52 protein-coding genes (1 of these 52 running past the window's edge) are annotated in these 56,666 nt (G+C 65.0%); 36 read left to right on the forward strand and 16 right to left on the reverse strand.

Features of this window, described 5'->3' with window-relative positions:
- Positions 1-146: 146 nt before the first annotated feature.
- Entirely contained in the window at positions 147-1,064 is a 918-nt protein-coding gene (locus CEY09_RS24275) for a LysR family transcriptional regulator (RefSeq protein WP_088590582.1), read from the reverse strand.
- 197 nt (positions 1,065-1,261) lie between these two features.
- On the opposite strand from CEY09_RS24275, the gene metE reads away from it, so the two are divergent.
- From metE to ppa, 14 genes are all read left to right on the forward strand, one after another.
- A complete protein-coding gene (gene metE / locus CEY09_RS24280) occupies positions 1,262-3,559 on the forward strand; it encodes a 5-methyltetrahydropteroyltriglutamate--homocysteine S-methyltransferase (protein ID WP_088590583.1) in 2,298 nt (765 codons plus the stop codon).
- Between the two features lie 166 nt (positions 3,560-3,725).
- A complete protein-coding gene (locus CEY09_RS24285) occupies positions 3,726-7,721 on the forward strand; it encodes a Pls/PosA family non-ribosomal peptide synthetase (protein WP_088590584.1) in 3,996 nt (1,331 codons plus the stop codon).
- A complete protein-coding gene (locus CEY09_RS24290; protein ID WP_234818388.1) occupies positions 7,718-8,332 on the forward strand; it encodes a 4'-phosphopantetheinyl transferase family protein in 615 nt (204 codons plus the stop codon). The genes CEY09_RS24285 and CEY09_RS24290 overlap by 4 nt, the downstream gene beginning before the upstream one ends.
- 82 nt (positions 8,333-8,414) lie before the next feature.
- Positions 8,415-9,017, forward strand: coding sequence for a DUF2889 domain-containing protein (locus CEY09_RS24295; protein ID WP_035213193.1), 603 nt, complete (start codon positions 8,415-8,417; stop codon positions 9,015-9,017).
- Between the two features lie 10 nt (positions 9,018-9,027).
- A complete protein-coding gene (sucC, locus tag CEY09_RS24300; RefSeq protein ID WP_006225013.1) occupies positions 9,028-10,188 on the forward strand; it encodes an ADP-forming succinate--CoA ligase subunit beta in 1,161 nt (386 codons plus the stop codon).
- A gap of 22 nt (positions 10,189-10,210) precedes the next feature.
- Positions 10,211-11,092: a succinate--CoA ligase subunit alpha gene (sucD, locus tag CEY09_RS24305; protein ID WP_006225012.1), complete on the forward strand. Its 882-nt coding sequence runs from the start codon at positions 10,211-10,213 to the stop codon at positions 11,090-11,092.
- Positions 11,093-11,374: 282 nt separating this feature from the next.
- Positions 11,375-12,073, forward strand: a complete 699-nt coding sequence (locus CEY09_RS24310) for a TerC family protein (RefSeq protein ID WP_006225011.1) — start codon at positions 11,375-11,377, stop codon at positions 12,071-12,073.
- Positions 12,074-12,183: 110 nt separating this feature from the next.
- Positions 12,184-12,900 (forward strand): TerC family protein, encoded by a 717-nt coding sequence (locus CEY09_RS24315; RefSeq protein WP_088590662.1) that lies wholly within the window; start codon positions 12,184-12,186, stop codon positions 12,898-12,900.
- Positions 12,887-13,009, forward strand: coding sequence for a hypothetical protein (locus CEY09_RS32715; protein WP_006218348.1), 123 nt, complete (start codon positions 12,887-12,889; stop codon positions 13,007-13,009). The genes CEY09_RS24315 and CEY09_RS32715 overlap by 14 nt, the downstream gene beginning before the upstream one ends.
- Before the next feature lie 9 nt (positions 13,010-13,018).
- The gene (hemC, locus tag CEY09_RS24320) at positions 13,019-13,966 is read left to right on the forward strand and encodes a hydroxymethylbilane synthase (RefSeq protein ID WP_088590585.1); all 948 of its coding nucleotides are present in this window, start codon (positions 13,019-13,021) and stop codon (positions 13,964-13,966) included.
- Entirely contained in the window at positions 13,966-14,766 is an 801-nt protein-coding gene (locus tag CEY09_RS24325; RefSeq protein ID WP_088590586.1) for a uroporphyrinogen-III synthase, read from the forward strand. The genes hemC and CEY09_RS24325 overlap by 1 nt, the downstream gene beginning before the upstream one ends.
- A 37-nt stretch (positions 14,767-14,803) precedes the next feature.
- Positions 14,804-15,997, forward strand: a complete 1,194-nt coding sequence (locus CEY09_RS24330; RefSeq protein WP_052017881.1) for a uroporphyrinogen-III C-methyltransferase — start codon at positions 14,804-14,806, stop codon at positions 15,995-15,997.
- 5 nt (positions 15,998-16,002) lie between these two features.
- The gene (locus CEY09_RS24335) at positions 16,003-17,616 is read left to right on the forward strand and encodes a heme biosynthesis HemY N-terminal domain-containing protein (RefSeq protein WP_088590587.1); all 1,614 of its coding nucleotides are present in this window, start codon (positions 16,003-16,005) and stop codon (positions 17,614-17,616) included.
- 32 nt (positions 17,617-17,648) lie between these two features.
- A complete protein-coding gene (ppa, locus tag CEY09_RS24340; protein ID WP_006225005.1) occupies positions 17,649-18,179 on the forward strand; it encodes an inorganic diphosphatase in 531 nt (176 codons plus the stop codon).
- Here ppa and CEY09_RS24345 read toward each other — a convergent pair whose 3' ends face one another.
- The 4 genes from CEY09_RS24345 to CEY09_RS24360 all read right to left on the reverse strand — a co-directional run bounded on the left by CEY09_RS24345 (position 18,180) and on the right by CEY09_RS24360 (position 21,484).
- Positions 18,180-19,016, reverse strand: a complete 837-nt coding sequence (locus tag CEY09_RS24345; protein WP_006225004.1) for an IclR family transcriptional regulator — start codon at positions 19,014-19,016, stop codon at positions 18,180-18,182.
- Between the two features lie 15 nt (positions 19,017-19,031).
- Positions 19,032-19,793, reverse strand: a complete 762-nt coding sequence (locus tag CEY09_RS24350; RefSeq protein WP_088590588.1) for an SDR family oxidoreductase — start codon at positions 19,791-19,793, stop codon at positions 19,032-19,034.
- A complete protein-coding gene (locus CEY09_RS24355) occupies positions 19,793-21,004 on the reverse strand; it encodes an ABC transporter substrate-binding protein (protein ID WP_088590589.1) in 1,212 nt (403 codons plus the stop codon). The genes CEY09_RS24350 and CEY09_RS24355 overlap by 1 nt, the downstream gene beginning before the upstream one ends.
- A gap of 81 nt (positions 21,005-21,085) precedes the next feature.
- Positions 21,086-21,484: a cupin domain-containing protein gene (locus tag CEY09_RS24360; RefSeq protein WP_006225001.1), complete on the reverse strand. Its 399-nt coding sequence runs from the start codon at positions 21,482-21,484 to the stop codon at positions 21,086-21,088.
- Between the two features lie 174 nt (positions 21,485-21,658).
- Between CEY09_RS24360 and CEY09_RS24365 the strand changes: the two genes are divergently transcribed.
- The 7 genes from CEY09_RS24365 (at position 21,659) to CEY09_RS24395 (ending at position 27,083) form a co-directional block, all read left to right on the forward strand.
- Positions 21,659-22,438, forward strand: a complete 780-nt coding sequence (locus CEY09_RS24365) for an SDR family NAD(P)-dependent oxidoreductase (protein ID WP_006225000.1) — start codon at positions 21,659-21,661, stop codon at positions 22,436-22,438.
- A 10-nt stretch (positions 22,439-22,448) separates the two neighbouring features.
- Complete coding sequence (locus tag CEY09_RS24370; protein ID WP_006224999.1) at positions 22,449-23,210, forward strand: ABC transporter ATP-binding protein; 762 nt, start codon at positions 22,449-22,451, stop codon at positions 23,208-23,210.
- Between the two features lies 1 nt (position 23,211).
- Entirely contained in the window at positions 23,212-23,904 is a 693-nt protein-coding gene (locus CEY09_RS24375) for an ABC transporter ATP-binding protein (RefSeq protein ID WP_006224998.1), read from the forward strand.
- A 13-nt stretch (positions 23,905-23,917) separates the two neighbouring features.
- Positions 23,918-25,795, forward strand: a complete 1,878-nt coding sequence (locus CEY09_RS24380; RefSeq protein ID WP_088590663.1) for an ABC transporter permease — start codon at positions 23,918-23,920, stop codon at positions 25,793-25,795.
- Positions 25,795-26,097 (forward strand): Dabb family protein, encoded by a 303-nt coding sequence (locus CEY09_RS24385; RefSeq protein WP_006224996.1) that lies wholly within the window; start codon positions 25,795-25,797, stop codon positions 26,095-26,097. The genes CEY09_RS24380 and CEY09_RS24385 overlap by 1 nt, the downstream gene beginning before the upstream one ends.
- Before the next feature lie 119 nt (positions 26,098-26,216).
- Positions 26,217-26,912 carry a fumarylacetoacetate hydrolase family protein gene (locus CEY09_RS24390; RefSeq protein WP_006224995.1) on the forward strand — a complete coding sequence of 232 codons (696 nt, stop codon included), beginning with the start codon at positions 26,217-26,219 and terminating at the stop codon, positions 26,910-26,912.
- A gap of 39 nt (positions 26,913-26,951) precedes the next feature.
- Positions 26,952-27,083 carry an entericidin A/B family lipoprotein gene (locus CEY09_RS24395; RefSeq protein ID WP_006218367.1) on the forward strand — a complete coding sequence of 44 codons (132 nt, stop codon included), beginning with the start codon at positions 26,952-26,954 and terminating at the stop codon, positions 27,081-27,083.
- Between the two features lie 79 nt (positions 27,084-27,162).
- On the opposite strand, the gene CEY09_RS24400 is transcribed toward CEY09_RS24395, so the two are convergent.
- Genes CEY09_RS24400 through CEY09_RS24410 form a run of 3 tightly spaced genes read right to left on the reverse strand, consistent with a single transcriptional unit; the run spans position 27,163 to position 29,848 of the window.
- Positions 27,163-28,869 (reverse strand): PhoH family protein, encoded by a 1,707-nt coding sequence (locus CEY09_RS24400; protein WP_088590590.1) that lies wholly within the window; start codon positions 28,867-28,869, stop codon positions 27,163-27,165.
- A 56-nt stretch (positions 28,870-28,925) separates the two neighbouring features.
- Entirely contained in the window at positions 28,926-29,390 is a 465-nt protein-coding gene (locus CEY09_RS24405) for a peroxiredoxin (protein ID WP_006224993.1), read from the reverse strand.
- Positions 29,387-29,848 (reverse strand): Mth938-like domain-containing protein, encoded by a 462-nt coding sequence (locus CEY09_RS24410; protein WP_088590664.1) that lies wholly within the window; start codon positions 29,846-29,848, stop codon positions 29,387-29,389. Before CEY09_RS24410 ends, CEY09_RS24405 begins: the two co-directional genes overlap by 4 nt.
- Positions 29,849-30,079: 231 nt before the next feature.
- Here CEY09_RS24410 and alaC point away from each other — a divergent pair, with 231 nt between their 5' ends.
- From alaC to CEY09_RS24430, 4 genes are all read left to right on the forward strand, one after another.
- A complete protein-coding gene (gene alaC, locus CEY09_RS24415; protein WP_006224991.1) occupies positions 30,080-31,267 on the forward strand; it encodes an alanine transaminase in 1,188 nt (395 codons plus the stop codon).
- Positions 31,268-31,458: 191 nt separating this feature from the next.
- A complete protein-coding gene (locus tag CEY09_RS24420) occupies positions 31,459-32,763 on the forward strand; it encodes a homoserine dehydrogenase (protein ID WP_006224990.1) in 1,305 nt (434 codons plus the stop codon).
- Positions 32,760-34,169 carry a threonine synthase gene (gene thrC / locus CEY09_RS24425; RefSeq protein WP_088590591.1) on the forward strand — a complete coding sequence of 470 codons (1,410 nt, stop codon included), beginning with the start codon at positions 32,760-32,762 and terminating at the stop codon, positions 34,167-34,169. Before CEY09_RS24420 ends, thrC begins: the two co-directional genes overlap by 4 nt.
- 175 nt (positions 34,170-34,344) lie before the next feature.
- A complete protein-coding gene (locus CEY09_RS24430; protein WP_088590592.1) occupies positions 34,345-34,566 on the forward strand; it encodes a YgdI/YgdR family lipoprotein in 222 nt (73 codons plus the stop codon).
- Positions 34,567-34,639: 73 nt separating this feature from the next.
- On the opposite strand, the gene CEY09_RS24435 is transcribed toward CEY09_RS24430, so the two are convergent.
- Both CEY09_RS24435 and pepN read right to left on the reverse strand, forming a co-directional pair.
- Positions 34,640-35,659: a class 1 fructose-bisphosphatase gene (locus CEY09_RS24435; RefSeq protein ID WP_088590593.1), complete on the reverse strand. Its 1,020-nt coding sequence runs from the start codon at positions 35,657-35,659 to the stop codon at positions 34,640-34,642.
- A gap of 10 nt (positions 35,660-35,669) precedes the next feature.
- Positions 35,670-38,375 carry an aminopeptidase N gene (gene pepN / locus CEY09_RS24440; protein ID WP_088590594.1) on the reverse strand — a complete coding sequence of 902 codons (2,706 nt, stop codon included), beginning with the start codon at positions 38,373-38,375 and terminating at the stop codon, positions 35,670-35,672.
- 163 nt (positions 38,376-38,538) lie between these two features.
- On the opposite strand from pepN, the gene CEY09_RS24445 reads away from it, so the two are divergent.
- A complete protein-coding gene (locus CEY09_RS24445) occupies positions 38,539-39,162 on the forward strand; it encodes a DUF4136 domain-containing protein (RefSeq protein WP_167390158.1) in 624 nt (207 codons plus the stop codon).
- 87 nt (positions 39,163-39,249) lie between these two features.
- Here the strand turns inward: CEY09_RS24445 and CEY09_RS24450 are convergent, their stop codons facing one another.
- The gene (locus tag CEY09_RS24450; protein WP_088590596.1) at positions 39,250-39,633 is read right to left on the reverse strand and encodes an H-NS histone family protein; all 384 of its coding nucleotides are present in this window, start codon (positions 39,631-39,633) and stop codon (positions 39,250-39,252) included.
- Between the two features lie 835 nt (positions 39,634-40,468).
- On the opposite strand from CEY09_RS24450, the gene tldD reads away from it, so the two are divergent.
- The 10 genes from tldD (at position 40,469) to glcF (ending at position 52,133) form a co-directional block, all read left to right on the forward strand.
- Positions 40,469-41,929: a metalloprotease TldD gene (tldD, locus tag CEY09_RS24460; protein WP_088590598.1), complete on the forward strand. Its 1,461-nt coding sequence runs from the start codon at positions 40,469-40,471 to the stop codon at positions 41,927-41,929.
- Positions 41,930-42,169: 240 nt separating this feature from the next.
- Positions 42,170-43,279, forward strand: coding sequence for a 3-deoxy-7-phosphoheptulonate synthase AroG (aroG, locus tag CEY09_RS24465; RefSeq protein WP_081534219.1), 1,110 nt, complete (start codon positions 42,170-42,172; stop codon positions 43,277-43,279).
- 102 nt (positions 43,280-43,381) lie between these two features.
- On the forward strand, positions 43,382-44,791 hold the full coding sequence (locus CEY09_RS24470; protein ID WP_088590599.1) for an FAD-binding oxidoreductase: 1,410 nt from the start codon (positions 43,382-43,384) through the stop codon (positions 44,789-44,791).
- Positions 44,792-45,033: 242 nt separating this feature from the next.
- Positions 45,034-45,999, forward strand: coding sequence for a tripartite tricarboxylate transporter substrate binding protein (locus tag CEY09_RS24475; protein WP_088590600.1), 966 nt, complete (start codon positions 45,034-45,036; stop codon positions 45,997-45,999).
- 3 nt (positions 46,000-46,002) lie between these two features.
- Positions 46,003-46,521, forward strand: a complete 519-nt coding sequence (locus CEY09_RS24480) for a 2,4'-dihydroxyacetophenone dioxygenase family protein (protein ID WP_006224979.1) — start codon at positions 46,003-46,005, stop codon at positions 46,519-46,521.
- 10 nt (positions 46,522-46,531) lie between these two features.
- The gene (locus CEY09_RS24485) at positions 46,532-47,248 is read left to right on the forward strand and encodes an SDR family NAD(P)-dependent oxidoreductase (RefSeq protein WP_088590601.1); all 717 of its coding nucleotides are present in this window, start codon (positions 46,532-46,534) and stop codon (positions 47,246-47,248) included.
- A 44-nt stretch (positions 47,249-47,292) separates the two neighbouring features.
- The gene (locus CEY09_RS24490) at positions 47,293-48,141 is read left to right on the forward strand and encodes an IclR family transcriptional regulator (RefSeq protein WP_234818390.1); all 849 of its coding nucleotides are present in this window, start codon (positions 47,293-47,295) and stop codon (positions 48,139-48,141) included.
- A 131-nt stretch (positions 48,142-48,272) separates the two neighbouring features.
- Positions 48,273-49,772 (forward strand): FAD-linked oxidase C-terminal domain-containing protein, encoded by a 1,500-nt coding sequence (locus tag CEY09_RS24495; protein WP_006224976.1) that lies wholly within the window; start codon positions 48,273-48,275, stop codon positions 49,770-49,772.
- Between the two features lie 12 nt (positions 49,773-49,784).
- A complete protein-coding gene (gene glcE / locus CEY09_RS24500; RefSeq protein ID WP_088590603.1) occupies positions 49,785-50,891 on the forward strand; it encodes a glycolate oxidase subunit GlcE in 1,107 nt (368 codons plus the stop codon).
- 6 nt (positions 50,892-50,897) lie between these two features.
- Complete coding sequence (gene glcF / locus CEY09_RS24505; protein ID WP_088590604.1) at positions 50,898-52,133, forward strand: glycolate oxidase subunit GlcF; 1,236 nt, start codon at positions 50,898-50,900, stop codon at positions 52,131-52,133.
- 54 nt (positions 52,134-52,187) lie between these two features.
- Here the strand turns inward: glcF and CEY09_RS24510 are convergent, their stop codons facing one another.
- The 5 genes from CEY09_RS24510 to CEY09_RS24530 form a co-directional block, all read right to left on the reverse strand.
- Positions 52,188-53,627, reverse strand: coding sequence for an NAD(P)(+) transhydrogenase (Re/Si-specific) subunit beta (locus CEY09_RS24510; RefSeq protein ID WP_006224973.1), 1,440 nt, complete (start codon positions 53,625-53,627; stop codon positions 52,188-52,190).
- Positions 53,624-53,941, reverse strand: coding sequence for an NAD(P) transhydrogenase subunit alpha part 2 (locus tag CEY09_RS24515; RefSeq protein ID WP_006224972.1), 318 nt, complete (start codon positions 53,939-53,941; stop codon positions 53,624-53,626). The genes CEY09_RS24510 and CEY09_RS24515 overlap by 4 nt, the downstream gene beginning before the upstream one ends.
- Before the next feature lie 2 nt (positions 53,942-53,943).
- Positions 53,944-55,062, reverse strand: a complete 1,119-nt coding sequence (locus CEY09_RS24520; protein ID WP_088590605.1) for a Re/Si-specific NAD(P)(+) transhydrogenase subunit alpha — start codon at positions 55,060-55,062, stop codon at positions 53,944-53,946.
- Positions 55,063-55,470: 408 nt separating this feature from the next.
- On the reverse strand, positions 55,471-56,346 hold the full coding sequence (locus CEY09_RS24525; RefSeq protein ID WP_035213185.1) for an N-formylglutamate amidohydrolase: 876 nt from the start codon (positions 56,344-56,346) through the stop codon (positions 55,471-55,473).
- Positions 56,347-56,417: 71 nt separating this feature from the next.
- On the reverse strand, positions 56,418-56,666 hold the end of the coding sequence (locus CEY09_RS24530) for a Bug family tripartite tricarboxylate transporter substrate binding protein (protein ID WP_006224969.1). The gene runs 741 nt beyond the window's last position; only the last 249 of its 990 coding nucleotides appear in the window; the start codon falls outside the window, past its right edge; the stop codon is at positions 56,418-56,420.

Here is a 56,666-nt window from a genome sequence, read left to right on the forward strand (position 1 = left end):
AAAAGCCCCCTCGGGGGGCAGCAAGCGTGCGAAGCATGCGCAGCGTGGGGGCGCCTTTTCCCCGCCGGGCCGCCCCAAGGGGAAAAAGCCCCCTCGGGGGGCAGCAAGCGTGCGAAGCACGTACAGCGTGGGGGCTCCCTCCCTCTCTACTTTGCCGATTTGATTCCCGACAGTGTCTTGAAGCAGACGTCGCGCGTGATGGTCAGGAATTCGTCGATGTACGACGCGTCGGTATCTTCGCTTCGCACCGTGGCGTACAGCGTGCGCCATACCCCCTGCGGGCCCAGGCGGCACTGCCGTAGCCAACCCTGATTCATGTATTCGGTCAATGCCCAGTTCGGCAGCGCGGCCACGCCGCGGTTGCTGGCCACCAGTTGCGCAATGATGGGGGTGAGCTCCGCCTTGCGGATGGCGGCAGGTTCCACGTCGGCCGGGTCCAGGAAGGCGGTGAAGACGTCCAGGCGCTGTTTGTCCACCGGGTACGTGATGAGCGTCTGATCGGCCAACTGGTCGGGCATGACGAATTTGCTGCCGGCCAGCGGATTGGACTCGGACACGGCCAGCACCAGTTCGTACTTGAATAACGGCAGATATTCCACCGCGTCCAGCGGCTGCGGGTCCGAGGTGATGACCAGGTCCAGGTCGCCGCGCACCAGGGCGGGCAGGGGGGCGAACGAAAAGGCGGCCGACAGGTCCAGCGCCACGTCCGGCCATTGCACCCTGAAGGCGTCCAGCGCCGGCATCAGCCATTGGAAGCATGAGTGGCAATCAATCGCCAGGTGCAAGCGGCCCGTGCGGCCGGCAGCCAGCCGTTGCAACTCGCGCTCGGTGGCGCGGATGCGGGGCAGCACTTCGTCCGCCAGCGCCAGCACGCGCAGGCCCGCCGTGGTCAGCCGCGCCGGCCGGGTGCGCCGGTTGAGCAGCGGCGTGCCCAAGCGGGTTTCCAGGTCGCGCAGCTGGTGCGACAGGGCGGATTGGGTCAGGTGCAGGCGTTCGGCGGCTTCTTGCAGGCTGCCGCCTTCACGGATGGCGGTCAGCGTCTCAAGATGGCGGATTTCTAGCATGGGCGTAGTCGAGGACGCGGGGCAGCGGCGCCGCGTGGCGGCTACCCGCTGCAGGCACCAACCCCATCAGGGTGGAATGAACTTATATTGTATGAGATTTCCTCATCCTATGAATGTAAACATTGATTTTGATTCATGTAGATTTGCCGGCACAATGGCCTTCACTTGAACAAATTTTGTCTAATGGCGGCGATGACATGACTACTATTCATAATCTGGGATTTCCCCGCATTGGTGCCCAGCGCGAATTGAAGCGCGCGGTGGAGGCCTATTGGGCCGGCAAGCAAACCGCCGAAGCGCTGGAAGAAACCGGCCGCGAACTGCGCGCCAAGCACTGGAAGCTGCAAGCAGCAGCTGGCTTGAAGTTCGTGCCCGTCGGCGACTTCGCCTGGTACGACCAGATTCTGGAATGGAGCACGCTGCTGGGCGCCGTGCCGGCCCGTTTCGGCCAGAGCGACAGCGAAGCCGTTTCGCTGGACACGCTGTTCCGCATGGGCCGTGGCCGCGCACCGACGGGCAAGCCTGCCGCCGCCTGCGAAATGACCAAGTGGTTCGATACCAACTATCACTACATCGTGCCAGAACTGGTACCGGGCCAGACGTTCCGCATTGCGCGGGAATCGCTGTTCGAACAGATCCAGGAAGCGCAAGCGCTGGGCCATGCCGTCAAGCCCGTGATCCCGGGCCCGCTGACTTGGCTGTATCAGGGCAAGGGCGACGCGTTCGCGGGCGGCGCTGCCGACAAAGGCAAGCTGCAACTGCTGGCTGCCCTGCTGCCGGTGTACGAAGAAGTCCTGGCTCGCTTTGCCAAGCTGGGCGTGCAATGGGTGCAGATCGACGAACCCATCCTGGTACTGGACTTGCCGCAAGCCTGGCGCGATGGGTTCAAACAGGTGTACGGCGTGCTGACCGCCAGCCCCGTCAAGCTGCTGATCGCCACCTATTTCGACGGCTTGAAGGACAACCTGTCCACCGCCCAGGCCCTGCCCGTGGCCGGCCTGCACGTGGATCTGGTCCGCGCGCCCGAGCAACTGGCTGACGTCGTGGCCGGCCTGCGCGCCGACCAGGTACTGTCCGCTGGCGTCATCAATGGCCGCAACATCTGGCGCACCGACCTGGACGCCGCCATTGCGACGCTGGCGCCCGTCAAGCAACAACTGGGCGACCGCCTGTGGCTGGCCCCGTCGTGCTCGCTGCTGCACGTGCCGGTGGATCTGGCCAACGAAACCGAACTGGACGCCGAGTTGAAGAGCTGGCTGTCGTTTGCCGCTCAGAAACTGGAAGAGTTGAGCCTCTTGGGCCGTGCGCTGGATAGCGCGACGGACCCGTCGGTGCAGCCGGGCCTGGTGCAGCAACGCGCGGCACTGGCCGCGCGCCGATCGTCGGCCCGCATCCACAACCCGGTCGTCGGCCAACGCATGTCTGGCGCCGCCAGCGTGTCGCGTGACCGCGCGCCGTTCGCGGGCCGCATCGCCCGCCAGCAAGAACAGCTGGGCTTGCCCGCCTACCCGACGACCACGATCGGCTCGTTCCCGCAGACCGCTGAAATCCGTGCGCTGCGCCGCGACTGGAAGGCCGGCGTGCTGACCGATTCGGGCTACGAGGCCGCCATCCGCAAGGAGATCGAGGAAGTCATCCGCTTCCAGGAAAAGGTGGGCCTGGACGTGCTGGTGCACGGTGAACCCGAGCGCAACGACATGGTGGAGTACTTCGGCGAACTGCTGGCCGGCTTCGCGTTCACCAAGAACGGCTGGGTGCAAAGCTACGGTTCGCGCTGCGTCAAGCCGCCGATCATTTTCGGCGACGTGGCCCGTCCCGCACCGATGACGGTGGGCTGGTCGTCCTACGCGCAGTCGCTGACGGACAAGCCCGTCAAGGGCATGCTGACCGGTCCGGTCACGATCCTGCAATGGTCGTTCGTGCGTGACGACCAGCCGCGCGAACAGACTTGCCGCCAGCTGGCGCTGGCGCTGCGCGACGAAGTGGTGGATCTGGAAGCCGCTGGCATCAGCGTCATCCAGATCGACGAGCCTGCCATCCGCGAAGGCCTGCCGCTGCGCCGCGCCGACTGGAAGGCGTACCTGGACTGGGCGGTGGATTGCTTCCGCCTGTCGACCGCTGGCGTGCGCGATGAAACGCAGATCCATACCCACATGTGCTATTCGGAGTTCAACGACATCATCGAATCGATCGCCGCGATGGACGCGGACGTGATCACAATCGAAACGTCGCGCTCCAACATGGAACTGCTCAAGGCGTTTGAAGACTTCGATTACCCGAACGATATCGGCCCCGGCGTGTACGACATTCACTCGCCGAACGTGCCGGAAGTGGACTGGATGGTCGGCCTGATGGAAAAGGCGGCTGCCCGCCTGCCCAAGGAACGCCTGTGGGTGAACCCTGACTGCGGCCTGAAGACGCGCGCTTGGCCCGAAACCGAAGCGGCGCTGATCGGCATGGTGCAAGCGGCCCGCACGCTGCGCCAGTCGGCCTGAAGACCGGCCACCCTAACGCCGGCCCATGGGCGGGCGTCGAGGGTTAAGCCCCTGGTTCGTGTGCGACCTACGTACCGGCCGGGGGCTTTTTTTCAGAAAGAGGAACGAATTCCCGCGGCACGGGTCAATAAGCAAAAATCCCAACAGCTGGATTGTTGCCGTTCCTATGATTCTCCAAGGCCCCTATCGGCCGGATCTGCTTGCCGCGGAAACGCTGCCCGATATTCTGGAAGCCACGATCCTGCGGCATCCCGCCGCCATCGCCATTCACTGGCTGGATCAGACCCTTACCTACGACATGCTGGGCCGGCGCGCCGACCTGGCTGCGCACCATCTGATCGAGGCCGGCGTGCGGCCCGGGCAGATCGTGGGCCTGTGTCTGCCGCGCGGCGCGGACCTGCTGGTGATGCAGGCGGCCATCGCCAAAGCCGGCGCGGCCTGGCTGCCGTTCGAATCCGACACGCCGCCCGATCGCATGCTGGTCTGTCTGCAGGATGCGGGCGCCCAGGGGGTGATCGCCAGCGCCGACGTGCGCCTGGACGGCATGACGACGTGGACCCCCTGGGCCCTGTCGATGCCTGTCGACGGCGCCTTGCGCGCAAGGCAAGGGCTGCTGCCCGAGCATCCTGCCTACGTGATCTACACGTCCGGGTCCACCGGCAAGCCGAAAGGCGTGCCGATCAGCCAAGCCAGCATCTGCCATTTCCTGCGCAGCGAAAACGAGGTGCTGGGCGTGCGGCATGGCGACAAGGTCTACCAGGGCTTTTCGGTGGCCTTCGACATGTCGTTCGAAGAGATCTGGATCAGCTATCTGGTCGGTGCCAGCCTGTGGGTGGCGCCCAAGATGCTGACCTCCGACCCCGAAGGCCTGCCCGACGCGCTGGTGCGCGAAGGCGTGACCGTGCTGCATGCGGTGCCGACGCTGCTTGCCTTGTTCGCGCACGATGTGCCGGGCTTGCGCATCGTGAACCTGGGCGGCGAAGTGTGCCCGGACTTCCTCGTGCCGCGCTGGGCCACGCCGGGCCGGCGCCTGTTCAATACCTATGGCCCCACCGAGACCACGGTATCGGCCAGCCTGGCCGAATTGCTGCCCGGCCAACCCGTGACCATCGGCACGCCGCTGCCCAATTACGGCATGCTCATCCGCGGCGAGGACGGCGCGGTGTTGCCGCAAGGGCAGGTGGGTGAGCTTTGCATCACCGGTCCCGGCGTGGCGGGCGGCTACCTCGGGCGCCCCGAGCTGACGGCCGAAAAATTCCTTGCCAACCCCCGGCCCAGCGGGGATCACGACACGCGCATGTACCGCAGCGGCGACCTCGCACGCATCGACGAGCATGGGCAGATCCAGTGCCTGGGCCGTAGCGACGACCAGGTCAAGGTGCGGGGTTTCCGCGTCGAGCTGGGCGAAATCGAAGCGGCGCTGTACCGGCAACCCGGTGTGGGCGCGGCGGCAGTGGTGCTGCGCGACCTGGGCGGCATCGATCAACTGGTGGCCTTCTTGAAACCCGAGGGCGAGGCGCGGTTGGACCTGCACGCCTTGCGCGCCGCGCTGGCGCAAGACCTGCCTGCCTATATGATCCCCGCCCGCTTTGAACGCGTGGCCGAGGTGCCGCGCCTGACGTCGGGAAAAATCGACCGCAAGACGCTCAAGGCGCGTGAACTGGAAACCGTGTCCGAGCCCAGCGGCGAAGACGACGTCGCGGTAACGCCCGGCGAACAGGCGCTGTTCGACGCGCTGCGCCCCTTGTTCCCGGGCCAGCCGCTGCGCCTGGCCAGCGACTTCTTCCGCGACCTGGGCGGCCATTCGCTGCTGGCCGCGCGCCTGGTGTCGTCGCTGCGCAAGCATCCGCAGTTTTCCGCGCTGACGATGCACGAGCTCTATCAGCACCCCGGCCTGGGGGCGCTGTCGGCGCGCTTGGACGCGTTGGCAGCGGCCGTGCCGGTCGCGGTGGAAGACGGCGACACTACTGCGCCATCCCGTGACGCCGCGGGCCAAGCGCCGGAGTGGCGGCGCTGGACCTGCGGCCTGGCCCAGCTTGCCGCGCTGCCGTTGCTGATCGGCGTGCGCATGCTGATCTGGCTGACGCCGTTCTTCACGTATCACTACTGGACGGGCGACGAGGGCGACTCGGTCTGGCGTGCGGTAGCGCTGTCCATCGCCAGCTATCTGCTTTGCAACCTGCTGAGCTTCGGCGTGGCCGTGGCGTGCAAGTGGGGCATCCTGGGCCGGCTCAAGCCGGGCCGCTATCCGCTGTACGGGTGGCGCTTTTACCGCTGGTGGCTGGTGGACCGGGTGCTTGACATCCCGCCGGCGCATTTGCTGGCCGGCTCCCCCTTGCAGGTTTGGTACTTGCGGGCACTGGGCGCGCGCATTGGCCGCGACGCGGCCATCAGCCGTATTTCGGTCCGCGCGCCCGACCTGCTGACGATTGGCGACGGCGTCAGCATTGGCGCGGCCGTCAACCTGGAGAACTTCGCGGTGCGCGGGGGCGTCTGGGAAGTGGCGCCGATCACCTTGGCCGACAATGCCTACGTCGGGTCGTACGCGGTGCTGCAAGGCGATGTGTCGATGGGCGAGGGCGCGCGGCTGGACGGCTTGTCGTCGCTGGCTTCGGGCGCACGCATCCCGGCGGGGCAAGTCTGGACGGGCGCGCCCGCGCGGTACGATCCCCAGGCGCATGCTCCTGAACTGCCGCCCCGACCCGTTCGGGCAGGGCGCTTGCGCCAACTGGATGTGGTGGCCTATGCCCTGGGCGGCACGTTGATCGCGGCGCTGTTCTTCATGCCGGTCTTTCCCAGTTTCGTGCTGATCGATTGGATCGACGCGCGCTGGCTGGACTTGATGGGCGACCGCGTGTCCTGGCCCTATGCCTTCCTTTGCTACCTGCTGCTGGCGTTGCCGGCCAGCGCCTTGCTGCTGTTCCTGACGGTGTTGGTATCTGCCCTGTTGCGCTGGTTGCTGCTGCCCCGCTTGTCGGGCGGGCGGTGGCCAGTCTATGGCCAGATCTATCTGCGCCGCTGGCTGACCAACCAGATCCAGGAGTCCAGCCTGAGCGTGCTGCACGGCCTGTATGCCTCGATCTACGCCGGCACCTGGTACCGGTTGCTGGGCGCGAAGGTCGGGCGGGGCACCGAGATCTCCACCGCCATGGGCATCGTGCCCGACATGCTGACGCTGGGGCGCGACAGCTTCATCGCCGATGGCGTCATGCTGGGCGACGAGGAAATCGACCGAGGCTGGATGACGATGCGCCCGACCATCATCGGCAATCGCAGCTTTGTCGGTAATGGGGCGTACGTGCCCGATGGGTCGGTGCTGCCCGACGACGTGCTGATCGGCGTTCAGAGCCGGGCGCCGGCCAACGGCCGCATGGCCAGCGGCCAGACCTGGCTGGGCAATCCGCCGCTGGCCTTGCCCGCCCGCGAGCAGACCGCGGGCTTCCCCGAGCACCTGACCTTCCGGCCGAGCCTGGGCCGCAAGGTCGCACGCGGCGCCGTCGAGGGCATGCGCATGATCCTGCCGCTGGCGGTCGTGATCGCGGTGGGCTATCTGACGGTCATGAAAATCATCCCGATCGCGGTTGCCCAGGGCTTTTTGGCCGCCTTCGACGAACTGATGCTGGCCGGTGTTCTTTATGGTTTGGGCACGTTCCTGTTCCTGGTGCTGCTGAAGTGGACGCTGGTGGGCCGGTACCGGCCACGCGCTGAACCCATGTGGACTCCCTTCGTCTGGAAGAGCGAGGCAGTGACCAGCCTGTATGAGTCGATCGCCGTGCCCAACTTCTTCAACTTTTTGCGCGCAACGCCCTGGCTGCCCCTGGCGTTGCGCTGCATGGGGGCCCGCATTGGCAAGCGCGTATTCATGGACACCACCGACGTCACCGAGTACGACTGCGTCCTGATCGGCGACGACGCGGTGCTGCACGCCTGGTCCGGGCCGCAGACCCATCTGTTCGAGGATCGCGTCATGAAGATCGGGCCCGTGCGCATCGGCCGCGGCGTCAATGTCGGTCCGCGCACCACGATCCTGTACGACACCCACGTCGAGGAACGCGCCGTGTTGGGGCCGCTGACCCTGGTGCTCAAGGGCGAAACCATCCCGGCCGGGCAGGCCTGGATGGGCAGTCCGGCCACCCCGTGGACGCGGGGGCCGCGCGCTTGAACGCACCTGAGATTTTGTTCGCGGCGCCGCCGACCCTCACACCCGCGTTGCGGTTGACCGGGGAGGGCGCGCCGGTCGAGCTGTGGCTGCTGCGGCTGGCGACTGGCCGGGATGGCCAGCGCCAGGCGGCCCGCGCGTGGCTGGCGGCCGAACTGTCGCGCCGGGCGGGCGCGGCGGCGCGCTGGACGGAAACGCCCAAGGGGCCCGCCATGGAACCGGGTTCCCCCTGGCACAGCTCCTTCTCTTATTGTGGCCCCTATATCTTGTGCGGCTTGTCCCGCCTGGGGGTGCCGGGCGTGGACTTGGCGGCCGCAGACGGCGGAGCAGGGGGCGGCGAGGGCGATATCGAGGTCGCCCGGCTTTATTGCGGACCCGAAGTCGCGGCCAGGTTGGCCGCCTGCGCGCCGGTCGGCCGCGCGGATGCCTTCGCCCAGGCTTGGAGCGCGCTGGAGGCCCGGTTGAAAGCCTGCCGCCGCGGGCTGGAGGAATACACGCCCGTGCGGGAAGGCCATCTGGCCGCCGCACGCCTGACCGGCCAGGTCCGCCACGACGGCCTCTGGGCGTCGGCCGCACTCTGTCCCCTAGCGAGCCGGCCGCAGCAAGACGGTTGATCGCCGGCTGCCTGCGCTATACTTTCAAGGTTTTGTTGCCGCGCACCATGCGCAGGCCATCTTCGCCCCGCAGGCCCCCAGCATGCCCTTGCCACCGCCGGATTACCCTCGCCAACCTCTGCACACGCGTTCCATACGCGTGCAGTCGTATGCGCGCGAAGACGGCAACTGGGATCTGGAAGCCGAGCTGATCGACGTGAAGGCGTACGATTTCCCCAAGAGCGACGGCAAGATGTTCAAGGCCGGGCAGCCCATCCACCATATGCATCTGCGCATCACCATCGACGAGAATTTCTCGATCGTGGCGGCGCAGGCTGTCTATGACGCGGCCCCTTACGGCGGTCATTGCATGGCCATCGAGCCCGCTTACACTGATCTGGTCGGCATGAATCTGCTTAAGGGATTCCGCCGCCAGGTCAAAGAGCGGTTCGGGCATGTGGAGGGCTGTACGCACATGACCGAGCTGTCGCAGGTGCTTCCCACCGCGGCGGTCCAGACCATGGCCAACCGCCGGCGGCAGGAAACCAACCCGAACCGGCGTCCATTCCAATTGGATGGCTGTCATGCGCTCAGCACTGGCGGCCCGGTGGTGGCTGAGCACTATCCCAAGTGGTACACCGGGGGTAGCGCTGAGGCATCGGCCGATTCGTCCTCCGATTCACCTTCTCTTTCTCATACGTCCTGACAGGTAACACATGAAAATCCACGAGTATCAAGGCAAGGAACTGCTGAAGCAATTTGGCATCCCGGTGCCGCGCGGGATCCCCGCTCTTTCCGTCGACGAGGCCGTGGCTGCCGCTGAAAAGCTGGGTGGACCGGTTTGGGTCGTCAAGGCACAAATCCACGCGGGCGGCCGCGGCAAGGGCGGCGGCGTGAAGCTGGCGCGCTCGCTGGACGACGTCCGCAAGCTGGCCTCGGAAATCCTGGGCATGCAGCTGATCACGCACCAGACTGGCCCGGAAGGCCAGAAGGTCCGTCGCCTGTACATCGAAGACGGCGCCGACATCCAGAAGGAATACTACGTGTCGCTGGTCACTGACCGCGCTACGCAGAAGGTCGCCTTCATCGCCTCCAGCGAAGGCGGCATGGACATCGAGGAAGTGGCCCACTCCACCCCCGAAAAGATCATCACCGAATACATCGACCCGCTGACCGGCCTGTCCGCCGAGCAAGCCACCAAGATCGCCAACGCGATCGGCCTGCCCGCCGACTCGACCGCCCAAGCCGTGGACGTGTTCCAGAAGCTCTACACGTGCTACATGGACACCGACGCCTCGCTGGTCGAAATCAACCCGCTGAACCGCGACAGCAAGGGCAACATCATCGCCCTGGACGCCAAGTTCAACTTCGACCCGAACGCCCTGTTCCGTCATCCGGAAATCGTCGCCTACCGCGACCTGGACGAAGAAGATCCCGCTGAAATCGAAGCCAGCAAGTTCGACCTGGCCTACATCCAGCTCGACGGCAACATCGGCTGCCTGGTGAACGGCGCTGGTCTGGCCATGGCCACGATGGACACCATCAAGCTGTTCGGCGGCGAGCCGGCCAACTTCCTGGACGTCGGCGGCGGCGCCACGGCCGAGAAGGTCACTGAAGCGTTCAAGATCATGCTCGCCAACAAGAGCGTGAAGGCCATTCTGGTCAACATCTTTGGCGGCATCATGCGCTGCGACGTCATCGCCGAAGGCGTGATCGCTGCTTGCAAGGCCGTCAACCTGAACGTGCCGCTGGTCGTCCGCATGAAGGGCACCAACGAAGAACTCGGCAAGAAGATGCTGGCCGACTCCGGTCTGCCGATCATCAGCGCCGACACGATGGCCGAAGCCGCCACCCGCGTCGTAGCCGCCGTCAAGTAAAAAAATTGCCAAGGATTCACAAATGTCGATTCTGATCAACAAGGACACCAAAGTCATCACCCAGGGCATCACGGGCAAGACGGGCCAGTTCCACACCCGCATGTGCCGTGAGTACGCCAATGGTAAAGCCGCCTTCGTGGCCGGCGTGAACCCCAAGAAGGCGGGTGAAGACTTTGAAGGCGTGCCGATTTTCGCTTCGGTGAAGGACGCCAAGGCCGATACGGGCGCAACCGTGTCCGTCATCTACGTGCCGCCGGCCGGCGCCGCTGCTGCCATCTGGGAAGCTGTCGAAGCTGAACTGGATCTGGTGATCTGCATCACCGAAGGCATCCCGGTCCGCGACATGCTGGAAGTCAAGAACCGCATGAAGGCCAAGGGCAGCAAGACGCTGCTGCTGGGCCCGAACTGCCCGGGTCTGATCACGCCGGACGAAATCAAGATCGGCATCATGCCGGGTCACATCCACCGCAAGGGCCGCATCGGCATCGTCAGCCGTTCGGGCACCCTGACGTACGAAGCCGTGGCGCAAGTCACCGAACTGGGCCTGGGCCAATCCAGCGCCGTCGGTATCGGTGGCGACCCCATCAACGGCCTGAAGCACGTTGACGTGCTGAAGCTGTTCAATGACGATCCCGACACCGACGCCGTCATCATGATCGGCGAAATCGGCGGTCCGGACGAAGTCAACGCGGCTGAGTGGGCCAAGGACAACATGAAGAAGCCGGTCGTCGGCTTCATCGCTGGCGTCACGGCTCCCGCCGGCAAGCGCATGGGCCACGCTGGCGCCCTGATCTCCGGTGGCGCCGACACGGCCGACGCCAAGCTGGAAGTCATGGAAGCTTGCGGCATCCGCACCACGCGCAACCCCTCCGAAATGGGCAAGCTGCTCAAGTCGGTGCTGTAAGTCTTCAGCATTGCGCCAAAAAAGCCCGCTTCGGCGGGCTTTTTTTCGTTTATCCGACGCCTTCGCGGCCTGGGTCTTCGGCGTGTTCTTAGGGAAATCCCGTGTCCATATCGCGGTCGCCAAAACATACGGAAAGCTGAACGAAACTATAATGAAAGAAATTTCGCACGTACCCAGCAAGAATGCCGTCGGGCTCGCACCAAGACGGTCAGTACGATTTTCGTTTTCATCATCCATTCATTTGGTTTGTCCTAGGGGGATCATCACCTGGGAAAGAGAGGCATGGAACTTAGTTCAGCGGCATTCTGGATAGCGTTGCTCCAGATCATTTGGGTCAACATCCTGCTATCAGGCGACAACGCCGTGGTTATTGCGCTGGCAGCGCGTTCGTTGCCGCCGGCGCAACAGAAGAAAGCGATCACGATCGGCTCGGCCGCCGCGATCATCATGCGTATTGTGCTGACCCTGGTGGCGGCCAAGTTGCTGCTGCTGCCGTATCTGAAGCTGATCGGCGCGCTGCTCCTCGTCTACATCGGCGTGACGCTGCTGTTGCCGGAAGGCGAAGACGACGGCGCGGGCAAGACGCAAGGTAATCTGCTGACCGCAATCCGCACTATCATGATTGCCGATCTGGTCATGAGCCTGGACAACGTGGTGGCGGTTGCTGCTGCGGCGATGGGCGACACGACCTTGCTGGTTTTGGGCTTGGCCATCAGCATCCCCTTGGTCATTTTCGGCAGCACGCTGCTGTTGAAGGTCATCGAGCGCTTCCCGATCATCGTCTGGGTGGGGGCTGCGTTGTTGGGCTTTATTGCAGGTGAATTGCTGGTGGGTGATCCCGCCTTGCAGGAACCGGTGGCGCGTATTGACGCGGCATTGGGCGTATCGCATCACAGCTTCGAACTGATGACGGGTGCGCTCGGTGCGGTGCTGGTGCTGGCAATTGGTAAAGTTTTGCTGATGCGCCAGAAAGCTGACTGAAAGCTGAATTACAATAATTAGTTGTTTGAATGATCCTGCTGCGCCGCGCGCGGCAGGATGGCCGGCTCGGGACCGGCCTTTCTTTTCATAAATGCCTTCGGGGGTTCATAGTGCTTGAGTTTTTCCAGACGCTGAGTTGGGCAGCGGTATTCCAGATCATCCTCATCGACATCCTGCTGGGCGGCGACAACGCCGTCGTGATCGCGCTGGCTTGTCGCAATTTGGCCCCCAAGCAGCGCATGCAGGGCATCCTGTGGGGCACCGCGGGCGCCATCATCCTGCGTGTCGTGCTGATCGCTTTCGCACTGACGCTCCTGTCGATCCCGTTCCTGAAAGTCGTGGGCGGCCTGCTGCTCGTCTGGATCGGTGTCAAGCTCCTGGTTCCTGAAGACGATGCGCATGGCAACGTGAAGGGCGGGACATCCATCGCCGCCGCGATCAAGACCATCATCATCGCCGACTTCGTGATGAGCCTGGACAACGTGATCGCCATCGCCGGCGCGGCCCAGAACGCCCACGCCGACCACCAGATCGGCCTGGTTGCCTTCGGCCTGATCGTCAGCGTGCCGATCATCATCTGGGGCAGCACCCTGGTGCTCAAGCTGATCGACAAGTACCCGTTGGTTGTTACGTTTGGCGCCGCCTTGCTGGGCTGGATCGCCGGCGGCATGCTGATTACCGACGTTATTGTCGAACGTCAATTCGGCGTTCAGCCCACTACGGTTAAAATCGCCGCTGAAATTATTGGCGCCTTGCTCGTTGTTGTCCTTGGACGGTGGCTGGCAAGCCGCAAAACCGCTTCCAAGGAATCCCATGAGTCTGCGTAGATCCGTTGATCCCCAGCAATCCGAATCGGGCCTGAGCCTCCTTCAGGGCCTTTTCGTGCTGGCCATCCTCGGGGTAGTCGCGACGGTCATCGTCTCCAATTTCGTTTGATGACGTCACGTGTCTCTTCCGCAACGCCTGGTCATCGCGACCCGCGCCAGCCGGCTTGCCCTGTGGCAAGCCGAGCATGTGCGCGACCGGCTGCGCACGCTGTACCCGGCGTGCGCGGTTGAGCTCCTTACCCTGACGACCCGCGGCGACCAGATCCTTGACCGCACCCTGTCCAAAGTGGGCGGCAAAGGATTGTTCGTCAAGGAACTCGAAAACGCGTTGCTCGACGGGCGCGCCGATCTGGCCGTGCACTCCTTGAAGGATGTGCCGGTCGATCTGCAAGCCCCGTTCGAGCTTTGCGCCGTCCTTGATCGCGCGGACCCGCGCGATGCCTTCGTGTCCAACCGCTATGCGACGCTGGCAGACCTGCCGGCGGGTGCCGTCGTGGGCACGTCCAGCCTGCGCCGCGAATCGCAGATCCGCGCGCGTTACCCGGCCTTGGTGGTCAAGCCGCTGCGCGGCAACCTGGATACGCGCCTGGGCAAGCTGGACAAGGGCGAATACGACGCCATCGTCCTTGCTGCCGCCGGACTGGAACGCCTGGGGCTGGGCGGGCGCATCAGCAGCCTGCTGGACCCGGCCGACAGCCTGCCGGCAGCCGGGCAGGGCGCGCTGGGCATCGAGATCCGCGACGATCGCGACGACATGCGCGCCTGGCTCGCGCCGCTGATCAGCTCGGCCACTACGTCCTGCGTGCTGGCCGAACGGGCGGTGTCGCGCAAGCTGGGTGGCTCCTGTCAGGTGCCGCTGGCGGCATTTGCCGAGATCTCGGGCGACACCCTGTCGCTGCGTGCGCTGGTGGCATCACCCGACGGCACGCGCATGGTCCACACGACCCGCAGCGGTCCGGCGGTCAACGCCGAGGCGCTGGGCGAAGCCGCCGCGCAGGAGCTGCTGGAGGCTGGCGCTGCCGCCATCCTCCAGGAACTGCTGCAAGACGACGCCCGGCCGGACTGATGTCCACGCCACCGCGAGTCGCTGTCCTGACACGGCCCGCGGGCCGCAACGAGGCGCTGGCCGGCCGTCTGACCGACGCCGGCTGGTCTGCCTGCATCCTGCCTGCCCTTGAAATCCACGCCTTGGATGTCGCCGCCGCGGACCTGCCGCGGCCGGCCGACTTCGACATGGTCGTGTTCGTCAGCGGCAATGCGGGCAAGCAATACCTGGATCAGTTGGCCCGCGCCGACGGTTCGTCCGTCTGGCCGGCGGCCACTATTGCCGCCACCGTCGGGCCCGCCAGTGCCCAGGGGCTGCGTGAATCGCCCGATTTTGGCGCGAATACAACAGTCCTGCATCCTGGCGAAGATGCGCCCAGCCACGACTCCGAGGCCCTGTGGGACGTGCTTTGCGGTCTGCCGCAGCTGCCCGCCCGCGTGCTGCTGGTGCGCGGCACCCAGGGCAGGGACTGGCTGGGAGACCGGCTGGAAGCGCACGGCGTGGCCGTGACGCGCCATGCGGCCTATCTGCGCCGTCCGGCAAACTGGGACGCCGCGCAACTGGCGACGCTGCGGGGCTGGGCAGATGCCGGTGTCAGCGCCACCTGGCTCATCACCAGCGGCGAAGGGGCGGACGCCGTGCGCGCCTGCCTGGATGCCGCAGGGCTGCTTGCCTGGTGGGACGCGTGCCGCTTTGTGCTGACGCACCCTTCGCTGGCGCGCCGCGTGCCGCCGGGCTGTCATGGCGCCGAGCCATCAGCAATGGTAAAAATCTGCTTGCCCAACGACGAGTCGATATTCCAGGCTTTTGTTGCTGCTTGATTCGTTGCATCGGACAGACACCGAATACAATCGCGTCATGACAGACAAGACTCCCGCTACCGATCCGGTCGTTAACACGGCCGCCCCGGGCGCAAGCGCGCCCGCATCGGCCCCGGCCGATTCCGTCAAGGCCCGTCCGGCCAAGCGCGGCAGTGGCCCGTTGGTCACCGCCCTGATAATCGTCATCCTGCTGGCCGTTGGCCTGGGATACGCGCTGTGGAAGCAGCGCACGCAGTTCGTGTCCGCCGGGCGCGAGGTCGCGTCGCGCATCGACACGCTGACGGCCGATGTGGCCCAAGCGCGCAAGGACACGCGCGAAGCCCTGGCCCTGGCGCAAGCCCAGGCCGGCCGCGTGGGCGAGCTTGAAGACACCGTGCGCGAAACCCAAAGCCAATACAACGCGCTGCAGCAGGCCTGGCAGAATTTCAACGATAGCGCCAGCGACGAACTGCTGGCCAATGACGTCGAACGCCTGCTGACCATCGCCAATCAGCAATTGCGCCTGGCCGGCAACGTGTCCAACGCCATCGTGGCGCTGGAAACCGCGCAGTCCCGCCTGGCCCGCGCCGACCGTCCGCGCTTCTCCAGCCTGCAACAGGCCATCAACGGCGATCTGGACCGCCTGCGCGCCGTGTCCACCGTAGACATCCCCGCCCAGTCGGCCCGCATCGAACGCCTGGTGTCGCTGGTCGGCAAGGCCCCCTTGCTGGTGCCGGATGCCGCCGCCCCAGGTGTGGCTGCCGCTGGCGAAAGCCGCCCGGCCGTGGCCCCTGCGCCCGTGGTTGACCCCCAGGCTGGTTTGCCCGCCGATGCCCCGTGGTGGCAGCGCTGGCGTGCCGAAGTGGTGTCGTGGCCCGGCCGCGCGGGTTCCGCGCTGGCGCAGGAACTGGGCGGCCTGATCACCATCCAGCGCGTGGACGAGCCGGCCGCCTTGCTGCTGTCGCCCGAACAGGCCGACCAGGTGCGCGGCACGCTGCGCCAACGCCTGCTGACCGTCCAGTTGGCCATGCTGATGCGCCAGCCCGCCGTCTGGAAGAGCGAGCTCGACAACATCGGCGTCACGCTGTCCAAGTATTTCGACAACCGCTCCCCCGACACCGTCGCCGCCCAGACGCTGGCGCGCGAACTGGCGCAGACCGACATCGCCGTGCGCATGCCGGAAGTGGCCGACAGCCTGAACGCCGTGGCTGCCTTGCGCGCCGCGGGTTTCAAGACTAGCGGGCAGGACTGAGCCTTATGCGTACCTGGTTCTGGACTCTGCTGCTTGCCGTCATCGCCGTCGCGCTGGCGGTGGTGCTGCGCTCCCATTCCGGCAACGTGCTGTTGCTGGTCTGGCCCTGGCGCATCGGGATGTCGCTGACGCTGGCGGTCCTGCTGATCGTCGCGGCCTTCATCGTGCTGTACATCGGCCTGCGCCTGCTGGCGTGGCTGCTGGCCATCCCCGACCGCGTCCGCGTCTGGCGCGGCAAACGCGCCCAGGCGCGCGACCACGAATTGCTGGAGCGCGGCTGGATCGGCCTGCTGGAAGGCCGCTATACCCATGCCGAAAAGGATCTGACCAAGCTGCTTGAGCAGACCAAGGTCCAGACTCGCCGCGTGCTGGCAGCCCTGTCCGCCGCGCGCGCCGCGCATGGCCTGGGCGAATTCGACCGCCGCGACCGCCTGCTGGCCACCGCGCAAGAACACGCCGGCACCGAGCCGGGCCTGGTGGAAGCCACGGCCACGGTCTCGGCCGATATGCTGCTGGACCAAGGCCGCGCCGAACGTGCGCTGGCAGTGCTGGCGCCGCTGGCCGATGGCGGTGCCCGCCACCTGCACACCATGCGTCTGCTGCTGCGCGCACACACCGCGCTGCATCACGATGAGCAGGTCTTCACGCTGGCCCGCGGCTTGGTGCGCCGCAACGCGCTGGCCCGCAACGAGGCCGATGCCCTGATCGACGCTTCCGGCGCGGCGCGCTTGCGTGCCGCCGCCAACAGCGAAGCCTGGCGTGCCATCTGGAAAGACCTGAAGGCCGAAGAGCGCCTGCTGCCCGACATCGCGCTGGCTGGCGCCGCCGCATTCGACGCGGCCGGCGAAGCCAACGAAGCCGCCCGCGTGCTGGAAGCCGCGGTCGCCGTGAAGTTCAATCCGACGCTGGTGGCGGCCTATGCCCGGTGCGAAGCCGAGCAGGTGTCGCGTCGCTTGGCCAAGGCTGAAACTTGGCTGCAACAGCGTCCCACGGATCCCGACCTGCTGACCGCGCTGGGCATGCTGTGCCTGAACGGCCAGCTGTGGGGCCAGGCGGAACGCTATCTGCTGCGCAGCCTGAGCCGCCGCAGCGATGCGCAGACGCATGCGCTGCTGGGCAGCCTGTACGACCGCCTGGACCGTCCGGCCGATGCCGTGCACCACTGGCGCCTGGCCACGGCGGCCAGCATGGCGTTGCCGGTGCTGGCGGCGGATGCGGCATTGCCGGCCGCGGATACCGGTTCGGACCCTTACCGCGTGGACGCCGAAGGCGGCTATGCGGTGGGCCTGTCGGACGCCGACGGCGACGCCGATATTGGCGGCGACTACCCGGCGCTGCCGCCTTCGGTGGCCGCGTCGGCCTCCGACTACGTGCTGGATCCGGATGCGCGCGTGAAGAAGGACCAGCGCGACCGCGCGCTGGCGCCCGAAGACGCGCCGCTGGCTGGCGGCACGTCCGACATCGACGAGTACTTCGACAGCGCCCCGATTCCGGCGGCGGCTTTCGACGAGCCCGTGCCGACGTACTCGCCGGCGCCTCCCGCCAGCCCGAAGCCCGCGCCTGCCGCGGTGCCGGTGCCGGCCACCAAGCCGCCGTTCAAGGACGACGGCTCGCTTTGAACATTTCTTCAGACAAACAACAAGGTTGAATCATGAGTCTTGATCGCGTCTCCCCTGGCAAGAAGCTGCCGGAAGACTTCAACGTCATCATCGAAATCCCCATGAACGCCGACCCGGTCAAGTACGAGGTCGACAAAGAAACGGGTGCGATTTTCGTTGACCGCTTCATGCTGACGGCCATGCACTATCCGTGCAACTACGGCTACATTCCGCAGACCCTGTCCGACGACGGTGACCCCGCCGACGTGCTGGTGCTGACTCCGTTCCCGATCCAGATCGGCGCCGTCGTGCGCTGCCGCGCCATCGGCGTGCTGGAAATGGACGACGAGTCGGGCGGCGACGCCAAGCTGTTGGCCGTGCCGATCGAAAAGCTGTACCCCCCGTACCGCAACATCAAGTCCTACGAGGATCTGCCGACCGAAGACGTCGCGCGCATCCAGCACTTCTTCGAGCACTACAAGGATCTCGAGAAGGGCAAGTGGGTCAAGGTCAAGGGCTGGAAGGGCGTCGACGCTGCCCACGAAGAAATCGTGAACAGCGTGGAACGCTACAACAAGGCCTGATCAGGCTTTGGGCCGCGCCGGTGCTGCACCGGCCGGCGCTCTGATGCGGCGCGGCCGCGACGGCATGATGCCGATCGCCGCCGCGCCGTTGCTTTGCGGGGCCTGCAGGTTCTGGGAAACCTCGGCTGCCGCCACCTGGATCCGCGCCTGCAGGATGTCCAGGCGCGCCGCCGAGGTATGCGCTTGCGAGGCGATGAACACCAGGCTGCCGACCACTTTCTGTTCCCCGCTGAAGATCGCCGCGCCAATCCCCATCAGGCCGCGGTCGACCTCGCCATGCGAGACGCACACGCCCGCGGTGCGCAGCCGTTTCAGGTTTGCGCGGAACGCATCCCAGTCGTCTCCCAGCCCCGCTTCGCGGATTTCGGCCGCATGCCACAGCATCAGGTTGCGCAACTGGTAGGGCGGCAGATTGGCCAGGATGGGCTTGGCGGTGGCGCCACGGAACATCGGGAACGGACGGCCGCGCGCATAGCTGGATTCGATGGAGTTGTCCGTCCAGTAGCGGTCCACGCACAGCACCTTGTCGCCGTAGTAGCTGCACAGCATCAGGTTGGCGTGAAGCTCGTCGCCGGTGGCGCGCATCACGTCGCGGGCGGCGCGCATCAGCGGATCGTGTTGGCGCAGGTGCCGGTCCAGTTCGATGATGCGCGACCCCAGCACGTAGGCGCCGCCGGCGGTTGGGGCCAACAGGCCGCTTTCGGTCAGCGATTTCAGATACCGGTAGGCGGTGGCGCGCGAGCACTCCAGATGCGCCATGACGTCTTCCTGGAACGCGGCGGTGGTGCCGTCGCGAAAGAGGTCGAGGATGGACAGCATGCGGTCGGGAGTGCTCATTGCTTCGGGGAATGCCTAGTGAATGTGGAAGCCGCCGTTGACGTCGACCACGATGCCGGTTGAGTAGGAGGACAGGTCCGAGGCCAGGAAAAGGATGGCTTGGGCGACGTCGGCGGGTAGGCCGAAACGTTGCAACGGAATGCCCTGTTTGAGTTCTTGTTCCCAATTTTCGCCGAATTTGCCGAGCGTCATGTCGGTTTCGATAATGCCCGGCGCCACGCAGTTGGCGCGCACGCCGCGCGGCCCCAGCTCGCGGGCCAGCGCCTTGGTGAAACTGATGACGCCGCCCTTGGAGGCCGCGTAGTGCGATCCGCCCAGCAGCCCGCCGCCGCGCAAGGCGGCGGTGGAGCCCAGGTTGACGATGGCGGGACGCCGGGTGCTTTCCAGCAAGGCCGGCAACGCTGCATGCGTGACGTTGTAGGTCCCGGTCAGGTTCACGTCGATCATGCGGCGGAATTCGTCCTCTTCCAGATCCCAGATGCGGGTGGCGGCGACGATGCCCGCATTGTTGACCAGGATATCCACGCCCCCCAGCACTTGCGCCGCATGGGCCAGGGCCGCTTCGCAGGACGCGGCCTGCGACACGTCGCAATGCAGGTCCACGCGGCCCTGCGCCAGCGCGGGGCCGGCGCTTTCGGGATAGGCCTGGTCCAGCACGGCCACGGTCGCGCCTTGCGCAAGAAAGAGTTCGACGACGGCCGCGCCGATGCCACGGGGGTTGGCGCCCCCCGTGACCACGGCGCGCTTGCCGGCCAGAAGCCCAAGCGCGCCGGCCATCACGACTTCACCAATGCGCAGCCGCCGTCCTTCAGGGGGCGGAAGGCCTGCTCGGCGGGGATCTTGCGCACCAGGTTGTAGTAGTCCCAGTCGCGCTTGGACTCGGACGGCTTCTTCACCTGGAACAGGTACAGGTCGCGCATGACCCGGCCGTCTTCGCGGATGCGGCCGTTTTCGGTCATGAAGTCATTGATGGGCGTGTCGTGCATTTTCTTGAGCACGGGTTCGGACCCGTCGGTGCCGGCGGCTTTGACGGCGTTCAGGTAATGCATCGTGGCGCTGTAGTTGCTGGCCTGCACCATCGAAGGCATGCGGCCGGTGCGCTTGAAATAGCGTTCGGACCATTGGCGCGCCTTGTCGTCCTGATCCCAGTAGAAGGGTTCGACCAGGTTCAGGCCCTGGGCATATTCCAGGCCCACGCTGCGTACGTCCACGATGCTCATGAAGAGGGAGGCCACGCGCTGCTTGCTGCCCATGATGCCGAACTCGAACGCCTGCTTGATGCTGTTGATGGTGTCGCCGCTGCCGTTGGCCAGGCCGATCACCTGCGCCTTGGAGGCCTGCGCCTGCAACAGGAACGACGAGAAGTCCGAACTGGCGATGGGGTGGCGTACGCTGCCGACGACCTGGCCTCCCTTGGCCTTCACTACCGCCATTGCGTCGCGCTCAAGCGAATGGCCGAAAGCGTAATCGGACGTGATGAAGTACCAGCTCTTGCCGCCGTCCTCCATCACGCCGTTGGCTACGCCCGTGGCGTAGGCGTAGGTGTCGTACGTCCAGTGCATGCCGTTGGGCGAGCAGGCTTTGCCCGTCAGATCGGCCGACCCCGCGCTGGTGAAGATCACGACGCGTTTCATCTGGCGGGTCAGGTCCTGCACTGCCAGCGCGATGGCCGAGTTGGGTACGTCCAGGATCAGGTCGACCTTGTCGTTTTCATACCAGCGGCGCGCGATCGACACGCCGATGTCCACCTTGTTCTGGTGGTCGGCGGAAATCACTTCGATAGGCTTGCCCAGCACGGTGCCGCCAAAATCCTCGACGGCCATCTTCACGGCTTCCACGCCGAATTTGCCGGACAGGTCGGCCATCATGCCGGACTGGTCGCCCAGCACGCCGATCTTCACGACATCGTCCGATACCTGCGCCTGGGCGGACAGGGACAGGGTGCCCAGCACGCAGGCGGCAAGGCTGTTCTTGATACGGGTCTTCATGGGGTGTCTCCTCGGGGGCTTGGTTCTTTGCGCGCCGCCCTGTGCCGGGCGGTCATGCGGGGTCTTGCACGGCGGGTCGGCCTACTCCAGCGTCTGGCCGGCGTAGGCGTCGATGAACAGATTGGGTTTCAGGAAAAAGCTCAGCACCAGCGCGCCGTTGGGCGCGCGCGCCACGTGCTGGTTGCCACGCGGGCGCCAGACGTAGTCGCCTGCGCACACTTCGCCTTCGGCATCCACGATGGATCCCTCCAGCACATAGGTCTGCTCGACTTCCACGTGCTCGTGCAGCGGCAGTTCGGTGCCGGGCTGCCAGCGGAAGAGGGCGGTGAGCAGGCCGGACTCCTTGTCCTGCATCAGCACCTTCATTTCGATGCCTTCCACCTGGGTGGGTTTCCAGGGCAGGTCGGCGACTTTCAGGAAGCGCGAGGCCAGCGGCGGCAGCGCATTGGCCGCAGGGCAGCCGGGGGTTTCGAGGGCCATGGTTGTCTCCTAGCCGTAACTCGTTATTGAAGATAAAGTAAAAATCTTGTTATTGAGTGTTTAAAAATAGTCGCGTATATTGAGATTGATGTCAACTTTGTTTTTGCATCGACGAAGCAAAGGCGACACAGGCCGGACCCAGAGATCCGGTGCATATAAAACAAGGAGACAAGCTTGAAACACGACTATCTGGACCAGACGTTCGGTCTGGCGGGGCGCGTCGCGCTGGTGACGGGGGCAGCCAGAGGGTTGGGCTTCGCCATCGCGCGGGGCCTGGGGATGGCCGGCGCGGAGGTCGTCGTCAACGACCTGTCGATCGAGGCCTGCGATGCCGCTTGCGCGCAGCTGGCCGCGGATGGCATCAAGGCGCGCAGCGCACCGTTTGACGTGGCGGATGGCGAGGCGGTGGCCGCGGCTGTCGCCCAATTGGAGGCCGCCGGGTTGGCGATCGACGTGCTGGTCAGCAATGCCGGCAACCAGAACCGCAAACCCGTGGTGGAGATGACGCCGGCCGAGTGGCAGGCGCTGCAGAACGTGCACGTCAACGGCGCGTTCCATTGCGCCCGCGCCGTCTTGCCCGGGATGGGCAAGCGCGGCTTCGGCCGGATCATCCTGATGTCCTCGGTGGCAGGGCAGGCGACCATGCCGAACATCGCCGCGTACGCGACCGCCAAGGGCGCCATCGCGGCGTTCACGCGGGCGCTGGCCGTGGAATACGGCGCCAGCGGCGTGACCTGCAACGCGCTTGCGCCGGGTTTCGTCCGCACGGATTTCACGCAAGGGCTGCAGGACAATCCGCAATTCCAGTCGTTCCTGTCGTCTGCCGTGCCGACCGGGCGCTGGGCCGCGCCGGAAGACATTGCGCCTGCCGTGGTCTACCTGGCGTCGCCGGGCGCGTCGTTCGTCAACGGGCACGTCCTGGCGATCGACGGCGGCCTGTTGGCCCGCATGTAGGAGCGCCCCCATGAGCACCCAAGCGGTTCTGTCCGCCCAGGGGCTGGTCAAGCGGTTCGGCGGCTTCAATGCCGTCGATGGCGTGACCCTCGCCCTGCAAGAAGGCTCCATCCACGCGCTGATCGGCCCCAACGGCGCCGGCAAGACCACCTGCTTCAACCTCCTGACCAAATTCCTGACGCCGGATGCGGGCGTCATCCATTACCGCGGCCGCGACATCACCTCTCTTGCGCCGGAGCAGATCGCGCGCCTGGGCATCGTCCGCTCATTCCAGATATCCGCCGTGTTCCTGGGCTTGACCGTGCTGCAGAACATGCGCGTGGCGCTGATGCGCCAGCATGGCGACGGCCTGCGCTTCTGGCGCAGCCGGCGCAGCGTCGACCGCCTGAATGGCCGCGCGATGGAGCTGCTGGACGCGGTCGGCCTGGCGCCGCTGGCGGAGACCACGGCTGCGCTGCTGCCTTACGGCCGCAAGCGTGCGCTGGAAATCGCCATGACCTTGGCGCTGGAACCCGAGATCATGCTGCTGGACGAGCCCATGGCGGGGCTGGGCCAGGAAGACGTCGCCCGCATCGCTGCGCTGATCCGGCGCGTGTCGGTGAACCGGAGCATCCTCATGGTCGAGCACAACCTGTCGGTGGTGGCCGACCTGTCCGACACCATCACCGTGCTCGCGCGCGGCGCGGTGCTGGCGCAGGGCGACTACGCAGCCGTCTCCCGCGACGAGCGGGTCATCACCGCCTATATGGGCTCTGACGAGGAGACGCACTGAGATGCTGGCGATCAAAGACCTCAATGCCTGGTACGGCGAATCGCACGTGCTGCATGGCGTGGACATCGACGTGAACCGGGGCGAACTCGTCACCATCCTGGGCCGCAACGGCGCGGGCAAGACGACGACCCTGCGCGCCATCATGGGCATCCTGGACAAGCGGCGCGGCTCCATCCGCCTGAACGGGCAGGAAACGGTGGGCATGGCGCCGCACCGCATTCCGCGCCTGGGCGTGGTGTATTGCCCCGAGGAGCGCGCGGTGTTCCGCAGCCTGAACGTGACCGAAAACCTGATGCTGCCGCCGCGCCTGGCCGCGGGCGGCATGTCGCTGGACGAGATCTACACGCTGTTCCCCAACCTGCGCGAACGCAGTGCCAGCTCGGGCGGCAACCTGTCGGGCGGAGAACAGCAGATGCTGGCCATCGCGCGCATCCTGCGCACGGGCGCTCAGCTGATCCTGCTGGACGAACCCACCGAAGGGCTGGCGCCCGTCATCGTGCAGCAGATCGGGCAAGCCATCCGCACCTTGAAGGAGCGGGGCTTCACCATCGTGCTGGTCGAGCAGAACTTCCGCTTCGCGACCAAGGTGGCCGACCGCCACTACGTCATGGAGCATGGCTGCGTGGTCGACCGGCTGTCGGCGGATGAAGCGCGCCGCGATCCTGCCCGGATCGCGCGCCGCCTGGGCGTCTGAGAGGAGAATGCCTGTGTTCGAAATTTTCGGAGTGCCGTCTACGGCGCTGTTCGGCCAGCTGCTGCTTGGCCTGATCAACGGTTCTTTCTACGCCTTGCTCTCGATCGGCCTGGCGGTGATTTTCGGCCTGTTGAACATCATCAACTTCGCCCATGGCGCGCAGTACACGGCGGGCGCGTTCCTGGCCTGGATGCTGCTGAACTACCTGGGCGTGAACTACTGGGCGGCGCTTGTGCTGGTGCCGCTCATCATGGCGGTGTTTGCCATCGTGACGGAGCGCTTGCTGATCTCGCGCACCTATCGCATGGACCATCTGTACGGGCTGCTGCTCACCTTCGGCATTGCGTTGCTGATCGAGGGCGGCCTGCGCCAGGCCTATGGCGTGTCGGGGCTGCCCTACACCATCCCCAAGGCGCTGACCGGGGGCGTCAACCTGGGCTTCATGTTCCTGCCCTGGTACCGCGGCTGGGCCGTGGCGGTGTCGCTGGTGCTGTGCCTGGCCGTGTGGGTGCTGATCGAGAAGACGCGGGTGGGCGCGATGCTGCGCGCGGCGACGGAAAACCCGACGATCGTGCGTTCGTTCGGCATCAACGTGCCGCTGCTGATCACACTGACCTATGCGCTGGGCGTCGCGTTGGCGTCGGTGGCGGGCGTGATCGCGGCGCCCATCTACCAGGTCAGCCCGATGATGGGATCGAATCTGGTGGTGGTCGTGTTCGCGGTGGTGGTGATCGGCGGCATGGGCTCCATCATGGGCGCCATCGTCAGCGGCTTTGGGCTTGGCATTATCGAAGGCCTGACCAAGGTCTTCTACCCCGAGGCCGCCAACCTGGCGATCTTCATCATCATGGTGCTGGTGCTGCTGTGCAAGCCGGCGGGACTGTTCGGCAAGCCTCTGCAGGTGCAGAACGTGCTGGCCGCGGAAGCGACGCGGCAACCGGTGCAACTGAGCCGGCGCGCGATGCGCGTGTCGATGGCGGCGCTGGCGGTGGTGGCGTTGATCGCGCCCTGGTTCGTGTATCCCACCTTCCTGATGAAGGTGCTGTGCTTCGCGCTGTTCGCGGCGGCCTTCAACCTGCTGGTGGGCTATGTGGGCCTGCTGTCCTTCGGCCATGCGGCGTTCTTCGGCGCGGCAGCGTATGCAACCGGCATCGTCATGAAGCTGTTCGGCGCCACGCCGGAACTGGGCTTGCTGGCCGGCGTGGTCACGGGCGGCCTGCTGGGCTTGCTGTTCGGCGCCATCGCGATCCGGCGGCAGGGCATCTACTTCGCGATGATCACGCTGGCGCTGTCGCAACTGGTCTACTTCATCGCGGTGCAAGCGGGGTTCACCGGCGGCGAGGACGGGCTGCAAAGCGTGCCGCGCGGCAAGCTGTTCGGCATCTTCGACCTGGACAGCGTGATGCCGATGTACTACTTCACGCTGGCCGTTTTCGCGCTGGGCTACGCCTTCGTCCTGCGTGTGCTGAATTCCCCGTTTGGCGAAGTCATCCGCTCGGTGCGCGACAACGAACAACGCGCCCGGTCGCTGGGGTATTCCACGTCGCGCTACAAGCTGATCGCGTTCACGCTGTCTGCCTCCGTGGCGGGGCTGGCGGGCGGGCTGAAGGTGCTGGTGTTCGGCGTGGCGTCGCTCACCGACGTGCACTGGCATGCCAACGGCGAAGTCGTGTTGATGGCGCTGCTGGGCGGCATCGGCACGGTATTCGGGCCGCTTGCGGGAGCGCTGACTTTCGTGTCGCTGCAGAACTACCTGGCGCCGCTGGGGTCCTGGGTGCTGATCGTCCAGGGGGCGATATTTGTCTTGTGCGTGCTGCTGTTGCGAGACGGCATCATGGGATTGGTGTCGCGCGCCTGGCTGGCCGCGACCCGCGTGAAAAAGGAGTCCTGATGTTCCTGCATGTCGTGATGTTGCAACTGTCGGCGGCGGCCGATGCGGAATTCCACGGGCGGGTCCAGGCGTACTGCGACCGCGTCCTGGCGGAATGCGACGGGGTGGCCGGATACGCCTTCCGGCCCAACCAGGCCGCGCGCTCTGACGGCCTGACCCACGCGGTCGTGGCCGCCTTCGCGGACGGCGCCGCGCACGACCGCTACCAGGTGTCCCCGGCGCACCAGGAGATGAAGGCCTACATGGCGGATTTCATCGAACGCCTGGTCGTTTTCGATGGGGATATCCCTACGTTTTCCTGAACGCGCAAGGCTCGCGCCTTGCGCCCGGGAAAGCGATAAACTCGCGGATGATTTTCGATATCCGGGCCGCCCCAACATAAAACTGCCCGCCTCACGTATTTGTCATAGGTTGATCGCTCATGGACTACGTACTACCTCCCCAGCCGCCCGTCGCGGTTCCCGTTGCCGGCAGCGCCGCGCTGTTCCCGGTCCGCCGCGTGTATTGCGTTGGCCGCAATTACGCCGAGCACGCCAAGGAAATGGGTTTCACCGGCCGCGAAGACCCGTTCTTCTTCTGCAAGCCGGCTGATGCCGTGCTGAGCGTGGCCGACGGCGAAACCGGCAAGATGGCCTATCCGCCCAAGACCTCCAACCTGCACTACGAGATGGAACTGGTCGTGGTGCTGGGCAAGGGCGGCCGCAATATTCCGGTCGAAGAAGCCAATGAATGCGTGTGGGGCTACGCGCTGGGCCTGGACATGACCCGCCGCGACCTGCAAGGCGAAATGAAGAAGCAGGGCCGCCCCTGGGAAATCGGCAAGGCGTTCGACGAGTCCGCCCCGATGGGCCCGATCCACCCGCGCAGCGTCGTGGGCACGCTGGACAAGGGCGCGATCTGGCTGGACGTGAACGGCCAGCGCAAGCAGTCCAGCGACATTTCGCAGATGCTGTGGAACATCCCCGAGAGCATTTCGTACCTGTCGGGCCTGTTCGAACTGCAGCCGGGCGACATCATCTTCACCGGCACCCCGGAAGGCGTGGGCGCGGTCGTGCAAGGCGATGTGATCACCGGCGGCGTGGAAGGCCTGGGCGAACTGCGCGTGCAGATCGCCTGATTCCGGCACCGCCTCTTTCTATTGTTCAGGAGTTCCAGCATGCGCGGCAAGATCGTGCTGACCGCCTTTGTCGTGTTCGGATTCGTGCTCGCCGGTTGCAATACCGTCGCGGGCATGGGTCGTGACATGTCCCGGGCCGGCAACGCCATCACCAACGCCGCCGACAAGTAATCGTCGGCGTCGTTGCCACGGCAAAAAAAAGCCCCTTGAGTCATCAAGGGGCTTTTTTCATGCCGGTAGCGCGGATGCCCTACAGCACATCCCCCGCGTAGTCGGCCAGGCGGGAACGTTCGCCGCGCTGCAGCGTGACGTGCCCCGAATGCGGCCAGCCCTTGAAGCGGTCGACGACGAACGTCAGGCCCGAACTGCCTTCGGTCAGATACGGCGTATCGATCTGGGCGACGTTGCCCAGGCAGATCACCTTGGTGCCAGGGCCCGCGCGGGTCACCAGCGTCTTCATCTGCTTAGGCGTCAGGTTCTGCGCTTCGTCGATGATCAGGTACTTGTTCAGGAACGTGCGGCCGCGCATGAAGTTCAGCGACTTCACCTTGATGCGCGAACGGATCAGGTCCATGGTGGCGGCGCGCCCCCAGTCCCCGTTGCCCTCGCCATCGCCCATGTTGAGCACATCCAGGTTGTCTTCCAGCGCACCCATCCACGGCAGCATCTTCTCTTCTTCCGTGCCGGGCAGGAATCCGATGTCCTCACCGACGGGCACCGTGACGCGGGTCATGATGATTTCGGTGTAGCGCTTGGTCTCCAGCACCTGCGTGATGCCTGCCGCCAACGCCAGCAGCGTCTTGCCGGTACCCGCCTGGCCCAGCAACGACACGAAGTCGCATTCCGGGTTCATCAGCAGGTTCATGGCGAAGTTCTGCTCGCGGTTGCGCGCCGTGATGCCCCAGACGTTGTTCTTGCCGTGGGTGTAGTCGCGCAGGGTGGCCAGCACCGCCATCTTGCCGCTGACTTCGCGCACTTGCGCGTACAGCGGCATCTGGCCTTCGAAGTAGACGAACTGGTTGACGACGAACTGCGAACACAGCGGGCCGTGGATACGGTAGAAGGTGGTGCCGCCTTGCTGCCAGGACTCGACGTCCTTGCCGTGCTTGTTCCAGAAATCTTCGGGCAACTGCATCACGCCCGAATACATCAGGTCCGAGTCTTCCAGGACGTGGTCGTTGAAGTAGTCTTCGGCGGCCATGCCCAGCGCGCGCGCCTTCAAGCGCATGTTGATGTCTTTGGACACCAGCACGACTTCGCGCTGCGGGTACTTTTCCTGCAGGGCCCGGACGACGCCCAGGATCTGGTTGTCGGCCTTGCCCATCGGCAGGTCGGAGGGCAGGGTGCTGTGGATGGCAGTCGTCTGGAACAACAGGCGACCGGTGGCATCCTTGTTGCCCAGCTTGGCCAGCTCCAGCCCTTCGTCCAGCTGGGTGGTGTCCTGCACCAGCGCATCCAGCGAGCGGCTGACCTGGCGCGCGTTGCGCGCCACTTCCGACATGCCCTTCTTCTGGTGGTCCAGTTCTTCCAGCGTCATCATCGGCAGGAAGATGTCGTGCTCTTCGAACCGGAACAGCGAGCTGGGATCGTGCAGCAGCACGTTGGTGTCCAGCACGAACAGCTTGCGCGGCTCGTTCTGGGCGCGCGGCTTGGCGCGCTTTGCGGCCGTCTGGGCGGGTTTGGCCGCACGCGCTTCCGTGCGGGCGGGGGTGGCGGCAGGAGGTGGCGGCGGCACCTGGCGGGTCGGCGCGGGAATCTGCGCCTTGCGTGCCGGAGCCGCCATGCCGTCGAGTTCAGGCTGGACGAGCAGTTCGTCCTCGTCTTCGTCGGCAAGTACGGCTTGGGTGTTGGACCGCGCAGCGGCAGTCTTGGTGGTGCGGGCCTGCACCCGGGCGGTTTCGCCCGAGGGGAAGGTCAGGATGGCTGCGGGGCGGGTAGGCAACTTCGGAAGCGGCATATGCGTCACTCTCCAGTGTGGGCCGGCTATAGCGCCTGACGGGTGTTCCTGTACGGCTAACCGATACTTTTTGCGGCCTGCAGGACTTCCTTGGCGTGGCCCGGGACCTTCACCCCGCGCCACTCCTGCACCAGCACGCCATAGGCATCGATCAAAAAGGTGCTGCGCTCGATGCCTCGCACCTGCTTGCCATACATATTCTTCTGCTTGATGACGCCGAACAGGTTGCACACGGTTTCGTCGGCGTCGGAGATGAGGGGGAAAGGAAGTTCGTACTTGGCCTTGAAGTTCTCATGCGATTTCAGCGAATCGCGCGAGATGCCGATGACCACCGCGCTGGCAGCCAGAAATTCGGCGTTCAGGTCGCGGAAGTCCTGGCTTTCGGTCGTGCAGCCAGGGGTGTTGTCCTTGGGGTAGAAGTACAGGATGACGGCACGGCCCTGGCATTGTTCAAGGCTGATCGGACCAATGGTGCTTTCAGCGGTGAACTGCGGGGCGGGCTTGCCGATACTGGGCGTCATTTCTGGGATTCTCCATTGGGAGGGATGAGGGCGACCACGACGCGGCGGCCCTCAGCCATCAGGATGTTGTAGGTGCGGGAGGCGGCGTGCGTGTCCATGATCTCGACGCCGATGCCCATGGCCAACAGGGGACGCAACACTTCGGGGCGCAGGAATTGCTGGCGGGCGCCTGTGCCGACCAGCAGCACCTCGGGCGCATTGGCCGGGCGGCTGGGGGCGGCTTCCGGTTCGTCCAGGAACGCCATGGGATCGCGGACGGGCTCGGTCAAGCCGGCCGCCTGATGCAACAGGGGGGAGGTAATGTCGGCCGGCGACTCAACGGGCCATTCGGTCACTTCGCCTTCGGGGCCAAAGGCCACCGAGGAGGAAAAACGTACCTGGTTGACCTCGATATAACCCTCACCGTAAGCGGTGACGGTGTTCAGAGCGGCCGTCGCAGGATCGGTATGCAGCTTCAATAAAAACTCCGGCTTTGTGGCTTGATAATAGCGCATCAGGATGTACAGATGTTGCTCTGTATCCACTCGGGAAATGGGGGTTTTTCCGCCCCATTTGCCGCCTAGGCGCGCTTGCGCTAGATTACAGGGTTTTGTTGCGCTGCAAACGTGTGCTGGCGCGGCTTTGAGCCGCTTTCCCCTACGCGCGGCGGCGCCCCGGTTTTTGCCTTTCGTCCCTTAAGGATTCCCATCATGAGGAAATTCTCCCGCATCGAGCGTTTGCCCCCGTATGTTTTCAACATCACCGGCGAACTCAAGATGGCGGCGCGTCGGCGGGGCGAAGACATCATCGACATGTCGATGGGCAATCCGGACGGCGCGACCCCCCAGCACATCGTCGAAAAGATGGTGGAAGCCACCTCGCGCCCAACCACCCACGGCTACTCGGTGTCCAAGGGCATCCCGCGCCTGCGCAAGGCCATCTGCGACTGGTACCAGCGTCGCTACGCGGTCGAGTTCGACCCGGATTCCGAAGCCATCGTCACCATCGGGTCCAAGGAAGGCCTGGCCCACCTGATGCTGGCCACGCTGGACCGCGGCGACACGGTGCTGGTGCCCAACCCCAGCTACCCGATCCACATCTATGGCGCCGTCATTGCCGGCGCCAACATCCGGTCCGTGCGCATGACGCCGGGCGTGGATTTCTTCGAGGAACTGGAACGCGCGGTGCGCGAGTCCATCCCGAAGCCTAAAATGATGGTGCTGGGCTTTCCCAGCAACCCGACCGCCCAGTGCGTGGACCTGTCGTTCTTCGAACGCGTGGTGACGCTGGCCAAGGAACACGACATCCTCGTCGTGCATGACCTGGCCTACGCCGATATCACCTTCGACGGCTACGTGGCGCCTTCCATCATGCAGGTGCCCGGCGCGCGCGATGTCGCCGTCGAGTTCTTCACGATGAGCAAAAGCTACAACATGGCCGGCTGGCGCATCGGCTACATGGTCGGCAACCGCGAGCTGGTCAACGCGCTTGCGCGCATCAAGAGCTATCACGACTACGGTACGTTCACGCCGATCCAGGTGGCGTCCATCGCCGCCCTGGATGGCCCGCAGGACTGCGTGAACGAGATCGTGGCCCAGTACCAAAGCCGCCGCGACGTGCTCGTGCGCGGTCTGCATGAAGCAGGTTGGAATGTGGAGATTCCCAAGGCGTCCATGTATATCTGGGCGCAGATCCCCGAGCCCTACAGGGCGATGGGCTCTTTGGAATTTGCCAAGCGTGTCCTGTCGGATGCGAAAGTGGCCGTGTCCCCCGGGATCGGCTTCGGCGAGTATGGCGACGACTATGTCCGCTTCGCTCTTATCGAAAACGAGCAGCGCACCCGGCAGGCGGTGCGAGGCATCAAAGAGATGTTCCGCAAGGACGGTTTGCTGAAATGATGGGAGCCCACCCCCGCGGCGCTGCGCGCTTCCCCCTCAAGGGGGCATGCCTGCGGACCGGCGGAGCCGGATCCGCGGCATCCCGATAGGGCAGCAACTGTTTTTGCGTCACCGGTGCTGTACAGCATCGCACAGCAATTTGGAGAACTGAAATGAATTCCCCTCAACGCCCGCCCGCAGATGGCGGCGCGATGAATCCCATGAAGGTGGGCCTGCTCGGTCTGGGCGTAGTCGGTGGCGGCACGTGGACCGTGCTGTCTCGCAACGCCGAGGAAATCGCGCGCCGCGCCGGCCGCCGCATTGAAGTCACGCGCGCCGCCGTGCGCGATGTGGTCAAGGCCCGCGCCCGCGTGGGCGACTCGATCAAGGTCGATACCGATGTGCACGCGCTGGTGCGCGATCCGGAAATCGACATCGTCGTCGAACTGATCGGCGGCGACACGCTGGCGCTGGAGCTGGTGATGGAAGCCATCGCCAACGGCAAGCACGTCGTCACCGCGAACAAGGCGCTGCTGGCCAAGCACGGTAACGAGATCTTCGCCGCCGCCTACGAGCGCGGCGTGATGGTCACCTTCGAAGCGGCAGTCGCCGGCGGCATCCCCATCATCAAGGCGATCCGCGAAGGCCTGACCGCCAACCGCATCCAGTGGGTAGCCGGCATCATCAACGGCACCACCAACTTCATCCTGTCGGAAATGCGTTCGCGCGGCCTGCCGTTCGCCGACGTGCTGGCCGAGGCCCAACGCCTGGGCTACGCCGAAGCCGACCCCACGTTCGACGTGGAAGGCGTGGACGCCGCGCACAAGCTGACCTTGCTGGCCTCGCTGGCCTTCGGCGTGCCGGTGCAGTTCGACCGCGCCTACATCGAAGGCATTTCGCAGCTGGCCGCTGAAGACATCGAGCACGCCGAACGCCTGGGCTACCGCATCAAGCTGCTGGGCATCACCAAGCGCCGTCCCGACGGCATCGAACTGCGCGTGCATCCGGCGCTGGTGCCGTCCGAGCGCCTCCTGGCCAATGTCGAAGGCGCGATGAACGCCGTGCTCGTCAAGGGCGACGCCGTCGGCCCCACGCTGTACTACGGCCAGGGCGCGGGCGAAGAACCCACCGCGTCGGCCGTCGTGGCCGATCTGGTGGACGTCACCCGCCTGCACACCGCCGACCCGGGCAACCGCGTTCCGCACCTGGCCTTCCAGCCGGATGCCATGTCCGACACGCCGATCCTGCCGATAGAACTCGTCAGCACGTCGTACTACCTGCGCTTGCGGGTGGACGACCAGCCCGGCGTGCTGGCGGACATCGCCCGCATCCTGGCCGACCGCTCCATCTCGATCGGGTCGATGATTCAGCAGCCATCGCACATCGGCGGCGCCGACATCATCTTCCTGACGCACGAAGCCGTGGAAGGCAACGTCAACCAAGCCATCGAGCGCATCGAGTCCTTGCCATTCGTCCGGTCCAAGGTCACGCGATTGCGCGTGGAGAACTTGACATGAAATACCTCTCTACTCGCGGCGGCATGAATCCCCAGGGGTTCTCCGACATTCTGCTGGAAGGCCTGGCGCCCGACGGCGGGCTGGCCATGCCGGAGCAATTGCCCCAGGTGTCCGAGCAGACGCTCGAATCCTGGCGCGGCCTGTCCTACGCGGACCTCGCCTTCGAAGTGCTGTCGCTGTTCGCCACCGACATTCCGGCGGACGACCTGCGGCGCCTGACTCGCGCCGCCTACACGCAAGAGATCTTCAACAGCGAAGACATCGTCCCGCTGCGTCCGCTGGACGGCGGCCTGTCGCTGCTGGGCCTGTCCGAAGGGCCGACGCTGGCTTTCAAGGACATGGCCATGCAGTTCCTGGGCCAGGTCTTCGAATACGTGCTGGCCAAGCGCGGCACCACGCTGAACATCGTGGGCGCCACGTCCGGCGACACGGGCTCGGCGGCCGAGTACGCGCTGCGCGGCAAGCAGGGCGTGGCCGTCTTCATGCTGTCGCCGCATGGCCGCATGAGCGCTTTCCAGCGCGCGCAGATGTATTCGCTGCAAGACGAGAACATCCACAACATCGCCGTGCGCGGCGTGTTCGATGAAGCCCAGGACATCGTCAAGGCCCTGGCCGGCGATCTGGCGTTCAAGACAAAGTACCGCCTGGGCGCCGTGAACTCCATCAACTGGGCGCGCATCGCCGCCCAGGTGGTGTACTACTTCCACGGCTGGTTGCGCGCTACCGACAAGCCGGGCCAGCAGGTGTCGTTCGCCGTGCCCTCGGGCAACTTCGGCAACATCCTGTCAGGCCATATCGCGCGCAGCATGGGCTTGCCGGTGCGCCGCCTGGTCCTGGCCACGAACGAGAACAACGTGCTGGAAGAATTCTTCCGCACGGGCATCTACCGTCCGCGTCCGGCCGAACAGACCTACGCTACGTCCAGCCCGTCGATGGACATTTCGCGCGCATCCAACTTCGAACGCTTCGTGTTCGAGCTGGTGGGCCGCGATCCGGCCCGCGTGAAGGCCTTGTGGACGTCGTTGGCCAAAGATGGTTCGTTCGACCTGTCCGACCTGAAGCCGCAGTTCGAATCGCGCTATGGCTTCGTGTCGGGCGCCAGCTCGCACGAAGACCGCCTGGCGACAATCCGTTCGGTCTACGAAGGGACGGGCGTGCTGGTCGACCCGCATACGGCCGACGGCGTGAAGGTCGCGCGCGAATTCATCGAACCGGGCGTGCCGATGCTGGTCCTGGAAACCGCCTTGCCGGCGAAGTTCTCCGAAACCATCGAAGAGGCGCTGGGCCGTCCCGCTACGCCTCCGGGCAACCTCGCCAATCTGGAATCTTTGCCGCAACGCGTGGAAGTCATGGATTGCAGCGAAGCCGCCGTCCGCCGCTTCATCGAGGCGAACGCCAAGGTGTAACTGCTTGCGGTTTCTGTAAGCGCAAAACCCCTCGCAGGCTTGGCCTCGAGGGGTTTTTTTACGATGTGGGATGGGTGAATTACGTTCTTATGCATTTTGACCACAACCCGACACGGATTTGGGGCCAGGTTACCGATACAGTGTATCCACCTAATCACACTTGGAGAACACGCCCATGAACCTGAAGACCATGACGTTGGCCCTGGTGGTGACCGGATTTGGGGTGCTGGCCGGATGCTCGTCGCCCTCGGTCATTCAGAATCGGGACGGAAGCTCGACCGTGACGCCCGACGCGCCGTCTTACGACAAGAAGTCCGGCATGTATGAATACGACAAGGACGGCAAGAAGGTCCAGGTCAACAAGGACGACGTGAAGTCCATCGAAGAGGTCAAGTGATCCCCTCTGCGCAACTCGCGCAATGAAAAAAGCCCCTTGAGAAATCAAGGGGCTTTTGCTTTGCGGGAAAGATCTACTTCGCCGCTTCTTCCGCGTGGTAACGGCCCACGCGGTCGACTTCGTTCTTCGATCCCAGGATCACGCTGACGCGCTGGTGCAGCGTGTCGGGCTGGATTTCCATGATGCGCTGGGCGCCGTTGATCGACGCGCCGCCGGCCTGTTCGATCAGGAAGCTCATGGGGTTGGCTTCATACATCAGGCGCAGCTTGCCGGCCTTGCCCGGTTCGCGGGCATCCCAGGGATACATGAAGATGCCGCCGCGGGTCAGGATGCGATGCACGTCCGCCACCATCGAGGCGATCCAGCGCATGTTGTAGTCCTTGCCCAGCGGGCCGGTGGAACCGGCCAGGCAGTCGTCGACGTAGCGCTTGACCGGGGGAGCCCAGTGCCGCATGTTCGACATGTTGATCGCGAATTCCTTGGTGTCTTCAGGCACCTGGATATTGTCGTGCGTCAGCACCCACGAACCCATTTCACGGTCAAGCGTGAAGCCCACCACGCCCTTGCCGATGGTCAGCACCAGCATGGTCTGCGGACCGTAGACGGCGTAGCCGGCCACGACCTGCTTGTCGCCCGGCTGCAGGAAGTCCTGCTCGCAGACGGGGGCGCCCGACACGTTGTGGGGGGCGTGCAGCACCGAGAAGATCGTGCCGATGGAGACGTTCACGTCGATGTTCGACGAGCCGTCCAGGGGATCGAACAGCAGCAGGTATTCGCCCTTCGGGTAGCGGTTCGGAATCAGGTGGATGGTTTCCATCTCTTCCGAGGCCATGGCTGCCAGGTGGCCGCCCCATTCGTTGGCTTCCAGCAGGATCTCGTTGGACAGCACGTCCAGCTTCTTCTGCACTTCGCCCTGGACGTTCTCGCTTTCCAGGCTGCCCAGGACGCCGCCCAAGGCGCCCTTGCTGACGGCATGGCTGATGGCCTTGCAGGCGCGCGCGACCACTTCGATGAGCAGTCGCACTTCCGGCGCAAGGGCTTGGGCGGAGCGTTGTTGCTCCACCAGGTACTGAGTCAGAGTTTTACGTTTCAAAAAGGTCTCCCTATGCTGCGAATTCTAAAGCCTTGGATACGATTTCCTGCACGTTGCGCGACAGGCCCTCATGCGAACGCACGCGTTGCAGGGCGGCCTGCATGGGCGTGCGCAGGGCCGGCACGAAGCGCGACCAGTTGTCCAGCGCGCGAGCCAGGCGTGCCGCGATTTCCGGATTCAGCGCGTCAAGCGCCAGCACCTGCTCGGCCCAGAAGGCGTAACCCGTGCCGTCCGGATGGTGCATGCCGCGCGCGTTGTTCAGGCAGAACTGGAAAATCAGCGCGCGTGCCCGGTTCGGGGTGCGTAAGGTGAACGCCGGATGCGTCATCAGCTCGCGCGCGGTCTGCACCGTCGTGGAGCGGGCGGCGGCCTGCAACGCGAACCACTTGTCCACCACCAGCGGGTTGTCGCGCCACTTGTCGTAGAACGCGGCCAGCGCTTCCTGCGGGAAATCGCCCTGGCCGTAATTGATCAGGGCGGACAGCGCGGCCATGCTGTCGGTCATGTTGCCTGCGCGGTCGTACTGCTGTTCCGCCAGGCGCTGGGCGTCATGCTCGCCCGCGGCCAGCAGATGGCTCAGGGCCAGGTTCTTCAGCGCGCGCATGCCGGCAGGAACCGGGGCCGGGCTGTACTCGCCTGGCGTCTGGTTCTGCTCGAAGGCCTGACGGAATTCGGCGGCAAGCTGGCGGCCGAGTTCGGCGCGCAGGAAGTCGCGCGCCACGGCCAGCGCGGGCGGATCCACGGCCTGCATGCGCTCGGCCAAGGTCTTTTCCGAGGGCAGCGCCAGCGCCCGAGCGCGGTAGGCGGCGTCAATCGCCGGGTCCGTCAGCTGGGCGCGCCATGCCTCGATGAAGGCGGCGTCGGCGTGCAGCGTGCGGCCCGCCTGGCGGGCTTCGGCCAACGCCAGGATCTGGCGCGTGGCCAGTTCCTGGCCGGCTTCCCAGCGGGCGAACGGGTTGCTGTCGTGCGCGGACAGCAGGGCCAGCTCTTCGTCGGTCCAGTCGTAGTCCACGATGACAGGGGCCGAGAAATCGCGCAGCAGCGAAGGCACGGGCCGTTCGGCGATGTCGTCAAACACCCATTGCTGGGTTTGCGTGGTCAGTTCCAGCAAGGCCGTGTCACGGGTAGCGCCGTCGTGGCGCAAGGGCAGGGGGCTGCCGTCGCGGCTCAGCAGGCCAATCGCGAACGGAATATGGTAGGGCGCCTTGACGTAGTCGGCGCCGGCCTTCTTTTCGACGCCCACCGGCTGGCAGTCCTGGGTCAGCGTGACCGTGCAGCGGCGCGTGACGGCGTCGTGCTCCAGCTTGACGGCAACGCGCGGCGTACCCGCCTGGCGATACCAGCGGCGGAACACCGACAGGTCGCGGCCCGGGTGCTGGCGCACGTAGACCGATTCCATGGCGGCGACGAAGTCATCGCAGGTCACGGCCTGGCCGTCGTGACGGCGGAAGTATTCGTCCATGCCGGCGCGGAAACCTTCTTCGCCCAGCAAGGTGTGCTGCATGCGGATGACTTCGGCGCCTTTCTCGTACACGGTGGCCGTGTAGAAGTTGCCGATTTCCTGGTAGCTCTCGGGGCGGATGGGGTGGGCCATCGGGCCGGCGTCTTCCGGGAACTGGGCGGCGCGCAGCGCCACCACGTCGTCGATGCGCTTGACCGCGCGCGCGCTGGCGGCCGCCGTCGCGTCCATGCCGTGCGCCATCATGTCGGCGCTGAATTCCTGGTCGCGGAAGACCGTCAGGCCTTCCTTCAGGCTCAGCTGGAACCAGTCGCGGCACGTCACGCGGTTGCCGGTCCAGTTGTGGAAGTACTCGTGCCCGATGACGGACTCGATGCCTTCATAGTTGGCGTCCGTAGCGGTGTCGGCGTCGGCCAGCACGTAGGCGGCGTTGAAGATGTTCAGGCCCTTGTTCTCCATCGCGCCCATATTGAAGTCATGGACGGCGACGATCATGAAGCGGTCCAGATCCAATTCCAGGCCGAAGCGGGTTTCGTCCCAGCGCAGCGCGCGCACCAGCGAATCCAGCGCCCATTCCGTCTTGGTTTCCGACCCCGGATCGCTGTAGACCTGCAGCAGCACGTCGCGGCCGCTGGCTGTCTTGATCGTGGTCTCGCGGTGCGTCAGGTTGCCGGCCACCAGCGCGAACAGGTAGCAGGGCTTGGGGAACGGGTCTTCCCATTCGACCTCGTTGCGGCCGTCCGGCAGCTGGCGCGACGCCATCAGGTTGCCGTTGGACAGCAGCACCGGGTACTGCGGCGCCGCGCGCAGCGTCACGCGATAGCGGGACATGACGTCGGGGCGGTCGGCGAACCACGTGATGCGGCGAAAGCCCTCGGCTTCGCACTGCGTGAAGAAATTCCCGCCCGATACATACAGGCCCATCAGCGTGGAGTTGGCAGACGGCTTGCAGCGGCTGACGATCTCGACCGTGGCGTCGGCCGGCAGGCCGTAGATCGCCAGGCTGTGTTCCGACAGGTGATACCCGTCGGCGGCCAGCGGCGCTCCGTTGACGCCTACCGATACGAGTTCCAGGTCCTCTCCATCCAGGATCAAGGCCGCGTCGGCGCTGGCGCCGGGCTTGCGCTGCACCTGCATGGTGCAACGCACTTCGGTGGCGTCGGGCGCCAGATCGAAGGCCAGGGCGACTTCAGGAATGTCGTAGGGGTAGGGCTGGTAGTCCTTGCGATAAACGGTAATGGGCGTGTCGGTGCGCATGGAGTTGCAGTCCTGGTTGAACGAGGGTTCTATTGTAGTAGCTGGCGGCGAAGGCAGTCTGGCGCTTGCGGGCTAGGGCAAACTTTTTGCCGTAGGCCCTGTCAAAGCTCAGTATGATGGCGCCGTCGCGCGCTAGAGGAGTCGCAAAATGTCCAGATTGTCCATGTTCAGTGTAGGCCGTTGGGCCGGGTTATTGGCCGTTGCGGGGGTGCTGGCATTGACGGGATGTGCGGCGCCTTCCGTGTCGGCCCGGGTGACATCATTCCAGCAGTGGCCGACCGGCGTTGAAGGGCAAAGTTATCAGTTTGTCGTGGCGGATCCCAACCAGGCTAATAATCTGGAATACCAGTCCTATCAGGACATGGTGCGCGCAGGGATCGGTGCGACCGGGCTGGTCGAGGCCCAACCGGGAACCAAGGCCCGATTCGATATTTCGTTCACCTATGGCACGAGCCAGACGCAGATCATGGTGCGGCGCCCGTACGACCCGTACTTCTATGGCGGCTATGGCTACGGGGGCTACTACGGCCCGCGCCCGTGGGGGCCTGGCTACGGTTACTGGGGCCCCGACTGGGTCGATGTGCCCATGGCCGTTCAGCGCAATACGCTCAGCTTGAAGATCCGCGATACGCAGCGCAATGGCGCCGAGGTATATCGGTCCACCGCCTTCATACTGAGCCAGGGCGATGATTTCGTGCGCACCATGCCGTATCTGGTCCGTGCAATATTTGACAATTTTCCCGGAAATAATGGGGCGGAACGCGAAATCGAATTCCCGCTACGCTGAGTCCGGACCGCCTTTCTGGCAGGTCGCTTAAATAAAATCGGCGCACCATATTGGTGCGCCGATTTATTTCTTACTGCCGAATAGGTTTTATTCTTTGATAAGAAAACTGTCGCGTGTAGCGCCAGTGGCTTCTTCTGCGGCGAGCCAACGCGGGGCTTTGCCGCGGCCGCTCCAGGTTTCACCGGTTTGGGGGTGACGATACTTCGGCGCAACGGCGCGCTTGGCGGCGGTGGCGGGGCGTCCAGCCGCGCCAGCCTTGCGTCGGCCGCCTGCGGCTGCACGCACGGGCTTGCCGGCGCCATAGGCGGCGACGATCTCTTCCGGCGTGATGTCGTATTCGCGCATGGACGTGATGATGGACGTGATCACGGGCTTGCGGCGCTTCGTTTGTAGGACTTCCGCCTTCTTTTGAAGCTTGTTGATTTCCTTTTCGATCTTTGCTTGCAGTGCTGCGTATGTTTCTCGGGCCATGGTTTATTCCTGATTATGGAACTGCTTTAATCGCCGGCGAAGTTATGTTTATTTGTTGTGCTTCGCATAATACAGAAGTTGCGGCTTGACTTCTCTATTTTCGGACTAATTACTTTGTATCAAAAGGGCCGGAGAGCCTTTAGGCTTGCGGTTGTCCGCAGGAGACAAGTATTGGGAAGGATATTCTCAAATTTGGGACAACTTGAAACAAATGCCGCTTTGGTACGCTAGGCGGACGAATGCGAGGTTTTAGTGCCATCTTGGAGGTACTTTGTTTCATGTGGCGGGCAGATCGGGGCGAATTCCGGGCGCCGCGGGAACGGATCCAAGGCGATGCCGCTGATTTAAAGTCTGAGTTTGCCGTCGGCTTTCAAAGCCTTGAACTGATGCCAAATTCATCCCTTGGCAGCGGTTTTGACGCGCTGCCATGCATTTTGGCATTCCTGCTTAGTGAGAATGATATGGGTCTTAAACGAACCGAGCGCGTGCTCGGGTGACATTTTGTTCGTGCTTGTATGACGAGTTCCACACAATTGCCATCCTTGTACGCCAAGGCGCCGTGGGCGCGCCGCTGGCGCACGGGAAGCTGACAAAACTGTTATGTGACGGAACAATGCCCGATCGAAATTGCTTAACTTGATACTCAATATTGCGTCCCCATCTGATTCAGATGCGGATAATGTTTGGCCATTTTCCGCCCGCTGCCGGACCGCCCCCCGCAGGCTCTTTTGGCGTGGGGCGGGACGCCGGCCCCTGGTCGGCGTTACGATACGGTCTTGAGCGTCAACGCAAGCGCGCGCGACCGTGCCGCGCCGGCGCCCCCTGAATAGAGCCTATGAAAATCATTGATCCCGCTATTGCATCCCTTGCCACCGCCAAATCGCTGCTGCTGGACCCCTGGGGCCTGACTGAAGCGGACATGGCGCGCGCGCTGGGTGAAATCTTCACCCACAAGGTCGATTACGCCGACCTGTACTTCCAGTACACGCGCAGCGAGGGGTGGAGCCTGGAAGAGGGCATCGTCAAGACCGGCAGCTTCTCGATCAGCCAGGGCGTGGGCGTGCGCGCCGTCAGCGGCGAGAAGACCGCTTTCGCCTATTCCGATTCGCTGTCGGCGGACGCCTTGCTGTCGTCGGCGCATGCCGTGCGCGGCATTGCGCGCCGCGGTGCCGGCAAGGTCAAGGTGGCCGCGCAGGTCGAGGCCGAGATGGGCCGCAGCCTGTACGCGGACATCGACCCCGTCGCAACGTTGAGCGCTCCTGAAAAGGTCGCGTTGCTCGAACGCATCGAACGCATGGCGCGTGCACGCGATCCCCACGTCATCCAGGTGATGGCAGGGCTGGGCGCCGAATACGACGTGGTGCTGGTCGCGGGCAGCGATGGCCGCCTGGCCGCCGACGTGCGTCCGCTGGTGCGCCTGTCGCTCAGCGTGATCGCCGAACGCAACGGCCGCCGCGAAATGGGCCATGCGGGTGGCGGCGGACGCCTGGGCCTGGCGTATTTCACCGACGAAATGCTGCAAAGCTACGTCGAGCGCGCCGTGCACGAAGCCATGGTGAACCTGGAAGCGCGTCCTGCGCCGGCGGGCGAGATGACGGTGGTGCTGGGTTCCGGCTGGCCGGGCATCCTGCTGCACGAAGCCGTGGGCCACGGTCTGGAAGGCGACTTCAACCGCAAGGGTTCCAGCGTGTTCTCGGGCCGCATCGGCGAACGCGTCGCCTCCAAGGGCGTGACTGTGGTGGACGACGGCACGCTGCCGGACCGCCGCGGCTCGCTGAACATCGACGATGAAGGCAACGCCACCCAGCGCAACGTGCTGATCGAAGACGGCATCCTGCGCGGCTACATGCAAGACACGCTGAACGCCCGCCTGATGAAGACGGCTGCGACCGGCAACGGCCGCCGCGAGTCCTTCGCGCATCTGCCCATGCCGCGCATGACCAATACCTACATGCTGGCCGGCGACAAGCCCGCCGAGGAAATCGTGTCGTCCGTCAAGCGCGGGCTGTACGCGGTGAACTTCGGCGGCGGCCAGGTCGACATCACCAGCGGCAAGTTCGTGTTCTCGGCCTCCGAGGCCTACATGATCGAAGACGGCAAGGTGACCTACCCGGTCAAGGGTGCCACCCTGATCGGCAATGGCCCCGACGCCATGACCCGCGTCACGATGATCGGCAACGACCTGCAGCTGGATTCGGGCGTGGGCACTTGCGGCAAGGACGGCCAGAGCGTGCCGGTGGGCGTGGGCATGCCGACCGTGCGCATGGAAGGCCTGACGGTCGGTGGCACGGCGTAAGCGTCATGCCGGGCCGTCGCGTCCCCTAAAAACGATGTGACGGCCCGAAAAAACTGTGCTAGAGTCAATCCCCATGAAATTCGCGTCCCCCGCCTTTTACTTTTATTTTTATGGTTTTCTGAAGCCGCTGGCGGAGGAAGGGACGCGCTCAATCTGAAGTTTGGAAAGAATCCCCCCAAAAAAGCCGCCAGCGAACTGGCGGCTTTTTTTGTGCCGCCGGAATCGGAAAGACCGATCGGAATGGATCCCGTTGGCGGGCAACCCAGGAGCAGTACCGTGTCACACAATACCGACGACCTTCGTATTCGAGAAATCAAGGAACTGAATCCGCCCGCGCATGTGATGCGCGAGTTCGCGTGCACGAAGGAGGCGTCCGATACCGTATTCGCCGCCCGCCAGGGCATGCACCGCATCCTGCACGGCATGGACGACCGCATGATCGTCGTGATCGGGCCGTGTTCGATCCATGACACGCGTGCCGCCATCGAATATGCGAAGCGCTTGAAGCCGGTGCGCGACCGCCTGAGCGCCGATCTGGAAATCGTGATGCGCGTGTACTTCGAAAAGCCGCGCACCACGGTGGGCTGGAAGGGCTTGATCAACGATCCGGACCTGGACGGCAGCTTCGACATCAACAAGGGCGTGCGCGTTGCCCGCGAACTGCTGCTGGACATCAACAGCCTGGGGCTGCCGGCGGGTTGCGAGTTCTTGGACATGATTACGCCGCAATACATCGCGGATCTGGTCTCCTGGGGGGCGATCGGGGCACGGACGACGGAAAGCCAGGTGCATCGCGAACTGGCCTCGGGCCTGTCGTGTCCGGTGGGGTTCAAGAACGGCACGGACGGCAATGTGAAGATCGCGGTGGACGCCATCAAGGCCGCATCGCAGCCGCACCATTTCCTGTCGGTGACCAAGGGCGGGCATTCGGCGATCGTGTCGACGGCCGGCAATGAGGACTGCCACGTCATCCTGCGCGGCGGCAAGACGCCGAACTACGATGCCGCCAGCGTGGACGCGGCCTGCCAGGACGTGTCCAAGGCCGGCCTGGCGCAACGCATCATGGTGGACGCCAGCCATGCCAACAGCAGCAAAGACCCCGAGAATCAGCCGCGGGTGATCGATGACGTGGCGCGTCAGATGGAAGCGGGCGACGCGCGCCTGGTCGGCGTGATGGTGGAAAGCCACCTGCTGGGCGGACGCCAGGACATGGTGCCGGGCAAGCCGCTGGTCTATGGCCAAAGCATCACCGACGGCTGCATCGATTGGGACGCGTCGGTGGCCGTGCTGGAACGCCTGGCGCACGCGGTGCGCGAGCGCCGCCGGGTCGCGCTGACCTCCGGCAAGTAATGCCGTGCGAGCGCCGTGTGCCGCCTGCCTGGGGCGGTGTGCGGCGCAGCATGCGCAGCGGCGTAGAATATTCTGATTACCGAACCCGAGAACACGCTGATCATGAACGCTCCCTTGCACGCTGAAACGTTGCGCCGCCCGGTGCCGGCCGCCTGTCTGGATGCCTTGCGCGCGCGCTTTGGCGACCGCCTGTCCGAGTCCTCCGCCGTGCGTGAACACCACGGCCGCGACGAGTCGCCGTATCCGCCGATGCTGCCGGACGCCGTCGTCTTCGCGCACACCACCGAGGAAGTGGCCGAGGTCGCCAAGCTGTGCAACGAGCATCGTGTTCCGCTGATTCCCTATGGCGCAGGTTCTTCGCTGGAAGGCCATGTGCTGGCGATCCAGGGCGGCATCAGCCTGGACCTGTCGCAGATGAACAAGGTGTTGGCGATCAACGCCGAAGACCTGACCGCTACCGTGCAGGCGGGTGTGCTGCGCAAGCAGTTGAACGAAGAGATCCGCAACACCGGCCTGTTCTTCCCGATCGACCCGGGCGCCGACGCCAGCCTGGGCGGCATGGCCGCCACGCGTGCCTCGGGCACCAATGCCGTGCGCTATGGCACGATGCGCGAAAACGTCATGTCGTTGACGGTGGTGACCGCCGACGGCCGCATCGTCCGCACGGCGGGGCGTGCGCGCAAATCATCAGCCGGCTATGACCTCACGCGCATTTTCATCGGCAGCGAAGGCACGCTGGGCATCATTACCGAAGTGACGGTGCGCCTGTATCCGCAACCCGAAGCCGTATCGGCCGCGGTCTGCAATTTCCCCACGCTGGACGATGCCGTCCAGAGCGTGATCGAGATCATCCAGATGGGCGTGCCGGTCGCGCGCGTCGAATTCATGGACGCGGCCAGCGTGCGCTCGGTCAACCAGTACAGCAAGCTCACCTTGCGTGAAACGCCGCTGCTGGTGTTCGAGTTCCATGGCAGCCCGGCAGGCGTGCAGGAGCAGGCCGAAACGGTGCAGGCGATCACCGCCGAACACGGCGGCATGGACTTCGAATGGGCCGAACGCCCTGAAGACCGCAGCCGCCTCTGGACCGCCCGCCACAATGCCTACTTCGCCGGCCTGCAATTGCGGCCCGGCTGCCGCGCCAGCACCACGGACGTTTGCGTGCCGATCTCGCGGCTGGCCGACTGCGTGCGCGACACTGTCGAGGAACTGGACCGCGCAAGCTTCCCGTACACCATCGTCGGCCACGTCGGCGACGGCAACTTCCACGTGCTGATGCTGCTGGATGCCGAGAATCCGAAGGAATGGGAAGAGTCCGAAACGATCAACCACAACCTGGTGCGCCGCGCGATCGCCGCGGACGGCACCTGCACCGGCGAACATGGCGTGGGCCTGCACAAGATGCAGTTCATGGCGGAAGAGCACGGCGAAGACGCGCTGGACCTGATGCGCAGCCTGAAGCATGCGTTTGATCCGCACAACATCCTGAACCCGGGCAAGATCGTGTCCTGGTAAACGCCGCGCGTCGACCGCGCAGCCCGCAAGACCCGAAGCCGACGGCACCGCCCGTCGGCTTTTTTTGTTTGGGCCCGGGGGGAGGGGGCGGTGAATTTCCAGTGACACCTTTCATCAAATCCTTTACTCTATTTTTTCGTAGACAAATGTCCACATTGTGGATATTCCAATAAAGGTCTGCGGAAAAATCAAAGCGGGCGACGCCTCGACAGAAGGCGCGCCCCGAAACCAAGGAGACAAGGATGTTGATGAGACAAGGCTTGATGGCGGCCGCCCTGAGCGTGGCTGGCCTGGCGGCGGCGCTGCCGGCGCATGCGCAGGCGGACGCGTATCCGAACCAACCGGTCACGCTGGTGGTGCCGTTCCAGCCGGGCGGCGGCACGGATGCCGTGGCCCGCACCTTTGCCAAGGTGTCGGCGCAGTATTTCCCCAAGGGCATGGTGGTGCTGAACAAGTCCGGCGCGGGCGGCGCGGTGGGCTGGAAGTACGTGCTGAACAGCAAGAACGACGGCCACACGCTGACCGTCGTGACGGCGGAGTTCGTGATCCTGCCGCTGCTGGGCCTGTTTGACCACACCTACAAGGACTACACGCCGCTGGTGCAACTGAACGCCGACCCTGCCGCGATCGTGGTGCCGGTCAATTCGCCCTACAAGACGCTTGAGGAATTCATGGATGCAGCCAAGAAGGCGCCGGCCACGATGAACGTCGGCACCTCGGGCACCGGGTCCATCTATGACGTGGCGCTGAGCGCCTTCGAGGTCAAGTCCGACACCCGCTTCACGCACATTCCGTTTCCGGGTTCCGGCCCGGCCTTGCTGAACCTGCTGGGGGGTCAGCTGGACGCGGTGGCGACGAGCCCTGCCGAGGCGTCCGAATACGTGCGCGCCGGCAAGCTGCGCCTGCTGGTGCTGATGAGTGACAAGCGCGTGCCGGAATTCCCCGACGTGCCGACGGCCAAGGAGAAGGGCCTGGACGTGGCGTACGGCACCTGGCGCGGCATCGCCGGGCCGAAAGGCATGCCGCCCGCCACCGTGGCCAAGCTGAAGGAAGTCTTCGAAAAAGTCGCGCAGGACCCACAGCTGATCGCGGCGATCAAGGCCCAGAACCTGGGTTACGTCTATGCCGACGGCGAGGCTTTCGAAAAGAAGATGGCGGCCGAGACCGCCGATTACGCGCAAGTCCTGAAGACCCTGAGCATCAAATAAGCCATGAGCCAAACGACTGCTGTGCCCACTCCCTACCGTTATCCCAATCCCAAGGAAGCGCTGCCCGACATCGTGGTGCCGCAGGTGATTCCCGACGACGAGCGCGTCTGGGTGCCCCAGGCCGAAAACGTCTGGTTCCGGCCGCTCTGTCTGAACGTGTCGCAGGGCTACTGGATGAACCTGCTGCGCGTGCGCAAGTCGGGCGTGCTGAGCTGCCACCGCCATCCGCAGGCGGTGCATGGCTATGTCATCAAGGGGTCGTGGCGTTATCTGGAGCACGACTGGATCGCCCGCGAAGGCAGCTACGTTTTCGAGCCCCCGGGCGAAACGCACACCTTGTACGTCCCGGAAGACGTGGAGGAAATGATCACGATGTTCCAGGTCAACGGCGTCATGTACTACTGCGACAGCGAGGGCCGGCACACGGGCTACGAAGACGTGTTCACCAAGCTGGACATGTGTCGCAAGCACTACGAAAGCGTGGGGCTGGGGGCGGACTATGTCGATCAGTTCGTCCGCTGAGGAACACGCCATGAGCTTTCAGGCAGGGCTGTTCAAGGAAAAGACCGCGGTGGTCACGGGCGGTACTCAAGGGCTGGGCCGGGGCGTAGCCGAAGCGCTGGCGCGGCTGGGCGCGCGCGTGATCGCGGTGGGGCTGCCATCGGCCGAAGCGCCGCCGGCCGGCGTGGAGGTGGCGACGCTGGACGTCACGCAAGCGGAAGACGTTGCGGCGTTTGCCGCCACGCTGGAACGCGTGGACATCCTCATCAACTGCGCCGGCGTGATCTTCCGGCACGAGGAGTTCAAGCTGCCCGTGTTCGAGCGCGTGCTGGACATCAACCTTACTGGCACCATGCGCGTGTGCGAAGCGTTGCGGCCGCAGCTGGCGCGCGCCAAGGGATGCATCGTCAACACGGCGTCGATGCTGAGTTTCTTTGGCGGCGGCCTGGTGCCGGCTTATAGCGCGAGCAAGGGCGGAGTGGCGCAACTGACGAAGTCGCTTGCCATCGCTTATGCCGAGGCGGACATCCGGGTCAATGCGGTGGCGCCGGGGTGGATCGCCACGCCGCTGACGGAGGCCTTGCAGAAGGATCCCGCGCGCGCCTCGCGCATCCTGGAACGCACGCCGCTCAAGCGCTGGGGCACGCCGGACGATGTGGCGCAGGCGGTCATGTTCCTGTGTTCGCCGGCGTCGGCGTTCATGACGGGCGTGGTGATGCCGGTGGATGGCGGCTACATGGTAACCTGACCCGCGCTCCGGCCCGCCGGCGCGCTTTGTCACGGAAACCGTCAATGAGAGTCCCCCGCGTGAAGCCTCCCCGCGCCGCCACCACAGAGGCCGCGTCGACTGCATCGGTTGCGGCGCCGGCCGTCGCCGGCACCGCCTCTTTCTCCAAGTTCATGCGCGTGCTCGACGCCATCGCGTTGGGGGGTGATACGGCGTGGACGGTCAACGAGCTAAGTGCCCGGCTGGGCTATCCGCGCCCGACGATCTACCGCATCGTCGAGGCGCTGATCGCCGAACAATTGATCGTGCCCAAACGCAATGGCCAGTCCTTCGGCCTGGGCCCTCGGCTTGTCAGCCTGGCCAGCCGCGCGCTGGAAAGCTCCGACATCCGGCAGTTGTGCAAGGACCACCTGTTCGACCTAAAAGAGGTCACGCAGGAAACTGTGCATCTTGCGGTGCCGGACCGGTCCGAAATGACCTACATCGACAAGCTGGAAAGCCCGAAGGCGGTGCGCATGAACTCGCGCCTGGGCAGCCGCGTCACGATGTACTCCAGTTCGGTGGGCAAGGCCTATCTGGCGCAGTTGCTTCCGGCGGCGCGCGACGCCCTCATCCAGACACTGGATTTCAAAGCGTTCACCGAGGCCACGCTGCGCACGCCGCAGGCGTTGCGCAAAGAACTGGAGCAGATCCGCCGGCAGGGCTACGCGGAAGACCGTGAAGAGAACGAGAAGGACATCTTCTGCTTCGGTTGCGCGATCACCGACAAGCAGGGCATGCCGGTCGCGTGCGTGAGTTTGAGCATTCCCGCGTTCCGTATGAGCGCCAATCGCGAGGTCAGCTATATCAAGCCGCTGGTCGACACGTGCGCGGCAATTTCCAGAAAGCTGGCGATGGTGGATTTTTCAGGCTGATCGGCTGCGGCTTTTCCACGACAAACACCGTCTGGAATTACCGCTGGTTACGTGTGCGCCGCAGGGTAGACGACTGGATGCGGGTAAATCCCGGCCTGTTTTAAGGGACTGGTCGCGCTATTGTTGCGCTCATGAATTCACTGGTCGAAACCGGCCTGGCACAAGTGCAGGCGCCTTATTCGTTGCAGCAGCTGATCGAGGCGTTGTCGGCCGCGTTGCCCGCGCACTGCGTATTGTTCCGCGAAGAGGACACGCGCCCCTACGAGTGCGACGGCCTGTCGCTGTATCGCGCGCTGCCTGCCGTCGTGGCGTTGCCGGAAACCGAAGAACAAGTCCAAGCCGTCATGCGCATCTGCAAGCGGCTGAACGCGCCGATCGTCGCGCGCGGCGCGGGCACCGGCCTGTCCGGCGGCGCCATGCCGCACAGCCAGGGCGTGCTGCTGGGCCTGTCGAAGTTCAACCGCATCAAGCATATCGATCTGGCCAGCGCCACGGCGATCGTGCAGCCTGGCGTGCGCAATCTGGCGATTTCGGAAGCGGCCTCGCCTTACGGGCTGTACTACGCGCCCGATCCCTCCAGCCAGATTGCCTGTTCCATCGGCGGCAATGTGGCCGAGAATTCCGGCGGCGTGCATTGCCTGAAATACGGTTTGACCGTGCACAACGTGCTGCGCGTGCGTGTGGTCACGATCGACGGCGACGTGGTCGAGCTGGGTTCCGAAGCGCCGGACGCGCCGGGCCTGGACCTGCTGTCCGTCTTCATAGGATCTGAAGGCATGTTGGGCGTGGTGACCGAGGTCACGGTCAAGCTGATTCCCAAACCGGCTTGCGCGCAGGTCGTGATGGCCAGTTTTTCCAGCGTCGAGGCAGCCGGCAACGCGGTCACGCAGGTGATCGCGGCGGGCATGATTCCCGCAGGGCTTGAAATGATGGACCGACGCGCCACGCATATGGTCGAACCGTTCGTGCGCGCCGGCTACGACATGGACGCACAGGCGATCCTGCTGTGCGAGTCCGATGGCACGCCCGAAGAGGTGGCGCACGAGATCGACCGGATGGAAGCGGTGTTCCGCGCCGCCGGCGCCACGCGCTGCCAGGTATCGACCTCTGAGGCCGAACGGCTGAAATTCTGGGCTGGCCGCAAGAACGCATTTCCGGCTGCGGGCCGTGTGTCGCCGGATTACTACTGCATGGACGGCACGATTCCGCGCCGCCATCTGGCGCGCGTGCTGGGCGCCATCGAACAGATGGAAGACGAATTCGGCTTGCGTTGCGCCAACGTGTTCCACGCGGGCGACGGCAATCTGCATCCGCTGATCCTGTTCGATTCGAACAAGCCGGACGAGGTGGAACGGGCCGAGAAATTCGGCGCGGCCATTCTTGAGCTGTGCGTGCAGGTAGGAGGGACCGTGACCGGAGAGCACGGTGTGGGTATGGAGAAAATAAATCAAATGTGCGTGCAATTCTCTCGGGAAGAACTCGACGCGTTCCTGGCGGTCAAGCGGGCATTCGACCCGCCGTGCCTGCTGAATCCTGAAAAGGTCATTCCCACGCTGGCTCGCTGTGCCGAATACGGCAAGATGCATGTCCATGCGGGCGAGCTGCGCTTCCCCGATCTCGCCCGCTTCTAGGACGTATCCCCCATGGATTTTGTCCTGTCGGAATTGTGCGACCAGGTCATGACGGCCCGTGCCGGCCATAAACCGCTGTTTGTGATGGGCGGAGGCAGCAAGGCGTTCTACGGCAATTACCGTCCGGTAAGGCCGCAAGACGGCCACTGCCTGCTGGACATGACGCCGTATCGCGGCATCGTCAGCTACCACCCGTCCGAACTGGTGGTGACGGTGCGCGCGGGTACGCCGCTGGCCGAACTGGAAGCGGCGTTGGCTGAAAACGGCCAGATGCTGGCGTTCGAACCGCCGCATTTCGGGGCTGTCGCCACGGTGGGCGGCTGCGTGGCGGCGGGGCTGTCCGGCCCGCGCCGCATGAGCGCGGGCGCCTTGCGCGACTTCGTGCTGGGGACGCGGCTGCTGGATTCGGAAGGACGCATCCTGTCGTTTGGTGGAGAGGTCATGAAGAACGTGGCGGGGTATGACGTTTCGCGACTGCTGGCCGGTTCGCACGGCATCTTTGGCGCGCTGCTGGACGTCTCGCTCAAGGTCGTGCCGCGCCCGATGGAAGAGGTGACGCTCGTCATGCCCGCCACCCAGGCCCAGGCGCTGGCCAGCTTCGCGCTGTGGCGCGGCAAGCCCTTGCCGATCTCGGCCACCAGTTGGACGGGGGGCGATGAGCATGCCGAGGGGGTGATGCACGTGCGCCTGTCGGGCGCGCCGCCGGCCATCGCCAGCGCGCGCCAGGTCATCGGCGGCGACCCCCTGGATCCCGATGCGGCGCAGGCCTGGTGGCTGGCGCTGCGCGAGCAGACTCACGCCTTCTTCGCGCCGGGTCAGCCCCTGTGGCGCATGGCCTTGCCGCCCACGGCCGCCGCGCTGGCGATGGGCCCGACCCTGATCGAATGGGGCGGCGGGCAGCGCTGGCTATCCGGCCCGCGTGATGCCGCGGAACTGCGCGACACCGCGGCGCGGCTGGGCGGGCACGCCACCCTGTTCCGCGCGGGCCACAGCAAGCCGCCGGCCGACGGTGTGTTCCATCCGCTGGCGCCCGGCATCGCGTCAATCACGCGCCGCCTCAAGCAAGAGCTTGACCCGGCCGGCCTGTTCAACCCCGGCCGCCTGGTCCTGGAGCTATAGCGCATCATGCAAACCAACCTGGCATCCTGGGCACGCGATACCGACCTGGGCAAAGAGGCCGACGCCATCCTGCGGCGTTGCGTGCATTGCGGTTTTTGCACGGCCACCTGTCCGACGTATCAGGTATTGGGCGACGAGCTGGACAGTCCGCGAGGCCGCATCTACCTGATCAAGCAGGTGCTGGAGGGCGCCGAGCCCACGCAGTCCACGCAACAGCACCTGGACCGCTGCCTGACCTGCCGCAATTGCGAAACCACATGTCCGTCCGGCGTTGAATACGGCCATCTGATCGATATCGGGCGCAAGATCGTGGACGAGCGCGTTCCGCGTTCCTGGGCCGAAAAGGCCAAGCGCAATTTCCTGCGTCGCGCCATGCTGTCGCCGATGTTCGCGCCGGCGATGCGGTTGGGGCAGGCCGTGCGCGGCTTCTTGCCTGAAGCGCTCAAGCGCAAGGTGCCGGAACGCCGCGACGCAGGCCCGTTGCCCGCCGTGGCCGGGCATGCGCGGCAAGTGCTGATGCTGGCCGGTTGCGTGCAGCCGGCCATGATGCCCACGATCGACGCGGCCACGATCCGCGTGCTGGATGCTGTGGGCATCGGTGCACGCATCGCGCCGGGCGCCGGGTGCTGCGGCGCAGTCAGCTTCCACCTGGACGCGCAGGACGCGGCGCTGGCGCAGATGCGTGCCAATGTCGACGCCTGGTGGCCGCTGGTTCAGGATGGGGGCGTCGAAGCCATCGTCATGAACGCGTCGGGCTGCGGCGCGATGGTGAAGGAATACGCGCACCACCTCAAACACGATCCCGCGTACGCCCAGAAGGCCGCGGATATCGTCGCGCTGGTGAAGGACGTGGCCGAGATCGTGGCGCCGCATGCCGAGCAGCTGCGCGCACGGTTGCCGGCCGGCACGCGGGCCGCATTCCATCCGCCCTGCACCTTGCAGCACTGGCAGGGGCTGCGGCCGCTGTCGGAGCAACTGCTGACAGACCTGGGGTTTGAACTGCTGCCGTTCGCCGACAAGCACTTGTGTTGCGGTTCGGCGGGGGCCTATTCGGTGCTGAACCCGGAGATCGCGCTGGAACTGCGCGACCGCAAGCTGGGCGCCATCGCGGCAGGCGGGCCGGACGTGATCCTGTCGGCCAACATCGGCTGCATCGGGCATCTGCAAAGCGGCACCGACACGCCCGTGCGGCATTGGGTGGAAGTCGTGGACGAACAGTTGCAGAAGGCGCTTACGGCATAAGGGCAGGAGGCCCCCACGAACGCCCCGTTCGGGGCATTCGTGGGCAGGCGGCGGTTACTCCACCGCTTTCACCATGTCTTCCAGCACTTTCTTCGCGTCGCCGAACACCATCATCGTGCGATCCATGTAGAACAGCTCGTTGTCCAGGCCCGCATAGCCCGAGGCCATCGAGCGCTTGTTCACGATCACCGTGCGCGCCTTATAGGCTTCCAGGATGGGCATGCCGGCGATCGGGGACTTCGGATCGTTCTTGGCGGCCGGGTTGACCACGTCGTTGGCGCCCAGCACCAGCACCACGTCGGTCTGCGCGAACTCGCTGTTGATGTCTTCCATTTCGAAGACCTGGTCGTAGGGCACTTCGGCCTCGGCCAGCAGCACGTTCATGTGGCCGGGCATGCGTCCGGCGACCGGGTGGATGGCGTACTTGACCGTCACGCCGCGTTCGGTGAGCTTGGTTGCCAGTTCCTTCAGCGCGTGCTGCGCGCGCGCCACCGCCAGGCCGTAGCCCGGCACGATGGTCACGCTTTCGGCGTTGGTCATCAGGAAGGCGGCGTCGTCCGCGCTGCCCGACTTGACGCTGCGCTGCTGGCCCGCGCCGGCATCCGCGCCGCCGCCCGCCTGGCCGCCGAAGCCGCCCAGGATCACGTTGAAGAACGACCGGTTCATCGCCTTGCACATGATGTAGGACAGGATTGCGCCAGACGACCCCACCAGCGAGCCGGCGATGATCAGCATCGGGTTGTTCAGCGAAAAGCCGATGCCGGCCGCCGCCCAGCCCGAGTAGCTGTTCAGCATGGACACCACCACCGGCATGTCCGCACCGCCGATCGGAATGATGATCAGCACGCCCAGCACGAAGGCCACCAGCGTCATGATGACGAAGGGCGTCCAGTCCTGCGTCAGCATGAACCACACGCCGCAGCCCAGCATCACGAGCGCCAGCGCCAGGTTCAGCATGTGCTGGCCGGGGAACACCACGGGCGCGCCCTGGAACAGCCGGAACTTGTACTTGCCCGACAGCTTGCCGAAGGCGATGACCGAACCCGAGAACGTGATGGCGCCCACGAACGTGCCGATGAACAGCTCGAAGCGGTTGCCGGTGGGGATCATCGACCCTGCCGCGACGATGCCGAAGGCATGCGGTTCGGCCACGACCGCGACGGCAATGGCGACGGCCGCCAGGCCGATCATGCTGTGCATGAAGGCAACCAGTTCGGGCATCTTCGTCATTTCGACGCGGCGGGCCATCAGCGTGCCGACGGTGCCGCCGACCAGCAGGCCCAGCAGGACCCAGCCCAGGCCGACCGTGGCGGTGCCTTCGCGGGCCAGGCCGACGATGAGCGCCGCGGTCGTCAGCACGGCGATTGCCATGCCGGCCATGCCGAAGGCGTTGCCCAGCCGCGAGGTGGTGGGATGCGACAGACCCTTGAGCGCCTGGATGAAGCAGACCGAGGCGATCAGGTACAGCAGGGTGACGAGGTTAAGCGAGATCATTTCGCTTCCTCCTTGCCCGGCTTGCGATCCTTTTTCTTGAACATCTCCAGCATGCGCCGGGTCACCAGGAAGCCGCCGAAGACGTTCACCGCGGCCAGCGCCACGGCGAACACGCCCATGCCGCGGGCCAGTCCGCCTTCGGTCAACGCGGCCGCCAGCATGGCGCCCACGATGATGATGGCCGAGATGGCGTTGGTGACCGCCATCAGCGGCGTGTGCAGGGCGGGGGTGACGTTCCACACGACGTGGTAGCCGACATAGATGGCCAGCACGAAGATGATGAGGTTCATCAGGGTGGGGTTGATCGCTTCCATGTTCAGGTCCTCCGCGTCACATTGCCGCCTTCGCACACCAGGCAGGCCGCCACGATTTCATCGTCGCGCTGGATTGCCAGCGCGCCGTCCGCATTGATGATGAGCTTCAGGAAGTCCAGGATGTTGCGCGCGTACAGCGCGGACGCATCGGTGGCCACCAGACCGGGCAGGTTGGTCAGCCCGATGATCGTCACGCCGTGCTTCTCCACGACCTGGCCTTTCTCGGACAAGGGGCAGTTGCCGCCGCGTTCGACGGCCAGGTCGACCAGCACCGAGCCGGGCTTCATGGCCGCGACGGTTTCCGCGGACACCAGCGTTGGCGCGGGACGGCCCGGGATCAGGGCCGTGGTGATGACGAGGTCCGCCTGCTTGCAGCGTTCGGACACCAGCGCCGCCTGCCGCGCCATCCAGCTGGGCGGCATGGCGCGCGCGTAGCCGCCTGTGCCTTGGGCGATCTCGCGTTCCTCTTCGGTCTCGAAAGGCACGTCGATGAACTTGGCGCCCAGCGATTCCACCTGCTCGCGCGCGGCGGGTCGCACGTCGGACGCTTCGACCACCGCGCCCAGGCGCTTGGCCGTGGCGATGGCCTGCAGACCGGCTACGCCGGTGCCCAGGACCACCGCGCGCGCGGCTTTCAGGGTGCCCGCGGCGGTCATCATCATCGGGATCAGCCGGCCGTAATGGTGCGCCGCCAGCAGCACGGCCTTGTAGCCGGCCAGGTTGGCTTGCGAGGACAGCACGTCCAGGCTTTGGGCGCGCGTGATGCGGGGGGCGGCCTCGAGCGCGAATCCGACCAGTCCTGCACCGGCCATCTGCTCCAGGCCTTCGGCATCGAACGGATCGAGCATGCCGATCACGACCGTGCCGGGCTTCATGTGCGGTAATTCCGCGGCGGAGGGCGCACGAACCTTCATGACCAGTTCGGCGCCCAGGGCATCCTGGGCGGAACCGAGCGTGGCGCCCGCGGCCTCGTAGGCGTCGTCCAGATAGCGGGCCGCAGTGCCTGCGCCACGCTCTACGACAACGGTGTGTTTGCCGCCTACGTACTTCTTGACGGTTTCCGGTGTTGCTGCGACACGGGTTTCCCCGTCTCGGGTTTCTTTTGGTATCCCGATGTGCATCGACGCCTCTCCTAGAAGGTTCGCCGTAGTTATACACGGGAATGGCACCGGCACGCTGCCCTGGCTTCGCCTGCATGCTGCGCATCCGGATCGCGCCCATTCGACGTAGGATGGGTGGAGCGCGAGAGTCCTTGCGCAAGAATGCCGGTTTCCAGCGCGCGCAACCCATTAAGCGGACGCTGCGTTGTGGCTGAAACCGCTAAAAATTCACCGTTGCTTGATGGGTTGCGCGCGCTCGATAATTGAGTTCTTGCTTAAGGATTTTCGCGCTTCACCCATCCTACGGCCCGAATTGAATCGAAAAAAAAAGCCCCATGGCGAACCATGGGGCTTCGGGTCTTTCAACCCACTTGCTCCGGCCAGTCTTACCACGCCGCTGGCCGGCTACTTGCGTGCAGGCGTCCGGCGTCAGGCCGTCTGCGCGCGAGTCCAGTTGATCAGCGCGGCGGTCAGGTCGCGCAGATCGGCCTTCAAGCGGCCGTAGTTTTCGGTCGGACGCAGCGTGACCTCATCCATATACAGCTTGCGGTTGATTTCGATCTGCAGGCTGTGGCGGCCTTCTTCGGGGCGGCCGAAGGCGCGCACCAGTTCCACGCCCTTGTAGGGATCGTTCACCGTGACGTTGTAGCCGCGCTCGCGCAGCCACGCCGCGATGAATTCGCGGAAGGCCGGGTCGCTGGTGCTGCCGTCGCGGTCGCCCAGCACGAAGTCGGGGTGGACCAGGCCGGGACGGTCGGTGGCGAAGGCGCCGGCGACGCTGGGCATGGAGTGGCAGTTGATGTGCCAGACCTTGCCGAACTTCTGGTGGGCGGCGTCCAGCACCTTGCCCAGCGCGGCGTGGTAGGGCTTCCAGCAGGCGTCGATGCGGTGGCGGACTTCTTCGACCGTCAGCTTGCGGTTGTAGAGCGGGGTGCCGTCGTCCAGCATGCGCCAGATCAGGCCCTTGCCCAGCTTGACCTTGGGCGAGGCGTTGATGGCGTCGGGCCAAGCCGCGTCCAGCAGCAGTTCATCGATCTCGTCGGGCGCGCGGTTGGCGTCGATGTAGGCGCGCGGAAAACCGGCGGCGATCATCGGCACGCCCATTTCCATGGCGTCGCCCCACAGGTCGTCAACCCAGGTGTCCTCGGCAGTGCGCAGTGCGCCAAAGTCCACCGCGGCCGCGAAATCGGGAGGGTAGGCGGTGCCACTGTGCGGGGAGTCCAGCACAAGCGGGGCCGAGGTTTCCGAATCCGGATATTGCTGCGGAAGGTCGAGCCGGTAAGACAGGGGTTGGGTAATTCGCATATTGGGGTCTTGCGTTCGTGAATCGGAGGCGCCCGCCCGCGCAAGCCTGCGCGGGCGGGGCCGAAGACCGCTTAGTCGATCTTCACGTTGGCTTCTTTGGCGATGCGCTTGTTCTTGGCGATTTCCGCCGCGATCTGCTTGCCAAAGTCGGCCGAGCTGTTGGCGGCCGGTTCGGCGCCCAGTGCTTCCAGGCGCGTCTTGACGTCAGCTTCGGCGCTAACCTTCTGCACCGCTGCGTTCAGCTTGGCCAGGATGGGTTCCGGCAGCTTGGCCGGGGCGACCAGGCCGAACCAGGACGCGTCGTTCACGGCCGGCAGGCC

The organism is Achromobacter marplatensis (assembly GCF_002209535.1).
GTDB lineage: Bacteria > Pseudomonadota > Gammaproteobacteria > Burkholderiales > Burkholderiaceae_B > Achromobacter > Achromobacter marplatensis.

What these genes read in the sequence shown, in the direction of transcription:
- CEY09_RS24355 (WP_088590589.1), bottom strand. Translation starts at nt 21,004, where the DNA reads ATGAAGACCCGTATCAAGAACAGCCTTGCCGCCTGCGTGCTGGGCACC.
- CEY09_RS24495 (WP_006224976.1), top strand. Translation starts at nt 48,273, where the DNA reads ATGAATTCACTGGTCGAAACCGGCCTGGCACAAGTGCAGGCGCCTTAT.
- CEY09_RS24470 (WP_088590599.1), top strand. Translation starts at nt 43,382, where the DNA reads ATGAACGCTCCCTTGCACGCTGAAACGTTGCGCCGCCCGGTGCCGGCC.
- CEY09_RS24445 (WP_167390158.1), top strand. Translation starts at nt 38,539, where the DNA reads ATGTTCAGTGTAGGCCGTTGGGCCGGGTTATTGGCCGTTGCGGGGGTG.
- CEY09_RS24295 (WP_035213193.1), top strand. Translation starts at nt 8,415, where the DNA reads ATGCCCTTGCCACCGCCGGATTACCCTCGCCAACCTCTGCACACGCGT.
- CEY09_RS24510 (WP_006224973.1), bottom strand. Translation starts at nt 53,627, where the DNA reads ATGATCTCGCTTAACCTCGTCACCCTGCTGTACCTGATCGCCTCGGTC.
- metE (WP_088590583.1), top strand. Translation starts at nt 1,262, where the DNA reads ATGACTACTATTCATAATCTGGGATTTCCCCGCATTGGTGCCCAGCGC.
- CEY09_RS24350 (WP_088590588.1), bottom strand. Translation starts at nt 19,793, where the DNA reads ATGGCCGGCGCGCTTGGGCTTCTGGCCGGCAAGCGCGCCGTGGTCACG.
- CEY09_RS24490 (WP_234818390.1), top strand. Translation starts at nt 47,293, where the DNA reads ATGAGAGTCCCCCGCGTGAAGCCTCCCCGCGCCGCCACCACAGAGGCC.
- CEY09_RS24450 (WP_088590596.1), bottom strand. Translation starts at nt 39,633, where the DNA reads ATGGCCCGAGAAACATACGCAGCACTGCAAGCAAAGATCGAAAAGGAA.
- glcE (WP_088590603.1), top strand. Translation starts at nt 49,785, where the DNA reads ATGGATTTTGTCCTGTCGGAATTGTGCGACCAGGTCATGACGGCCCGT.
- CEY09_RS24345 (WP_006225004.1), bottom strand. Translation starts at nt 19,016, where the DNA reads ATGAGCACTCCCGACCGCATGCTGTCCATCCTCGACCTCTTTCGCGAC.
- CEY09_RS24325 (WP_088590586.1), top strand. Translation starts at nt 13,966, where the DNA reads ATGTCCACGCCACCGCGAGTCGCTGTCCTGACACGGCCCGCGGGCCGC.
- CEY09_RS24475 (WP_088590600.1), top strand. Translation starts at nt 45,034, where the DNA reads ATGTTGATGAGACAAGGCTTGATGGCGGCCGCCCTGAGCGTGGCTGGC.
- CEY09_RS24375 (WP_006224998.1), top strand. Translation starts at nt 23,212, where the DNA reads ATGCTGGCGATCAAAGACCTCAATGCCTGGTACGGCGAATCGCACGTG.
- CEY09_RS24430 (WP_088590592.1), top strand. Translation starts at nt 34,345, where the DNA reads ATGAACCTGAAGACCATGACGTTGGCCCTGGTGGTGACCGGATTTGGG.
- CEY09_RS24395 (WP_006218367.1), top strand. Translation starts at nt 26,952, where the DNA reads ATGCGCGGCAAGATCGTGCTGACCGCCTTTGTCGTGTTCGGATTCGTG.
- CEY09_RS24360 (WP_006225001.1), bottom strand. Translation starts at nt 21,484, where the DNA reads ATGGCCCTCGAAACCCCCGGCTGCCCTGCGGCCAATGCGCTGCCGCCG.
- CEY09_RS24370 (WP_006224999.1), top strand. Translation starts at nt 22,449, where the DNA reads ATGAGCACCCAAGCGGTTCTGTCCGCCCAGGGGCTGGTCAAGCGGTTC.
- sucD (WP_006225012.1), top strand. Translation starts at nt 10,211, where the DNA reads ATGTCGATTCTGATCAACAAGGACACCAAAGTCATCACCCAGGGCATC.
- CEY09_RS24285 (WP_088590584.1), top strand. Translation starts at nt 3,726, where the DNA reads ATGATTCTCCAAGGCCCCTATCGGCCGGATCTGCTTGCCGCGGAAACG.
- pepN (WP_088590594.1), bottom strand. Translation starts at nt 38,375, where the DNA reads ATGCGCACCGACACGCCCATTACCGTTTATCGCAAGGACTACCAGCCC.
- sucC (WP_006225013.1), top strand. Translation starts at nt 9,028, where the DNA reads ATGAAAATCCACGAGTATCAAGGCAAGGAACTGCTGAAGCAATTTGGC.
- CEY09_RS32715 (WP_006218348.1), top strand. Translation starts at nt 12,887, where the DNA reads ATGAGTCTGCGTAGATCCGTTGATCCCCAGCAATCCGAATCGGGCCTG.
- CEY09_RS24525 (WP_035213185.1), bottom strand. Translation starts at nt 56,346, where the DNA reads ATGCGAATTACCCAACCCCTGTCTTACCGGCTCGACCTTCCGCAGCAA.
- alaC (WP_006224991.1), top strand. Translation starts at nt 30,080, where the DNA reads ATGAGGAAATTCTCCCGCATCGAGCGTTTGCCCCCGTATGTTTTCAAC.
- CEY09_RS24335 (WP_088590587.1), top strand. Translation starts at nt 16,003, where the DNA reads ATGCGTACCTGGTTCTGGACTCTGCTGCTTGCCGTCATCGCCGTCGCG.
- thrC (WP_088590591.1), top strand. Translation starts at nt 32,760, where the DNA reads ATGAAATACCTCTCTACTCGCGGCGGCATGAATCCCCAGGGGTTCTCC.
- CEY09_RS24480 (WP_006224979.1), top strand. Translation starts at nt 46,003, where the DNA reads ATGAGCCAAACGACTGCTGTGCCCACTCCCTACCGTTATCCCAATCCC.
- CEY09_RS24515 (WP_006224972.1), bottom strand. Translation starts at nt 53,941, where the DNA reads ATGGAAGCGATCAACCCCACCCTGATGAACCTCATCATCTTCGTGCTG.
- CEY09_RS24275 (WP_088590582.1), bottom strand. Translation starts at nt 1,064, where the DNA reads ATGCTAGAAATCCGCCATCTTGAGACGCTGACCGCCATCCGTGAAGGC.
- glcF (WP_088590604.1), top strand. Translation starts at nt 50,898, where the DNA reads ATGCAAACCAACCTGGCATCCTGGGCACGCGATACCGACCTGGGCAAA.
- CEY09_RS24385 (WP_006224996.1), top strand. Translation starts at nt 25,795, where the DNA reads ATGTTCCTGCATGTCGTGATGTTGCAACTGTCGGCGGCGGCCGATGCG.
- CEY09_RS24485 (WP_088590601.1), top strand. Translation starts at nt 46,532, where the DNA reads ATGAGCTTTCAGGCAGGGCTGTTCAAGGAAAAGACCGCGGTGGTCACG.
- CEY09_RS24390 (WP_006224995.1), top strand. Translation starts at nt 26,217, where the DNA reads ATGGACTACGTACTACCTCCCCAGCCGCCCGTCGCGGTTCCCGTTGCC.
- CEY09_RS24310 (WP_006225011.1), top strand. Translation starts at nt 11,375, where the DNA reads ATGGAACTTAGTTCAGCGGCATTCTGGATAGCGTTGCTCCAGATCATT.
- tldD (WP_088590598.1), top strand. Translation starts at nt 40,469, where the DNA reads ATGAAAATCATTGATCCCGCTATTGCATCCCTTGCCACCGCCAAATCG.
- ppa (WP_006225005.1), top strand. Translation starts at nt 17,649, where the DNA reads ATGAGTCTTGATCGCGTCTCCCCTGGCAAGAAGCTGCCGGAAGACTTC.
- CEY09_RS24420 (WP_006224990.1), top strand. Translation starts at nt 31,459, where the DNA reads ATGAATCCCATGAAGGTGGGCCTGCTCGGTCTGGGCGTAGTCGGTGGC.
- CEY09_RS24520 (WP_088590605.1), bottom strand. Translation starts at nt 55,062, where the DNA reads ATGCACATCGGGATACCAAAAGAAACCCGAGACGGGGAAACCCGTGTC.
- CEY09_RS24400 (WP_088590590.1), bottom strand. Translation starts at nt 28,869, where the DNA reads ATGCCGCTTCCGAAGTTGCCTACCCGCCCCGCAGCCATCCTGACCTTC.
- CEY09_RS24330 (WP_052017881.1), top strand. Translation starts at nt 14,804, where the DNA reads ATGACAGACAAGACTCCCGCTACCGATCCGGTCGTTAACACGGCCGCC.
- CEY09_RS24405 (WP_006224993.1), bottom strand. Translation starts at nt 29,390, where the DNA reads ATGACGCCCAGTATCGGCAAGCCCGCCCCGCAGTTCACCGCTGAAAGC.
- aroG (WP_081534219.1), top strand. Translation starts at nt 42,170, where the DNA reads ATGGATCCCGTTGGCGGGCAACCCAGGAGCAGTACCGTGTCACACAAT.